Annotated in this window: 57 protein-coding genes (1 of these 57 cut by a window edge); 17 read left to right on the top strand and 40 right to left on the bottom strand. The window is 43.8% G+C overall.

All coding sequences use genetic code 11. From position 1 onward, the window contains the following. On the top strand, window positions 1-634 hold the end of the coding sequence (locus ACFSR5_RS16580; RefSeq protein WP_380905582.1) for a RagB/SusD family nutrient uptake outer membrane protein. The gene continues 1,181 nt to the left of window position 1, outside the view; only the last 634 of its 1,815 coding nucleotides appear in the window; its start codon lies beyond the left edge, outside the window; its stop codon occupies window positions 632-634. Between the two features lie 68 nt (window positions 635-702). After that, window positions 703-1,377 carry a DUF3823 domain-containing protein gene (locus ACFSR5_RS16575; RefSeq protein ID WP_380905581.1) on the top strand — a complete coding sequence of 225 codons (675 nt, stop codon included), beginning with the start codon at window positions 703-705 and terminating at the stop codon, window positions 1,375-1,377. A 76-nt stretch (window positions 1,378-1,453) separates the two neighbouring features. Here the strand turns inward: ACFSR5_RS16575 and ACFSR5_RS16570 are convergent, their stop codons facing one another. The 30 genes from ACFSR5_RS16570 to ACFSR5_RS16425 form a co-directional block, all read right to left on the bottom strand. Then, window positions 1,454-2,005, bottom strand: coding sequence for a hypothetical protein (locus tag ACFSR5_RS16570; RefSeq protein WP_380905580.1), 552 nt, complete (start codon window positions 2,003-2,005; stop codon window positions 1,454-1,456). A gap of 71 nt (window positions 2,006-2,076) precedes the next feature. Next, window positions 2,077-2,886 (bottom strand): DUF4099 domain-containing protein, encoded by an 810-nt coding sequence (locus ACFSR5_RS16565; protein WP_380905579.1) that lies wholly within the window; start codon window positions 2,884-2,886, stop codon window positions 2,077-2,079. Window positions 2,887-2,909: 23 nt separating this feature from the next. Beyond that, window positions 2,910-4,133 (bottom strand): ArdC family protein, encoded by a 1,224-nt coding sequence (locus ACFSR5_RS16560; protein WP_380905578.1) that lies wholly within the window; start codon window positions 4,131-4,133, stop codon window positions 2,910-2,912. Further along, window positions 4,102-4,254, bottom strand: a complete 153-nt coding sequence (locus tag ACFSR5_RS16555) for a hypothetical protein (protein WP_380905577.1) — start codon at window positions 4,252-4,254, stop codon at window positions 4,102-4,104. Before ACFSR5_RS16555 ends, ACFSR5_RS16560 begins: the two co-directional genes overlap by 32 nt. Window positions 4,255-4,266: 12 nt before the next feature. Beyond that, the gene (locus ACFSR5_RS16550) at window positions 4,267-4,779 is read right to left on the bottom strand and encodes a M23 family metallopeptidase (RefSeq protein WP_380905576.1); all 513 of its coding nucleotides are present in this window, start codon (window positions 4,777-4,779) and stop codon (window positions 4,267-4,269) included. Window positions 4,780-4,877: 98 nt separating this feature from the next. Next, window positions 4,878-6,854 carry a type IV secretion system DNA-binding domain-containing protein gene (locus ACFSR5_RS16545; RefSeq protein WP_380905575.1) on the bottom strand — a complete coding sequence of 659 codons (1,977 nt, stop codon included), beginning with the start codon at window positions 6,852-6,854 and terminating at the stop codon, window positions 4,878-4,880. 163 nt (window positions 6,855-7,017) lie between these two features. Further along, on the bottom strand, window positions 7,018-7,857 hold the full coding sequence (locus ACFSR5_RS16540) for a DUF4138 domain-containing protein (protein ID WP_380905574.1): 840 nt from the start codon (window positions 7,855-7,857) through the stop codon (window positions 7,018-7,020). A gap of 12 nt (window positions 7,858-7,869) precedes the next feature. Beyond that, on the bottom strand, window positions 7,870-9,021 hold the full coding sequence (gene traM / locus ACFSR5_RS16535; protein ID WP_380905573.1) for a conjugative transposon protein TraM: 1,152 nt from the start codon (window positions 9,019-9,021) through the stop codon (window positions 7,870-7,872). Then, complete coding sequence (locus tag ACFSR5_RS16530; RefSeq protein ID WP_380905572.1) at window positions 9,005-9,445, bottom strand: hypothetical protein; 441 nt, start codon at window positions 9,443-9,445, stop codon at window positions 9,005-9,007. Before ACFSR5_RS16530 ends, traM begins: the two co-directional genes overlap by 17 nt. Continuing rightward, complete coding sequence (gene traK, locus ACFSR5_RS16525; protein ID WP_380905571.1) at window positions 9,435-10,055, bottom strand: conjugative transposon protein TraK; 621 nt, start codon at window positions 10,053-10,055, stop codon at window positions 9,435-9,437. Before traK ends, ACFSR5_RS16530 begins: the two co-directional genes overlap by 11 nt. A gap of 14 nt (window positions 10,056-10,069) precedes the next feature. Further along, the gene (locus tag ACFSR5_RS16520) at window positions 10,070-11,209 is read right to left on the bottom strand and encodes a plasmid transfer protein (RefSeq protein ID WP_380905570.1); all 1,140 of its coding nucleotides are present in this window, start codon (window positions 11,207-11,209) and stop codon (window positions 10,070-10,072) included. A gap of 10 nt (window positions 11,210-11,219) precedes the next feature. Next, window positions 11,220-12,005, bottom strand: coding sequence for a hypothetical protein (locus ACFSR5_RS16515; RefSeq protein ID WP_380905569.1), 786 nt, complete (start codon window positions 12,003-12,005; stop codon window positions 11,220-11,222). Continuing rightward, window positions 12,002-12,673 (bottom strand): hypothetical protein, encoded by a 672-nt coding sequence (locus ACFSR5_RS16510; protein WP_380905568.1) that lies wholly within the window; start codon window positions 12,671-12,673, stop codon window positions 12,002-12,004. Before ACFSR5_RS16510 ends, ACFSR5_RS16515 begins: the two co-directional genes overlap by 4 nt. Next, entirely contained in the window at window positions 12,670-13,326 is a 657-nt protein-coding gene (locus ACFSR5_RS16505) for a hypothetical protein (RefSeq protein WP_380905567.1), read from the bottom strand. The genes ACFSR5_RS16510 and ACFSR5_RS16505 overlap by 4 nt, the downstream gene beginning before the upstream one ends. Then, a complete protein-coding gene (locus ACFSR5_RS16500; RefSeq protein ID WP_380905566.1) occupies window positions 13,323-13,982 on the bottom strand; it encodes a hypothetical protein in 660 nt (219 codons plus the stop codon). The genes ACFSR5_RS16505 and ACFSR5_RS16500 overlap by 4 nt, the downstream gene beginning before the upstream one ends. A gap of 16 nt (window positions 13,983-13,998) precedes the next feature. Next, window positions 13,999-16,452, bottom strand: a complete 2,454-nt coding sequence (locus tag ACFSR5_RS16495; protein WP_380905565.1) for a TraG family conjugative transposon ATPase — start codon at window positions 16,450-16,452, stop codon at window positions 13,999-14,001. Next, window positions 16,427-16,735: a plasmid transfer protein gene (locus tag ACFSR5_RS16490; protein WP_380905564.1), complete on the bottom strand. Its 309-nt coding sequence runs from the start codon at window positions 16,733-16,735 to the stop codon at window positions 16,427-16,429. The genes ACFSR5_RS16495 and ACFSR5_RS16490 overlap by 26 nt, the downstream gene beginning before the upstream one ends. Beyond that, the gene (locus ACFSR5_RS16485; protein WP_380905563.1) at window positions 16,732-17,040 is read right to left on the bottom strand and encodes a DUF4134 domain-containing protein; all 309 of its coding nucleotides are present in this window, start codon (window positions 17,038-17,040) and stop codon (window positions 16,732-16,734) included. Before ACFSR5_RS16485 ends, ACFSR5_RS16490 begins: the two co-directional genes overlap by 4 nt. Window positions 17,041-17,081: 41 nt before the next feature. Then, window positions 17,082-17,402 carry a DUF4134 family protein gene (locus ACFSR5_RS16480; protein WP_380905562.1) on the bottom strand — a complete coding sequence of 107 codons (321 nt, stop codon included), beginning with the start codon at window positions 17,400-17,402 and terminating at the stop codon, window positions 17,082-17,084. Then, entirely contained in the window at window positions 17,399-17,719 is a 321-nt protein-coding gene (locus ACFSR5_RS16475; protein ID WP_380905561.1) for a hypothetical protein, read from the bottom strand. Before ACFSR5_RS16475 ends, ACFSR5_RS16480 begins: the two co-directional genes overlap by 4 nt. Before the next feature lie 50 nt (window positions 17,720-17,769). Then, a complete protein-coding gene (locus ACFSR5_RS16470) occupies window positions 17,770-18,408 on the bottom strand; it encodes a nucleotide-binding protein (RefSeq protein ID WP_380905560.1) in 639 nt (212 codons plus the stop codon). 36 nt (window positions 18,409-18,444) lie between these two features. Further along, a complete protein-coding gene (locus tag ACFSR5_RS16465; RefSeq protein ID WP_380905559.1) occupies window positions 18,445-19,518 on the bottom strand; it encodes a relaxase/mobilization nuclease domain-containing protein in 1,074 nt (357 codons plus the stop codon). Between the two features lie 50 nt (window positions 19,519-19,568). Further along, entirely contained in the window at window positions 19,569-19,979 is a 411-nt protein-coding gene (locus ACFSR5_RS16460; protein WP_380905558.1) for a hypothetical protein, read from the bottom strand. A gap of 42 nt (window positions 19,980-20,021) precedes the next feature. Beyond that, window positions 20,022-20,981: a toprim domain-containing protein gene (locus ACFSR5_RS16455; RefSeq protein WP_380905557.1), complete on the bottom strand. Its 960-nt coding sequence runs from the start codon at window positions 20,979-20,981 to the stop codon at window positions 20,022-20,024. Between the two features lie 9 nt (window positions 20,982-20,990). Beyond that, window positions 20,991-21,836 carry a hypothetical protein gene (locus ACFSR5_RS16450; protein ID WP_380905556.1) on the bottom strand — a complete coding sequence of 282 codons (846 nt, stop codon included), beginning with the start codon at window positions 21,834-21,836 and terminating at the stop codon, window positions 20,991-20,993. Between the two features lie 181 nt (window positions 21,837-22,017). After that, entirely contained in the window at window positions 22,018-22,290 is a 273-nt protein-coding gene (locus ACFSR5_RS16445) for a hypothetical protein (RefSeq protein WP_380905555.1), read from the bottom strand. Between the two features lie 115 nt (window positions 22,291-22,405). Next, on the bottom strand, window positions 22,406-23,599 hold the full coding sequence (locus ACFSR5_RS16440) for a hypothetical protein (protein WP_380905554.1): 1,194 nt from the start codon (window positions 23,597-23,599) through the stop codon (window positions 22,406-22,408). Between the two features lie 289 nt (window positions 23,600-23,888). After that, on the bottom strand, window positions 23,889-24,623 hold the full coding sequence (locus ACFSR5_RS16435) for a LytR/AlgR family response regulator transcription factor (RefSeq protein ID WP_380905553.1): 735 nt from the start codon (window positions 24,621-24,623) through the stop codon (window positions 23,889-23,891). After that, the gene (locus tag ACFSR5_RS16430) at window positions 24,616-25,689 is read right to left on the bottom strand and encodes a histidine kinase (protein ID WP_380905552.1); all 1,074 of its coding nucleotides are present in this window, start codon (window positions 25,687-25,689) and stop codon (window positions 24,616-24,618) included. Before ACFSR5_RS16430 ends, ACFSR5_RS16435 begins: the two co-directional genes overlap by 8 nt. 38 nt (window positions 25,690-25,727) lie before the next feature. After that, on the bottom strand, window positions 25,728-26,618 hold the full coding sequence (locus tag ACFSR5_RS16425; RefSeq protein WP_380905551.1) for a hypothetical protein: 891 nt from the start codon (window positions 26,616-26,618) through the stop codon (window positions 25,728-25,730). Window positions 26,619-27,134: 516 nt separating this feature from the next. Between ACFSR5_RS16425 and ACFSR5_RS16420 the strand changes: the two genes are divergently transcribed. The 3 genes from ACFSR5_RS16420 to ACFSR5_RS16410 all read left to right on the top strand — a co-directional run bounded on the left by ACFSR5_RS16420 (window position 27,135) and on the right by ACFSR5_RS16410 (window position 29,242). Continuing rightward, window positions 27,135-28,157: a helix-turn-helix domain-containing protein gene (locus ACFSR5_RS16420; RefSeq protein WP_380905550.1), complete on the top strand. Its 1,023-nt coding sequence runs from the start codon at window positions 27,135-27,137 to the stop codon at window positions 28,155-28,157. Window positions 28,158-28,402: 245 nt separating this feature from the next. Next, window positions 28,403-28,885 (top strand): MauE/DoxX family redox-associated membrane protein, encoded by a 483-nt coding sequence (locus tag ACFSR5_RS16415; RefSeq protein WP_380905549.1) that lies wholly within the window; start codon window positions 28,403-28,405, stop codon window positions 28,883-28,885. Window positions 28,886-28,915: 30 nt separating this feature from the next. Continuing rightward, window positions 28,916-29,242 carry a hypothetical protein gene (locus ACFSR5_RS16410; protein WP_380905548.1) on the top strand — a complete coding sequence of 109 codons (327 nt, stop codon included), beginning with the start codon at window positions 28,916-28,918 and terminating at the stop codon, window positions 29,240-29,242. A gap of 80 nt (window positions 29,243-29,322) precedes the next feature. On the opposite strand, the gene ACFSR5_RS16405 is transcribed toward ACFSR5_RS16410, so the two are convergent. Genes ACFSR5_RS16405 through ACFSR5_RS16395 form a run of 3 tightly spaced genes read right to left on the bottom strand, consistent with a single transcriptional unit; the run spans window position 29,323 to window position 35,335 of the window. After that, window positions 29,323-30,693 (bottom strand): RagB/SusD family nutrient uptake outer membrane protein, encoded by a 1,371-nt coding sequence (locus ACFSR5_RS16405; protein WP_380905547.1) that lies wholly within the window; start codon window positions 30,691-30,693, stop codon window positions 29,323-29,325. 10 nt (window positions 30,694-30,703) lie between these two features. Continuing rightward, window positions 30,704-33,907 (bottom strand): SusC/RagA family TonB-linked outer membrane protein, encoded by a 3,204-nt coding sequence (locus ACFSR5_RS16400; RefSeq protein WP_380905546.1) that lies wholly within the window; start codon window positions 33,905-33,907, stop codon window positions 30,704-30,706. 18 nt (window positions 33,908-33,925) lie between these two features. Continuing rightward, complete coding sequence (locus ACFSR5_RS16395; protein WP_380905545.1) at window positions 33,926-35,335, bottom strand: TlpA family protein disulfide reductase; 1,410 nt, start codon at window positions 35,333-35,335, stop codon at window positions 33,926-33,928. Between the two features lie 880 nt (window positions 35,336-36,215). On the opposite strand from ACFSR5_RS16395, the gene ACFSR5_RS16390 reads away from it, so the two are divergent. From ACFSR5_RS16390 to ACFSR5_RS16375, 4 genes are all read left to right on the top strand, one after another. Then, entirely contained in the window at window positions 36,216-36,458 is a 243-nt protein-coding gene (locus ACFSR5_RS16390; RefSeq protein ID WP_380905544.1) for a helix-turn-helix domain-containing protein, read from the top strand. A gap of 188 nt (window positions 36,459-36,646) precedes the next feature. Then, window positions 36,647-37,222: a Crp/Fnr family transcriptional regulator gene (locus tag ACFSR5_RS16385; protein ID WP_380905543.1), complete on the top strand. Its 576-nt coding sequence runs from the start codon at window positions 36,647-36,649 to the stop codon at window positions 37,220-37,222. A 72-nt stretch (window positions 37,223-37,294) separates the two neighbouring features. Continuing rightward, window positions 37,295-38,092, top strand: coding sequence for a type 1 glutamine amidotransferase domain-containing protein (locus tag ACFSR5_RS16380; protein WP_380905542.1), 798 nt, complete (start codon window positions 37,295-37,297; stop codon window positions 38,090-38,092). Window positions 38,093-38,094: 2 nt separating this feature from the next. Further along, window positions 38,095-38,829, top strand: a complete 735-nt coding sequence (locus ACFSR5_RS16375) for an SDR family oxidoreductase (RefSeq protein ID WP_380905541.1) — start codon at window positions 38,095-38,097, stop codon at window positions 38,827-38,829. A 346-nt stretch (window positions 38,830-39,175) separates the two neighbouring features. On the opposite strand, the gene ACFSR5_RS16370 is transcribed toward ACFSR5_RS16375, so the two are convergent. Next, window positions 39,176-39,943 (bottom strand): carboxypeptidase-like regulatory domain-containing protein, encoded by a 768-nt coding sequence (locus tag ACFSR5_RS16370; protein ID WP_380905540.1) that lies wholly within the window; start codon window positions 39,941-39,943, stop codon window positions 39,176-39,178. Window positions 39,944-39,953: 10 nt separating this feature from the next. Beyond that, window positions 39,954-41,267, bottom strand: coding sequence for a hypothetical protein (locus ACFSR5_RS16365; protein WP_380905539.1), 1,314 nt, complete (start codon window positions 41,265-41,267; stop codon window positions 39,954-39,956). 1,102 nt (window positions 41,268-42,369) lie between these two features. On the opposite strand from ACFSR5_RS16365, the gene ACFSR5_RS16360 reads away from it, so the two are divergent. Continuing rightward, the gene (locus tag ACFSR5_RS16360) at window positions 42,370-44,430 is read left to right on the top strand and encodes a hypothetical protein (protein WP_380905538.1); all 2,061 of its coding nucleotides are present in this window, start codon (window positions 42,370-42,372) and stop codon (window positions 44,428-44,430) included. Window positions 44,431-44,692: 262 nt separating this feature from the next. Here the strand turns inward: ACFSR5_RS16360 and ACFSR5_RS16355 are convergent, their stop codons facing one another. Next, window positions 44,693-44,770, bottom strand: coding sequence for a hypothetical protein (locus tag ACFSR5_RS16355; protein WP_380905903.1), 78 nt, complete (start codon window positions 44,768-44,770; stop codon window positions 44,693-44,695). Window positions 44,771-44,897: 127 nt separating this feature from the next. Here ACFSR5_RS16355 and ACFSR5_RS16350 point away from each other — a divergent pair, with 127 nt between their 5' ends. The 4 genes from ACFSR5_RS16350 to ACFSR5_RS16335 all read left to right on the top strand — a co-directional run bounded on the left by ACFSR5_RS16350 (window position 44,898) and on the right by ACFSR5_RS16335 (window position 50,737). Continuing rightward, window positions 44,898-45,416 (top strand): RNA polymerase sigma factor, encoded by a 519-nt coding sequence (locus ACFSR5_RS16350; protein ID WP_380905537.1) that lies wholly within the window; start codon window positions 44,898-44,900, stop codon window positions 45,414-45,416. Window positions 45,417-45,526: 110 nt separating this feature from the next. After that, complete coding sequence (locus ACFSR5_RS16345) at window positions 45,527-46,396, top strand: FecR family protein (protein WP_380905536.1); 870 nt, start codon at window positions 45,527-45,529, stop codon at window positions 46,394-46,396. Window positions 46,397-46,473: 77 nt separating this feature from the next. After that, window positions 46,474-49,527 carry a TonB-dependent receptor gene (locus ACFSR5_RS16340; RefSeq protein WP_380905535.1) on the top strand — a complete coding sequence of 1,018 codons (3,054 nt, stop codon included), beginning with the start codon at window positions 46,474-46,476 and terminating at the stop codon, window positions 49,525-49,527. Between the two features lie 7 nt (window positions 49,528-49,534). After that, entirely contained in the window at window positions 49,535-50,737 is a 1,203-nt protein-coding gene (locus tag ACFSR5_RS16335; protein ID WP_380905534.1) for a metallophosphoesterase, read from the top strand. 581 nt (window positions 50,738-51,318) lie between these two features. Here ACFSR5_RS16335 and ACFSR5_RS16330 read toward each other — a convergent pair. From ACFSR5_RS16330 to rsfS, 4 genes are all read right to left on the bottom strand, one after another. After that, window positions 51,319-51,945 carry a rhomboid family intramembrane serine protease gene (locus tag ACFSR5_RS16330; RefSeq protein ID WP_380905533.1) on the bottom strand — a complete coding sequence of 209 codons (627 nt, stop codon included), beginning with the start codon at window positions 51,943-51,945 and terminating at the stop codon, window positions 51,319-51,321. An 11-nt stretch (window positions 51,946-51,956) separates the two neighbouring features. Continuing rightward, window positions 51,957-52,604: a LutC/YkgG family protein gene (locus tag ACFSR5_RS16325; protein WP_380905532.1), complete on the bottom strand. Its 648-nt coding sequence runs from the start codon at window positions 52,602-52,604 to the stop codon at window positions 51,957-51,959. A gap of 72 nt (window positions 52,605-52,676) precedes the next feature. Beyond that, window positions 52,677-54,755, bottom strand: coding sequence for an ATP-dependent zinc metalloprotease FtsH (gene ftsH, locus ACFSR5_RS16320; protein ID WP_380905531.1), 2,079 nt, complete (start codon window positions 54,753-54,755; stop codon window positions 52,677-52,679). Window positions 54,756-54,786: 31 nt separating this feature from the next. Beyond that, window positions 54,787-55,158: a ribosome silencing factor gene (gene rsfS, locus ACFSR5_RS16315; protein WP_380905530.1), complete on the bottom strand. Its 372-nt coding sequence runs from the start codon at window positions 55,156-55,158 to the stop codon at window positions 54,787-54,789. A 49-nt stretch (window positions 55,159-55,207) separates the two neighbouring features. Between rsfS and ACFSR5_RS16310 the strand changes: the two genes are divergently transcribed. The 3 genes from ACFSR5_RS16310 to ACFSR5_RS16300 form a co-directional block, all read left to right on the top strand. Further along, window positions 55,208-55,990, top strand: coding sequence for a biotin--[acetyl-CoA-carboxylase] ligase (locus ACFSR5_RS16310; RefSeq protein WP_380905529.1), 783 nt, complete (start codon window positions 55,208-55,210; stop codon window positions 55,988-55,990). A gap of 171 nt (window positions 55,991-56,161) precedes the next feature. Continuing rightward, window positions 56,162-56,611 (top strand): protein-disulfide reductase DsbD domain-containing protein, encoded by a 450-nt coding sequence (locus ACFSR5_RS16305; protein WP_380905528.1) that lies wholly within the window; start codon window positions 56,162-56,164, stop codon window positions 56,609-56,611. A 76-nt stretch (window positions 56,612-56,687) separates the two neighbouring features. After that, window positions 56,688-57,671 (top strand): protein-disulfide reductase DsbD family protein (locus ACFSR5_RS16300; RefSeq protein ID WP_380905527.1); only part of this gene is annotated, 984 nt, incomplete at its 3' end.

Raw genomic sequence — 57,671 nt, 5'->3', positions numbered from 1 at the left:
AGCATGGAAAATTAAATCAGGTACTCCCGGAGCGGTAGAATCTCCGTATGGTCTGATCACAAGTCAGGACGGTCCAACGACCTCAAACGACCAGTTTATCAATAAAACCGGCTTTAACATTCGTAAGTTCGTCGAGGAAAACCGAGATGCATCAACGCGTGGGCGCGGGAGTGATATGTGGTTTGTACGCTTTCGTTTCGCTGAGTTCCTGATGATTGCGGCAGAAGCTGGCCTTGAGCTCTATAAACCGCAGCATGAAATAGCTGGCTATATCAACCAGATCCGGACACGGGCAGGTATCCAGTCACTGACACAGGTTACATTACAGGACATCATCCGCGAAAGGAGGGTCGAATTTGCCTTTGAAAACCATCGTTATTGGGACCTGAAGCGGTGGCGTATCGCGCATGAACTATGGGGCGGCCAAGACACTCCTACAGCAACCCATTACGTGCTTTTTCCCTACAAGATATACGCTCCGCAAACGGAATACCACGGCAAATGGGTGTTTGAAAAACGCAAAGCTAGTCACACGATGTATCCGCGCTATTTTCGGTATCAGAACTATTACAATTTTATCGAACAAGCTTGGATTGATGCCAATCCGAAACTTGTAAGAAATCCATACCAATAGCGCTAGGACAGCACAGGCGTAGTAAATTAGTAGTTAAACAATAGTATGTCTTAAAATAGAAAGATAACATGGCAAGACTTTTTTCTAAATCGGTTCTTTTATTCCTTTTCAGTATATTCGTTATAGCATGTGGGAAGGACAATTATGACACACCTTCATCGACGCTTACGGGGCTCGTAACCTACAACGGAAAGCCGATTGGCGTTCGCGGATCGAATGCTTCCGTCAAACTACAGTTGTGGCAAGAGGGCTTCGCCTTACGTACACCCATTGATGTGTATATTTCACAAAACGGTTCCTTTTCCTCGCAGCTTTTTGATGGTCAGTATAAACTGGTGACGGTGCCAGGAAATGGCCCTTGGCAGCATACTGCAGACACAGTGCTTGTGCAAGTAAAAGGAAATTCGCATGTTGATTTTTCAGTTAAGCCGTTTTTCTCCCTGTCCGAAGTGGAATATCAACTTGAAGGAGAAGAACTTATAGCAACCTTTGATCTAACACACATCGACCAGACAAAGACCATTGAAGGTATCAGTTTATTAGTCAACGATACATACTTTGTTGACCTCGGACATTTCACTGGCAGAGAAACCGTAACAGAAAAAAATGAAGGAACTGTCTCTATCCGATTAAATGTACGTGAACAACTAGCAAATCAGAGTAGTGTTTTCGCTAGAGTGGGTGTGAAAATCAGTGGAATTACAGAAGCTATATACGATAACCACGTGGAGAAAATAAAGTAATATACTAACAGTGTTTTAACAGCAGCTGCTTTGATCGGACAAAAAGAAGTCAATTTTTCAAATTTCTCCACATCATTTAAGATTTGTCTAGAATCGAAAAATAGTCTCCATAAGTACCAAGTGGATATGTAGGCTTATGTGTTCGCATCTGAGAATGCAGACGATATTTTCTTTTAAACCGATCAAAGGAAAATTGATCACATAACATCGTAAAAGATAATTTTCCGTTGACCATTAAATAATCATCTACCAATCTAAATTCGGCATCACTCTGATGCAACCATAATGCGACTTTACAATCGGCAATCCTTCCAATAATATCCGTTCCAAATAAGGCGTGTACCTTTGCGTTTGGGAACTTGAGCCGGAACCAATCTATTTGGATACGAGATGGCAGCATCCCAAGAGCAGCAAAAGCTACAGATTGTGATCCGATTAACCAATCGGTACAAAAGTGCGCAAAAGACAAAATATCTCTAGCAGAGTATCCTAAAAAAAGGTGACTCGCAAGTTCGGGAGCCGTATCTGACGCTAACCAAATGGCTGTGGTGCTGGGACATTCAAGAACATCGTCCTTCCAGAACTCCTTCTCAGATATAGTACCGCTCCTCGCATAGTTGAACTCCATTGTGTTTCCATCGTAGCTGAAATACGGGAGAAAATACTCCCATACTTCTTTTTTAAGATCAATAATATCCATTACCGACCGATCGACCTCCCTTCCCCCCTATTGAATCTCTCCAGTCGTTGCTGGTTTTGTATGTATTCCTTCACGGACGGATCATCTTTCTTTGGCAGCTCCATGGTCATGATTTCGGTTAATGCTTCAGTGTAGCCTTTAGAAAAAGACTGTTTTTGAGGCGTACTACTTCCCTTCAAATTGCCTAAATTCCGAAAGATGAACTCAGAAGGACCATCCGCATTGTGAAAGGACACAGCCAATCTAATATTATTAGAGCGTATCCCCTTGCTGTCCACCGAGGAATGCTGGAATCTCGTTCCATCACCCAGTGTAACGATCTCACCTCGTTTAAAATCCAGCTGCTGTTTACTGGATAGCATTTCTCCATTTATCGCCAGAGGAACACTAACCTGAGCTGGATCGTAGCTGACAAACTCTCTGGTCTGCTCATCATACTCTATTAAAACATCCCTACTTTTATTTTTGGACACCTCTACTTCTTTTGGTATCACGAACTTTTTTCCGGAAACGAGTTCTTCCATTTCCTTTTGGTCCAGTAATGGATGGGCTACGGGCTCCCTGTAAATTGGATGAATGCTCAGTATAGTACGTCCATCCGCATTTTCTTTCAGGGATAGCTTTGCATCCATCTGTCGAATAAACATACCTTCGATATGCAGATTAGTCATGCTTATCAAATCGGTTCGTCTTCCTGCAAGCAGTGCATCGAGATTTTCTCGGGTGAGGTAAACTCCGTTTTCCCCGTATAATCCAAGGGCGGTAAGCTGCTCAAGTGGTAGGTTCGTTTCATTGAATCTGTATTCCATAGATTTAGTTTAAAAGGTTTTTCTCATCTTCGCAGCTTGGGAGCTGCCTCTAGATTATTATTCTTGGATATTTCTGAACTCCGGCTCGCGGAGCTGAGTTTTTCTTTCGATAAGGCACCGTAAAGGCCATCTGCTTTTGAGAGAGCGAGGATGTTTCCAGAGGTAAGATCTTCAACGCGCAGCCTCCCTCTTTTCAAATGGCCAAGGATCTTGTAGCTTGTCCCATTGTAATCTATCCGATCCCCAATCAACAGAGAACCGCTTTCCGGCTCGACCTTCATTTTCGAATCCATTGTAACCAGGACTGCGTCAGCCTTTATCTCCCTTGTAGGTTCAAACGCCAAAATATATTTACATATTTTCTCCGCATCAACGGCTGCGGAATGGATTTCAAAGGGAGTATCCCGAAGCAGTTTTATCCAACTCTCAATGTAAGCTGCATGCTGACCGGGATCATGTCCAATATTCAGTTCATGACCTAGAAGCATCGAGGCAATCTCAGCTCGCAGTTCCTCACGGGCGTAAGCCGAGGAACCAAAATTATTGAGCACTCCTCGATCCAGGCGATCTTTATGTCCTGTCCAATGTCCCAGTTCATGCATAAGAGTCGCATAATACCTGTCTGAAGAATCAAATTGTTTTCGCGACGGCATAACGATCCTATCAAGTCCCGCATCATAGTATGCCTGGTCGCCAATCCTATACATGATCTCTGCTCCTGAAGCTGCAATTAAATTTTCTGCACGTTCCAAGGATTCCCACTTTTGGTCCCCAAGGTATACATCAGGCAATGGGTCGACTCCTTCTAGCTGAGTGGCATTGAATACCCATGCATTGGACACTAGTGGCCTGTTTAATGGGATCTCTATCTTCAAAGTATTGCCTTTCTCATCAAGCACTGGGTTTCCCCTATCATCTCTCCAAGGTACTCGTTCGCTGACCTTCACAAACTGAATCAATGTGGCTTTTTCGCCCCGTCTAACTTTCCAGCCCCGGTTAGAGGCCTGATTAAAGGTAACCCAGCGAGGATCGTCTCTATCTGCCGACAAAAGCGAAAAAACGTTTATCCCTTTGTAACGCCTGCCAGTCAAGGCATTGTACGGCAGCTCGAAGGCTGGTTTTCCCTCGTTCCAAGGTTTAAGCCAAGGAGCAGTCCCCTGTTCAAGTTGACCAATCAGGCTCGCCGCGACTGTCTCGTAAAGTGTTTTCTTTTCTTTACCCGCCATAATCGCTGCCCTCCTGCTCATCGGACCAATCATCTGCGTAGTCTATACCGTAAATAATAGCTTCTTCTGGAGTAAGCCCTATCTCTTCACCTTCGGCCAAAAGCTTAAGTTTTTTATTTAAAGAATTGAAGTCGTTTTCCATAGCTTCTAAAGGTTAATATTCGAATTCTTGGACAAGCGCAGATATAAACTTTAAGGGATCCAGGTACTGTCCCTCAAACCGTACAGAAAGGTGGAGATGTTCTCCCGTCACTCGACCCGTCCTACCTGTAATACCGATCGAGATACCAGCTGGGAGCTGTTGACCCGGGCAGACCAATACACGTGAAAGGTGCCCGTATATAATTTCGATACTTCCATTACACAAACTTATGAACCGACCTAGGTGCCGATGACAACCGATGTCGCGGACAGTTCCGCCTATCACGCTGTATACGGTATCTGCTGACGCCGCTAGGTCGATACCGTTATGGAACGACATCGTTCGGGTGACGGGATGAATACGCTGTCCAAAAGGCGAGGTTATTTTGATTTTCTTCAACGGTCTGCAGGAGCGCATGACCTGTGCATAGAGGTCATTGGAAAACGCCTGTATACCGACGATGACCAAACAGAATAAAGCAAGCAGACATTTTACCGCCCGCTTTGAAGTAGCAGAAATGTACATAAAATAAGACTATTTAAGTGTGATTGAGAAAATGCCGATTTAGCTGGACAGGGCAGCGTAATATAAATTGATCATACGGGTAGCGGACGCATGGTAGGCTATAAAAACCGCTTGACCACGTGCTGCACTTCAGACTTAATCCTATTGAAATTGTCGAAAAGTATCTTCTCCTTGTTTCCTCCAAAGTCGTAATAAATGGGAAGTTCCCGATAGCCTTCCTCTTCCGTTTTAATTGCCTGCATGTTTAAGCTGATTCTACAGTTTACGACCGGAGGATTATATTTACCATTGAATTGGCCAGCGGCATCTGCGGCGAGTATCCCTACCATTTCGCCAGCCCGGAGCGATGCGATTTTACCCGCTGGGACCAATGGCTCAAGCTTTTCACTCAGGGACAGAGACGTTTTTGACCTATCTACACTAAGGCTTTCACCGACTTGTTTCACCCTACCAAAGAGACGCTCTAGCCATTCCAGTGTCTCCTTACTGCGTACTGATCCAGAAAGTACATTTCCCATTATTGAAATGATCGTTTCAGCAGCTTCTTTCCCATATTGCTGACGGAGCATGGGAAGCTCCTGCACGCCCAGAACCACCGCAGAAAGATTCGATCTGGCTTGGGCGACGAGCACCTCCACCCGATGGATGTATAAACTGGGGGCCTCATCAACAATAAGGCCCACTGGAAGATTCCCCTTTGTATTTATCAACTTTGTTACCCGATTGAGAACAACCGAAAGACATGCCGAATTTGTACTCTGTGTACTTGGATCATTTGCTAGTACGAGTACGGATGGGTGACGCGGATTACTGATCTGCAATTCAAAATCATCTCCACCGAAAACCCAAAATGTCTCCTTCGTAGCTAGACGGCTTATGAATATCCTAAGTGTGCCAATCTGCCCTTCCAACTGATCGAACGCTTTGGCCTTATATGCGGAAAGAAACGGCGATAATAATGATGCCAGCTCAGCATTGCTGAAGAGCGTAGAAAAAATCTCATCATAGGACAAGTTTAAAAATGCCAGTACATGCGGTAAGCTCGAATACCGGCCCTGCTCGTACCGGCTGAAAAAGTAAATGCACGAAGCGAGGAAATTCACAGCCGACTGCGTAAAAAATTGATCACTGCCGCCGCTTTTGTCTCCTTTTTTCAATGCTTCAACCAAAGCTTCGGCCGTTTCTGAAGCGTCAGCGAGTGTGGTCACGTACGTGCTTTTGAGCGGGTTGACCCTCCTGCTCCTTTCAGGACAATTTAGGTTCACCACATGAAAACCGTATTCTTGACACTTTCCATTCTGTTTAGCAAGAAGGTGATGGTAGTATGCTATCTTTCCCAGATCAGGATATTTTAGATCGTATAGGCACATAGTGAACGATTTGGCTATCATCTGCCTGATAATAGGCATAATAACACCAAAACTCTTCCCACTCCCCGGAACCCCCAGCACCAGACAACCACGAAACAGGTTCTGAAGCGTAATGAACCCATGGTGAATCTTCCTATTATAGTAGAATACACTAGGGATATTTACCGAGTAGGGCGTATCAATAGGGGTCAGCGGTTGCATAAAGGATTCTTCCTCCACGTTCCACCGGTCTTTACCCAAATTTGATTTCAATAACTTTGAGATATTGTCCATGGCCATATGAACCAGCATAATCCCTAAAAAAGCCGACGTCACGTACCCGATATCGAATCCGTTCAGCCCTATAAGTACAACATGTCCTTCGCCCCCCTGCAGCAACGTACCGGAAAAAGTAATTATCAATCCTGCAAACAGCGGCAGGACAATACCCTTGCGAGGATCCAGGTCTTTATTTTTTTGACTACGGCTCCCAATACTGGTGAGGCAGACAAGTAGCAGCGTAAAGAGTTTACTGTATAACAGATGGGTATAAAAAGGAACGTTTGATAGTTTTATCGCTAATGTGGTCAGCGTTAGCCGTGAATGGTCAGCGGCAAATAGGAATCGTTCCGCGTAAAGAAATAGGAACACCTCAGTAACAACCGAGAAATATATGCATAGCTGCAACAAGCGATAAAGGTCTAGCTGTTCTTTTGATTCTTCCATAACTAGTTTAATTTTCCCACCCCATTGGGAGGATGAGTTCATTTTTACGTTAGCGTATGCTCAAGGAGAACATTATTTCGGTCTCAAAAACAAAACACCTATGGTTACTAACGATAAAATTGAGCCGTTCGAGGAAAACGGTCTGATGATTGGCCCAGAAAACTTAAAAGGTATCGGCTTTCAATATATCACCGTACTTTATTTTCAGGTCAATGGTCCTTCCAGAGATCTGCTTTTCCGTCATGTTAATCCTAAGGACCTTGCTTCCAGGAAAAGTCGCCTTTTTCAAGACAAAGACATTTCTATGCGACTTGTTGAAGCCCTCAAGAGGTCTTAATTGCCACAAAGTTTCCAGTTCAGTAGACTGTTGGTTGGTCGCCTTAACAATTTTCTTATCCTCAATAAAAAACCTGATTCCGTCGGCCTGGTAAGGTAATTTCGTAGCATTTTTAATCGATATGTCGAAAAACATATACTCACCGACGACGAAAACATGATTTACCTGAACGGTCAGCCCGAACGCTGAAACACGTCGTACCGGCCGGTATCTCCTGATGCAGATTAACTCTAGAGCCTTACTCTTCATTTGACTACTGCTAAGGGCAACGCCGGAGATGTCCAGTGGGCTGATGTGAGAGGGTAAGATATCAATCAGGACAGGAACAGCTCGAGTGGGCTGTGCGGAAGAGATCCTCAGACGATACTGCGCAAGAAAATTATCTCCTGCAATGGTCACCGATCCTAGTTCTTCCCAGGGTAATGCTCGGCTCACCGTATCCGGCATCAATTTAAGACGTAATATATTAGCTAATGGCAAGTCTCCGACTATCCGCTCAGAAGATATATCCACATACTGGATATTTTCTGGAGAGAGAATATGCGCAGTCTGTCCCTGAAAAATCTGAATTTCGGGAAGATCGTTCAATTTCCTTCCCAAAGTACTCTGCCCTTGGGCCAATAGTGTCATCAGGCAGATCAGGCAAGAGAGAATGTAGTTGGTCATGATTCTAGTTTTTTAATAAGTTTCTTGTTGTTTGCGAAGTGTACGTGTGTCTATAAGGTTTACTATGGTACCGAACTTAAGGTTAGCCTTATTTCTACGGATATGTTTTGTTACCGCTGTGGTAGTAGATTGAAACATTTTTTGTATCGTGCTCATTACGATCTGGCTATTATTGTCAGCTTGTTGTTGTAGGGTTAAACCTTGGGATACATTTCCCCCGAGGTCTTTGGTGAATTCTCGAAAGGCCGAGGCAGGCACATACAGCCCCGCTAAACCGTCATTGTCATAAATCTCCAGATTGACAGGCAGAAGTTTACCAGAGGACATGATCGATCGTATCGAAAATAGCACCCGCTGCCCAGAGAATCCGCTGATCGTCGCATACAAATAGGTTCCTTTTCGAACCAGATACCTTCCAACTAAAAGGTCGTCCAGCAACCGGATACGCAGACGCGAATCTACATACCCCTGGATATTCTGATCTACTATTGCCTGGATAAAAGTCTCCATTTCTTGCGGTCTAACCGTATTAAATACCGCCGTAGATGATTCAGCCTTGCTGACAGTCAGCACGGGTCTGCTTTCGGCTTCGAGCTTTCGCCGCTCGGCGAGTTCATTTTGTTCGCGCATTGCGCGTAGCTCGGGATCACTGGCTTTAGCCAGACTGTCTGCGAATGCCATTTGGCGACGAAAAAGATCCATCGGGTCTGGAGAATCCTCCTCCTTATCTCCTTGCTGCTGCCGATTTAGCGAACTTAACGCATCTTGCATAGCAGCATTATCTGTTGAACTTTTTTGGAAAATTTCAGCGTTTCCGCCGCTCAAGGTAAGCCCGCGAGCAATTGAGTCTAGCTTCCGTTTCTCTTGTTCGTTATAAAGGTCATCGAATCTATGCTCTTCGGGCTTTTCCTCTTGCAATTGTCCGATAGCTGTGTACCCATCCCCTCTGCGGAACTGATCCTTATACGCGGCAAGCTTGTCTGCCAGAGTTCGGTTTTTCACCTCCTCTGACACTTCTCCTACTTGATCCTGCAGCCCTTTGCTATCTGTTGCGGCCTGTAACGGCGCTGCCCAGCTCGATTTATATATATAGAAAAAGATAAACAGGAAAGGAAGTACTATTAGAGGTAATACATAACGTGGTTGCTTAAGGTCTACTTTCATACGATTTTTGATTTTTTTGGGCCGAAACATTTTCTCTCGATAGCTGGTCAGAAAGGTCCTGTATCCTGTCGAATGACCTTTTGATAAACAAAGAGTCTTGATCTTTTAGGTTGTTGCTATCCATCAAACGATTCAAGGTGTCCTGAATGTCCAATAACTCCCTTAATTTTCCTGCGCTGGAAATAATACCGTCCATACTATGTTGCAGCGGTTTTTGTTCACCCAGTCCGGCGAATGGGCTATCGTCAACATTTCGCCTGGTAGAAAAGAAGTAGGCAACCGAAAGGATGATACAGACGACCATTACGCTGTATATCATTACTGGACGTGTTTGGATAATGAGTTTTACATCATTTTGTAAGCCGCTACCGGCTGAACGACGCTCACCATCCACGTTTTGGCGGGGTTGAGACTTAAATATCATTCTTTTGAACATGGCTTATATCTTTATTCTCTAATGTTTTCCACCTAGTTATCAGTACGCCGTGTGCATTATTCTCCGTCCTTAACTCTAGATCTCTAAGATATCCCTCGGTTACCAACGAACGAACCAATTTTGAACTACGACGGTCGATACTCTGCTTTCCATAGAATCTAAAATACTTCTTCACCGGATCGATAATTATGGAGTCCGTTTGGATCGTAAGCACTGAGCTAGATGAGAGAATGGAGTTGAAATATCCCTTTTCGCGCAGGTTGTTATACTGCAGTACACCTGTCTCGTCTATCAGATACATTGCCCTTTTCATCTGGTACTCTATAAATTTCTCATCCGGAGTAAGCGTAAAGAACAGCGAATGGAAAAGATTGACGTGGGTCCGGTATTCAATTGGCCGGTTTACCTGGACATCCAGCTGACGGGCCGATAACGGGATGTTATTGGCATCCAGGATGTAGATGGAGCGTCTGGCACTGGAAACCTGTCTATAGGCGAAGTAAGAAACTGCGCCTACCATCAGCAAGGCAACCGCTAAACTCAACCCGGCGATAAGACCCGCGAGCCTCATCTTACCTTCAATATTTTTAATAATCATCTGTCTGTCTTCATTTAGAATTTTGCCATGGCCTTACGAACAGTGGAGCTGGCCCCAGATGCGCCTCGAGCCATAGTACTAACAGCGGAGGATATTCCACTGGTAGAGACAATCCACGTACTTATACTCGGCACGGTCAGCATAGTAAGCCCTCCGATAATGAATGTGACGATCACAATGCCAAAACTCAGTAGTCCATTCCCCGCAAACCATGACATTTTTTCCAGCGTGTCGCCCGCCCCGTTAAGAAGTTCCTGATAACGCGTAATCTCAGCCTCCATGGCATACTGCTGAAATAGACTTGCTACGTGCATAACCAGATAGGCGATACCCGAATACAGGTTAACGCTGACAAATCGAGCGATCCACGTTCCAAAGGAGTCGCGAAACGCCGGCAGAATACTGATAGCAACAGAAAACGGACCCAATATCACCAGAATTGTAGAATAGATCACCTGTATGATAAAAATCGTATACACGCAGATACGTAGAATCCATACTGCAAGCGTTTCAAGTGTATAGGTTGCCAATAATTGTAGCTCCACCTTCATCCGATTGCGGATTTCGACAACATTATTCCAAACACTTGAAAATCCTTCTTTTACCGTTGATGTGACGGCGTCCCACGCCTGCCCATACCATGTATCCGCTTCTTTCTCGGCGATTTCCGTTTCCGCTTGTATTTTCATGAGCTGATTACCGACCTCAAGCATTAGCTGGGCCCGTTGCACCCTTAAGTTATTGACCTCTATCTGCCCATGATCAAACAGGCCTTCAGCTCGGGCAGCGACTATATCCGTCGGAAAGGCAATAACGCGCGTGAAAGGTCCCCACCAGACAATAACCATTACAAGGCCGAAGGGTCTCAGCAAAGGCATAATCTCCATTTTTTTGTCGCCTGCCATCATTTCGTAGGACTTGATAGCAAAAAAAATCAGCATAAAGATCGCTGAAAGGGCTTGTGCATCGGCAGTAAACGTGTCAAAGTGTGTCCATATCGTGTTCTTCATACCGCGTAAAAAATGCATGACACCATCCTCATATACACCATTTCCCTGTAAAAAATTGAAAGTGCTTTTAAACGAGTCGGGAACATTTACTGGTGCCTGCAACACCAAACGGGGCAGAACTACTGCGAAATTATGTGTGTTCATATCTTTAGGTTTAATGTGCTTTCCTTAGGATAGACTCTGCAATTTCGATATCAGATCGATCTTTATGAAGTCCATCAGAGGTCACCTCTTGATTTTTATACCTTTTGATTAACGAAAGGTATTTGGCCGCGTAACTCATCTTTGCCTCCCAGTTTGACTGTAGCGCCCTATATTGGGTTAACATGTGGTGATACGATAAAATCCTGCTGCCTCGGTCCAGCAGTGTCGTCCGTGCTGAGGACAACCGTTCTTTGAGCTGCTCTCTTTCCTCAACATACCAAGAATAGAGACCTTTGCGCTTTAAATAGTCCTGCACGCCAGCCGACGTTCCTTTTAATATATCGGTTTCCGCACTATCCAGCAATCCAGAAAATTCCCGTCTATAGTAAAGCATCCATAATGGATCCGCAATGCCGGAGATACCCATAAGATTTATTCCCTCTGAGGTAGCCACATGGCGAATCGTATCGGCATGTTTTCTGTATGCCTGATCGGTTTGTTGCATCGCCAAAACAAGTCCCATGCGAAGGGTCTGCGGACCGGTTCCGCTGAGCGGCCGTCGGTCAGTTTTCGGATACTGTGGATGCCACGCCCAAGTTAGCCAGTAGTGATAGTTAAGGCCCAAAAAGCCTTTGGTGGGTGTAAATTTCTTTCGGTTCCATTGCTTATGGACCATACGCTCTTGTTGGTGAACGACGTGCTTGTCCGTCTGGCGTTTTACGTTCTGCGCCCTAGCGTCCTGAAAGATCGTAAGCAGGACTGTCAGAGAGATAAATAAAAAAAATCTCATGCTCATTTCTCGATTTTATAATAGTAGAAAAGGATTTCCTCTGCTTTCCTTCGATCCTTGTTTATAAAGTCCTTGAAAGGGTTTGCCGATCGCAGCATTCCATTGGTCTTGGCCCATTGCATGGCTCTTTCCATGCTATACAGCAGTGCACGCATAACCTTTAGTTCAAGGATAACCTTGGCCAATAGTTGATCTCTCTTTTGAAAATCCATAAGCACACTGCTACCCTCCTTCAAAATAAAGCTAGAAACCTCCGAGGCCAGTTGCATTCCTCGTTCTTTAAGGTCACGTGCCAACCCTTCCGCAAATAGGATAAGCAGGGGTTGGTCCTTTGCGATCTCCAGCATTTTGCCGCTCTGGCTCACGATATCATTGATCAACCGCGACAGTTGCACGACCGCCTTTCCAGATTTCAGCGCTTGATCCACTTCGGTCAAACTTCGGTGTATCAGTCGCTGCACAAGTGCCACAGCGGATATATTCAGGTGAATGTCGTCGATATTCTTTCGGATGTTGCTCAGCATGCTGTTGTGCATATTTTCCGAAGCCAGTCTTACCGCACCGTTTTCATTGACTATCGCCAGGTGCTTTGGATCTATGATAATGGTCACATAGCCCTGTGCTGAAGCAAGATCTGCCGAGCCCATTAAGATAAAAAGGAGCAGTAGTCTCATCGGCGTAACTCCTCCCAGCGTCTTAGAATACGTTCAACGATATGGCGGTCACGTTCGATATAGCCAGTAAAAGGATAATGCCCTTTGCCGCCCGTGTTTGAAATGGCAGCGGACATCGTAGTCGCCAGTCCTCTGGAGGCCCCTGCAATTCTGCGTAACTCGTCCAGCACATGGCCGTACAGAATTTTTCGGTCACTCGGCTTCATCTGGTTTAGATCTCCTGCTACAGTGAACAACCCGACAAGATAACGGCCCAACTGTAGGGCTTTGCCTGCGATATCGCGCTCTGCGCTAGAAGCAAGCAAAACGAGCTCCGGGTGTCCCCCAGCGATCTTGAACACTTTGGTCTGCTGGTCGACGATCTCAGAAATCAGTGGCGCCGACTCCATACCCATTCCTAGTGCCTGTAAGACATTGTTCAATGTCGTAAACCGGCTATGGAGGATCCTATAGGCAGATTTTAATTTTGAAGTTTCCCCTTTGTTTACTTCTTCCATCGCACTGGTAATGGCCTGACGGTTTCTAGCCGTGAGTTGACGGTCATATTCATCCTTGCTATGCTGAACCAACTGATGGATCAGCTCCACGTTGATCTGGCTCCGAGACATCGATGCAACCAGCATCAAGCTGAATAAAAACAATACTCTGCTCATCGGCTGACCAGTCTAGAATTTTTGATGATGCTATCGGCAATTCGCCTGTCTATATTGACAAAACCTGAGTATGGATTCAACGAGGCCAGTATGCCACGTTGCTTTGCCCAGTACATGCTTCGATGCATACCATAAGCAACACCACGGATAATAGTCAGTTCGGCGTAAATACGGTTCAGTAGTTTAGCCCTTTCACCGGAATCCATTAGATTTTTAGCCCCGCCTTGGAGGACAAACGTCCCAACCTCTGCGGCCAGATTACTTGCCCTTCGTTTAAACTCCCGGGCACCAGCTTCCGCGAAAAGGAGCAGCACAGGATTTCCTGTGGCCAGGTCCACCGCTTTCCCCACATCATGCACAATGTCCGATGAGACCGCTGCTATCTCTTTCACGGATAGTAATGAATGCACAACAGAAGAGACTTCACTAAGTCCCCGATAAATTTTATCTTGCATTTCATTGGCTATGGCTAACTGTCCCGTTACGGCCAGCTGTCCACGCTGTATCAGGGTCAACTTACTGTTAACGTCATCTAGTTGACTATTTATGAATCCAGCATGAATGCCTGTAGCTGCTGCCACGGCGGGGTCTACATAAACCTGTGCACACGCCGTATTACAAGCTGCAACGGCAAATAAGATGGTAAGTATTTTCATAATATGGTTTAAAATTTTAACTAAATGGTTCCCCCAGCTGATTTACCTTCTGCACGAAATCGCTCAGCGGCAGACCACTTGTTTGAAGGTCGGAAACAAAGGAAGTCAGCGCGGCCTCATAACCGCCGTACCGCAGCGCGTAAATTTCTACGGCACTTTTCTCGGGCTTCTCGGTGGTGAAAGCCAGATGATGGAATATGCTGACTTCTATTCCATATACTTCTCCAACATTTCCCCTACGGATGTAAAATTCATTGAACCGCGGCCGACCTTCCTTGTTTTCCAATTGGTTTATGGTAAATATTTTCTTCTGTTCCACCTCATCAATCGAGAGAAGTTCGGCAACCTTGCGGAAGTCAGCTTCGTTCTGCTGCAGAAGGATAACGGTATCAGAATTATTGATAATACTATCCTTTATAATCGGGTTGCCGATGATATCATTTATCTCTTGGGTCACTTCGATAATCTCACCCCAAAATTTACGCACCGTTTTATTAAGATAAAGCAGAAAGTTTGCCATCATCGGTGAAGAGATTGCCCTCCAGGCTTCCTCGAGGATCAACGCCTTCCTCCTATTTTTGCGATGGCGCATCTTCTGTATAAACAGGTCCATGATAATCAATGTAACGATAGGCAGCAGCACCTTGTTATTCTGCACATTATCTATCTCATATACAATAAACCGCTCGTTGAATAGGGATTGGTCTGCCGCCTCATTTAATATGCTCTCATATTCGCCTCCGCGATAAAACTTCTTGAGGACAAACCTGAATTCCTCAACGTCAAATTTTATCCCTTCCTCCTTCTTTATTTCTGGAACTGTGCGGATAGCAAATTCATAGAACGAATTGAAATCAAGTTTTTCTACCTGGAGAACAGCGCTATGATCAAAAAAAGAGGCATAGTAAGCTGATAAGACACTGGATATAACGTCCCTCTCTACGGTAGAGACGGTTCCCTCGGCGCCTTTCCATAACAGGCATATCAACGTCACCAGAAACTCCTTTTTTTCTATATTATATTCCTCTTCGGTAATAGCAAAAGGATTCATCGTAATAGGCGTATCTTCCGAATACGTTATATATCTCCCATTGTAGGTGCTACAGAGTCCCGAATAAGAATGGCCCACATCGACAATCACAACATCCATATTGTACTGGAGATATTGTTGGACGATACTGTTGATACAGTAACTTTTTCCCGTCCCCGATGCGCCGAGCACAAATCGGTTACGGTTCTTTATACGTCCGGTCCGCATCGGCAAATCAGAGAGATCGATGGCAACAGGAATACCCTGTCTGTCAGTAAATCGTAGCAGAAAGTCCGATGGTTCATCGGTGGGTAGCCGCTCTCTGAAGAATAGGCATAACGCAGCAGGGGCGGTCGTGAGGAACCAATCGTACTTTTTTAGTTCAACACTATTGCCAGGTAATATACCGCGGAATAGTTCCAGTTGGTTAAAAGCGTTCCGTGATGGGATAATGCCCTGCTGGAATAGTGCTGCCTCGATAAAGTTAACAGTACCTTCAATTTGGTCCCTAGCAGCAAAAACCGCTATGGTGTAATGCGCGTTTACCAACAGTTGACTATCCCGGGCTACGTCTTCGAGCAACCTGTCAATATCCTCAACACATATCTGGTTAGCAGGATCCGGTATACCAGAATGTCGCTTACGCTTCAGCTCCAGTCTGCTCAGGATACTTTGCTGGGCTGGTATTTCTAGCACCTGACTATACACGATAGTTCTAAACCCAGGTACATTATGGAAGAAGAACAGGTTGTCTACCGGAAAATTCCCCATTGCTTTGGCCTGACTATGAGAAGCGAAAGGACTAACTCTTCCGGGCAGGTCTACCACATCGGTGTTCACCAGACTGACGCAACGGATCGCTCCATTGCCGGTTTCCAGCTGATGCTCTTGACAACGTATATTATTCAGAGCTATATATGGTCGAACGAAGTCCATCGTCAATAATCTATTCATTAGCTCCGACACTTCTTTTTCTGACAGAAAAAAGGGCTTAAGGCCGGCACCTTCCAGCAGGTCGAAAACTTTAGCCATATTTTTCGCAAAGTCTGAGAGAATCTTTTTATCGTACGTATAAAAAGCGCCTTTCTTAACCTTATAGGTAATGGTCAGAAAAGATCTAATTTCGGTATACGCTCTCCCTTGAAAGTGTTGCTGGTATTTTTTTGCGAGAAATTCTGATGTTGGTTTGACCGAATAGGTACGCCTAACAAAAATATCATGCTTTTGGATGAGATGCCCTTCACCGAGCACCTTCAATACGTTCAATAACACCTGTTGATACGCGATATATCCCCTCGGGTCTGCACTGTACTGCAACACAGGGTTTTCAAGTCCGATCACAGATGAAAAATCTCCGCGGTCGCCGTAAAGCAACGTCATTCCCTGGTAGCTATCAATAGCTATATAGGGCATCTCAAAAGTTGTCTTTTTCGGATTCATAACGAATTGTCAGGTTAATCGGATGTATAAACACTCCGCGATGGATTGTCTTGTTATGCAGGCCTGCTTTTTGTCGGGTCAACGTGTAAAAGAGACCTAAGGGAATAATGCACACGATCATCAGAGCTCCAATGTACATGTTGGTGATTGCTCCAATAAGTCCGCCGAAAATAAGTCCCGAAACGACGGCTCCCGCGCCCCAGAATATAAATCTGCCTTTAAAACCTTTGTACACCAAAGGCTTCTGTAAACCCTTATATACCGGATAATATGGCTGCTTCATATCCCGAAAAATGCCTTAATCACTATACTAACTAATACTAGGAAGAGGCAGGAACCGCCCCAGCTCATCACTTCCTTATTGATATCCCGGTCCCCACCGTTCCATTTTATAAATACACGTACCCCACCTATCAGTCCCACTACGGCTCCTATAGCTAGGATAAGCATCGATAACGGATCTACATAACCGTTCAGTGAAGAAGTAGCGGCATCTATGCCGACCGTTCCTCCTTGAGCAATGGCAGTTTGTATTGCGGCTATATAAACAGCGCTTATAAAGAAGAATTTAATTGTTCTTGATTTCATAGGTGTCATAATAATGGGATAACTAAAACAGATACATCGGGCTAGTAGATTCCATAGATTGTCTGAAGGATAGCCCAGATCATTGACAGAAACAAGCAGGAAAATAACCACCCCATAACCTGACGGTCTATGTGATTTTCTCCAGCTTGCCAATTTGCATAAATACGAGCGCCACCGATAAGGCCACAACAGGCTCCAAGCACAACAATCAGGTCGTATAGACGAAAATACCAGTCATAGACTTCTCCGGTCACAGCTTTGAATTCGTCGAGTCCCGGCTGAGCCCGTGCTGTAAGGCAGCTGCAAATAACCAGTAAAATTGAAGCGACAAAATAGCTGCTGATGGAGCCGTTGGCCTTCAAAACGGTATTGCTTTGGTATATTCTATCAGGTCTCGTCGCGCAAGGCGTTCTATCTCATTGAGATCCACGCCGCCAGATGATTCGATCTCTCCAGACGACAGACTAGTTATAAGCCCAGCAGCTTGATCCTGATCAGCGCGAACCGCGACAAAATCAGGGTTGGCTTCCAGGCTTGTATCTATCGGTAACAAGACCATTTCATTGGTGTGACCTTCCTGATTACCTTCTTTACTTCGGTAAAGATCAAACAGGAAATTAAAAGCATAATAAGAGCAATAGCTCCCCATTACGCACATGGTAAATTGCATCCAGCTCATAAGTTAACGTAGTATTTCTAATTTTTCTATTCGCCGATCGTCCCGGAGCGTTACATCGTTGCGCTCCTGCCGTCGACGTACTGCTCATAGACAAGGTCAAATATGGGGTTCAAAAGCTGACGGATATCTTCTGGTGTCCCAAGAGTATTCACCCTATGAATATCAATACGATCTGGAATGGCCGGCACAACTGCTCCCAATCTCCTCAAGCTCTTATCGACATCATTTTTAAGCTCGTATCGCGCGGATGTCTTAATCCTGTTTGGTACAAAAAGAAGGGGCGCGCGCAGATTTATTTTCCTTACGATCAACGCAAACAAGACCGTGCAGTCTACGGTAGCCTCATCGTAACTAAATGGACACAGAAAAGCCTGTGCATTGCTAAGGACCGGAACAAGTTCGTTGTGGTCCATCCTTTTGGGGAAGTCGACGAGAACTATTCTTTCATCCTTACTGATACTATTGTTCATCAAGTTTCCACAATCGCATGCATCCACTGCCAGTACTTCGTATAGAGGCTCATTTTCAAGGATTTTCGCTTTTTCGGCCTTCGATCGAATAGCCTTGTGATGGGCCATATCTAATACAGTCACCTTACGGCGACGCTCAACGGCTAGATAGTTAGCAAGCAAAAGAGCAAGAGTACTCGTACCAGCGCCACCTTTTTGGTTTCCTATAACTATAATCATGGGGGGTTAAAATATATCTGAAGATTAATAAATCGTTTATGTACGTTTCCTCCTGCTACCCTTCCTTTCCCTGCCATGCACGGCCTCATCGTCTTGGTCATCCGCAATTTCTAATCGTACTTCCGGTAGGTAGTCATTAGCCAGCGATGTGGCGTTCCCCATCTCCGAACGGTAGGCAGGAGATACTTCCCAGCTACGCTGTGCGCTGGAAACATTTACGCCAAAAGCTTCAAGATCCAGCCACTTTACAAATGGAAGCAAGGCATCACCACTGTATATCGTTTTACTGTTGTGGTCTACTAGCGTACATTCAAGCAGCCTACTTTTCTTATCCATATTGTATAGGAGATCGATGTTAAATTCCGCAGAAAGTAACTCGGCCATTGATGAGCTGAACTGGAAGGATTCTCGCTTGCGCCCGCCGGTTAGCCTTATCGGCAGAGGAAAGATCCCGAATTGGCAGTGCCGGCGTGCCTTCTCAAGGGTCCGCTCAAGTTCGTCCCTGGTTTGATGATCCATAGAAAACCTGCGAATTTTTTCGTCTAACAGGGCTGCTCGAATTTCTCCACGCTTTACATAGTACTGGTAAACATGATAGCTTTCAGAAATCAGTCTCAGGAAATATCCACGGGACTGCAGCGCCGCGAGGAAACCCGCATGAGAAGATATACGGTAGTCTAGCAAATCTTTTATAACATCCTCTGCCCGCCGTTTCTCATCAAGTCCCATTACCTCATTTAAAATCTCATGTCCTCTTACCTTCTCGAATTTATGGTCTATTTTACTTCCCGACCGCCTCACCCGTGTGGTAACCATATGTATGTGATTGTTGTCGCTGTCTTTATGGAAAAACAGAAGGAATGGCTGCCTCCCGTAACCCATTTTTCTAAGCCATTCCAGTGCTATCTCGGTTAGACCATGCTTCGTGTAGGAGCGACCTTTACAGGAGATTATAGCATGAAAACCGGGAAGCTTTGTGATAGTGCTGGAAAAGGAATGTGCTTGAAGATATCGGACATAATCATCTGCGCTTACCTTATCCAATGCAAGCAGTGCATCAAAGTTCGCCACGTACATCAGTTCTGCCATATCGCGATCAACTTTGTACATATTATACCCGACAGCAGAGAACCCAGATGATGGTGGCTGAATAATGACGATCATCTTCTACCTCCAATCAGCCTTATCAGCTTCCTGATGGCAGTATGCAAGCTTTTTTGCAGTCTAACATGCTCGCTTAACACCGAGGTGACTAGACTACCTAATTGCGGATCGACGATTTTCTCGGCTTCCAGGCGATGAAACATTCGTGCAATTTCCTTGATATCTGTTGCAATGGGAGCCTGTTGAACACCGATCCGATCAAGCGTATTTAACGCTGTAGGTATATCGACTAGCATACATCGCGCATTACTAAGGACCAGCTGTCTAATGACTTCTGATCTCGACTTGTGTACATACATCGCCAACTGCTCGAGTACCCCGAATTCTTCGCGGCTCCACTTTACCACACACCGCCTGGTACGACGTTCATCTACCAATATCTCTCGACTACACAGCTTTTTACCCATAATTAATTGAATATTAAAAAGTTATCACTACCCAAGAACCGATCACCGCTTGATTCCTTTATGCGGATCATCTTTTAGGGACAAATTCATCTCTGCGCACAGACGGTCATTATAGTCTTTATACCCGCGATACTCCGTTGAATGGTCTACGGCACGAGGAAGTTCGCTGGAAAGCTTGTCAGCGCATTGCTTGCCGGGACCATCGTTGTCAAAGTATATACCTATCTTGGGGATATCCTTTATCTTATCCATAGCTGCGCCTAATTGGACGATGGAGTTGAGTACGACAACCGTCGGTACAACTTTGGGCTGGTTAATCTTAAGCCAGCTCAGGTAGTCTACGTATCCCTCAAACAACGCAACATGTCCTGGGTTGCCAGGAATTGTTGAGATACTCTTCTTCCCGATACTACTCTTGAACCCTTTGGCAGTGGTGAATTCCCATCCTCCCAAGTCATTTGGCCAGCCTAAAGCGTAATACGGAGGGAGTTCGTTATCACTGTTGTTGCGATTCCGGTAGTATACTTCGCGCATCCGCCCGCTTGCTACATCAAGTATCCCCCTTGACTCTAAATAACGAGTTAGCAGGAAGTTTGACCCTACAGGACGTGAGCCAACGAGCTCGAACGCGTAGTTGTCTGCAGACCGCTCTTTGACATGATCTTGCCGACTTCCGTAAGACGGCCGGGGGGAGATATGAATTCCGCTGACCTCGCTGATTTTTTTTAGGACTTCTACAAAAGATAGTTCCGGCCAATAGGCCATTCCCAACTGAACGATCCCTCCCCCCTGTATCCCTGTACTGCCGGCACCGCCCCTGTCAAGCCACTTGCCACCTTCCTCCCATACGGTGAAGGAGGGCGTAATGCCGCGTGTGTCCCTAAGCATACTATGATAGAACACCTCCTTCCCAGATTTTTTAACAGGATAGTGCCCCAGTTTGGCGAGGAAATCGACAATAGACAGATCACGGAAATCGTCTGTATTAATCAATTTAGACATACTCTGCTTTTAAAGAACTACGACTTCCGCATTCGGTAAGCGGCTACAAATCTGTACACGGAGAGAATCCATATGCTCAGGTTTAATAGAAAACCGGACACGGGGAAACCTCGCGCTCCGTCCTATAGCTGCGGGCAGAAGATCGGCGGAATTGAGAATTAGAATCGAGGAATAATATGCTTGGGGATCGTTCCTCCGCAGGAGATAATCCATATAGTCTGGGAAAACTAAAAGCGATTCCTGCGACCGATCAATGTTCGTCATTCCCCGGGGGCCTATCCTTCCAATAAAGTTCTTCGAGCGTACCTCCCAACCTCCATTTTCATTTTGCCAACCCGCTCCGCAGAAATCTTTGCGGAAGCCCTTTTGGTCCATCACGAAATAGTGGATCTCACGAATATTTCCGTCAGCTATCTCCCACAAGCCGTTTTCTTTTAAATAATCTGTGATCTGCGCATTATGGCCTACACATCTGGTATGGGATAACTGGTAGAAGGGAATTTTCATCGGCTTCCGTTTACGACGTGGCCTATCTTCCATCTCGCGATTACAGTGTGTCACGGAAGTTACGTACATATCGTGTAATCTCCGTTCTATGATCTCTTCAGAGAGTTCTGGCCAGCATTTTCTTCCAAAATCAATGACAGTTCCTCCTTCTCCTGCAGTCTGGTCGTACCACATATTAAGGTGTTCGTTTACTTTAAGTTGATATTTTGGGGACATTGGCTCGATTTTAAAATTCCGGTACATGGCCTCACCTCCCGAATTAGCTATTGACCGATATCCTAATTGCTCAAGAACGGAGCGAATAGGTATCTTATTTATTATATTCGTTTGAATAACATTTTGCATCATAATAAAGTGTATAAAAGTTAGTAAATAGCTCAGTGGCCAAGAACCAAAACCAATGCAAAGTCCTCCTTTTTGATACATAGATTTCAATACATAGTCTTCCTCGTACACAGAACTTGTTAATTTTTTTGCTAACCGCCAGAAAAAAAGGAATATCAAATCCAGTCCTTTTCTCTGGCATAGTTTATTTTGGAAGGGACTCCCCACTATACTCGCCGACCAACTGGAACATCCGATGGTTTACCGCTTGGTAGTCGTGGCTTCGCATCATTTCCTGCTCAACAGCAGGATGATACTTCGTCCCGTAGATGTCAAAGAACAACAGCCTCCGCCCTCGCGGCGGATTGGAACAGAACGAAATGTCAGTTCCCCATTGCGGAATTCCTCCACTCAGGAAACAAAGCAACGATTTGCCAGGATACGAAAACAGGGAAGAGGGGTGAAAGGAACCGTTCACCCCGGAAAGGAAAATCTGACTATCTAGACTTTAAAAGGGTATTTTGGCAAAAGAAAGCAACAAGAAAAACATATATAATTTTCAAAAATTCGTTACCCGTCAGCATTGGCGAAAATTACCCCGCCGTATTATGATGCTCATTGATCCAATTGACCATTCGAATCAAATGTGCTTTGACCTTTTTTGCTGTGCTGTAATCAACATCAGTAGATTTTTTCTGAAGGCTGTCGGGGGAGATATGCGGTGTATTTGCCGTCCTGAAGTGTCTTGCATAAAAAGCAAAGGTCTTTCCGACTTTTTCTTCCTTAAAAACCATACCGGTTTCCATCCCGGCTTTAAGTAATAAGCTGAATTGGGGAACAGAAAGGTTCACCTTCGCACGGTAGTTATTTTCGGACAGCTGGCTATCTTTGATTTCCATTCTCCGTAAGCGGATTTTTTGTCGAATAACTTTCTTCCTTCCGTTTAGAAACCCTCTCACCCGAAAGTCAAGATGCATGATGTGCCTCACTGATCCACCCGGCTTTCCTTTTCTGAGACTCGCCAAACGATCCTCCTGCAAAAGGACTATTTCCAGTTGGTCGTGCAAGCTGTCCGCTTCCTGTATAAGGGCGTTACAGCGTCTTTTATAGTAGGCAAAAAAAGAGGGATGATCGAAACCTTCTTGGATAAGCAGGTTTTCAACGTCTTCTGTTTCTAGCTGTTCCAGTCCATATAAACCATCCGTTAATTGGATTATATATTCCAACTGAACACCTGTCAGATCATTTTTGTACATCAATATTTTGAGTTCGCGCATTAGTAGACGAACGAGAGCCTTGTCGATATCGCCACCATTCATCTTTTTATACAACCTGTTGAGCCGTTGGTTTAGGTTCAAACGGATGGTGTAAAGAAAATAGGTTGTTAAAGGTAATTCGCCAGCCATTTGCGGATCAAACCGAGCACAATCCTCTAACAACGATTGTAATATATCAAGGACCTGGACATACTGGTTGCGGTACCTAGCCGATTCCCTGACCGCCTTAGAAAGTTTCGTCACCGTCGTCAGATAGCTGTGAATCTTATTGATCGATAAAACTAGCCTTCTTACTAGATTTCTGCCCCGCCTACGTGACACGCCGTGTTGAACAACATAATCACTGTAGAAGAATTTCTTTCCAGCATTGATCTTTTTGATTATTTCATCGAAACGATCCAACGATGCGATGTTGCCACTAATGACCTCCGGGCGGAAATACTCCTCCATTTCCATAAACCACCTTATAACCGTGTGTCCAAAAATCTGAGACTTTTTTGAATAATTCATAGTTACTATTTTCTGAATACTGCATTAATTAATAATTGTGCTGTCAAAAATGATTAAATGATCTACTAGCTAGCATGCCGCTTACATGAAGATAACGGTATCGACAAAAACAAATCTGCAATTAAACTATTGCAGTAAATTATCGAAGGGAGTTAAAAAAATTGGATATAGGGATACGGGTTTAGATTTTTTTTTGACGCTTCAGACTTTTCTCTTGGCGCTCAATTAACTGTGTTTTGATATTAAGAGAGGTCTATCTGTTAGCAATTCAGCGAAGAGGCAGGCGTTCTTATGGGATATCGGCGAGCCAATTTCCAATTATCTCGTGGGCGTACTGCGCGGGAACCTTCAACGATACCTCGTGACCATCACTTATTTTCATCGTTACAGTCTTCGATTTATAACCCGATATGCCATATCGATAAATAATTTCCTTGCTGCCGATGCGTACAAATTTATCTTTCGGTAGTTTCTTCATAAGATCTTTTAATGAAATCTGAGATATAACTGTTTCTCCTCCCACTAAGTATATAGTTGAATCTTTGTCGTCAATCGATGCGTATACAAAATCCTCGTGCTTGATGACTTGAAGTCGCTTTGTAGTAAAGTTCCTTATTTGAAAAGAAGTACTGTTATTCAGTAATAAGGACTCCCGATATTCTACGGCCCTAATCGCATCACCCACCGTGCTCTTTAACAATTCCCAATCGGGTATTTTGCTGATGTAGCCAACAGAACCAACCTCATGTGCCTGATAACCAAATCCTCCATAAGCAGATGAGACAATGACGACTGGTCGAGGATTTAATAGCTTAGCAAACTCCCACCCCATCATCTCCGGCATATCCATATCCAAAAACAGAATATCGACAGGCTCTACTTCCAATATTTTCAGAGCCTCCTTACCGTCACCACAGCAATGCACAACCTCTATTTCTTCTATTCGCTTCAGCAATAGCTGCAGCACAACGGTGCTTTCTAATGCATCATCCAAAATCATAACCCTATAAATCCTCTTATCCATAATAGCTATAACATCTTTTTTCTAGGCTCCCAATAAGCTTCATCCAAAACCGATTCTCCCGTTCTTCTATTTCCATGCTAATGGGCCACCGTTCATTTATTAACCGCCCCTGCATTAGTTTTAAGCCTAGCTTACTCGATCTGACAGTTTCTCGCTTCTGATCGTTGAAACGGTTCCTACAATCAAACCTCCAGGTATTTCCCGCTTTTGAAATAGTTATATGCAGCGGCGAAGCTTTAGATATCGATCCATATTTTATGGAATTCTCTACAGGCATTACCAACAATCCTATAGGCAATTCGATATCAAGCTTATCATCGAGGTCATCAATCAGGACCGAATCCTTTCCATTCGCCACTTGGATTAATTCGATCATTTTGTTTACACATGTGATTTCGCGCTCCCATGAAACATCTTGATCTGTATTTGCCATATCGATTGCATAACGCATTACATCGACTAAGAGCAGCAAAATCCTTAAAAAATGCTCCCTATTCCCAATAGTCAGCTTACCCATCGCTATAGAGAGAATATTTTCAATAAAATGAGGGCATAGATGCTTTGCCAGGACTTTGCTCTTTAGACCCTCAATTACTATCAGCATCTCCTCTCTCGACTTTCTTGCTTCCTTAAGAAGCCTCTGGTTAACAAGATATTTTCCAAACACTACATGCAAAAAAGCTGTTACTATAGTAAACATGAAAGCCGTGGTGATTCTATCGCGAAACTCGTACACACTGAAAGCCTTCTGCGGATCTTGAAAATTGACACCTATCTTTGGTAGCCAAACATGTACGATATCCAACGCATATACCTTGATAAAAAATATGGCGAAAAATGCCACCAATCCACCCAAAAACTTGTCTTTTATGCTTCTCGACCATAAATTCCAAAAGGAGAATGACATCAACATATGGAAAAAGCTGAAAAGTAAAGCGGCCGCCATTATCTGGCTGAAGGGGATAACTACACCTGCGGCATATATGTTCATTAACCAAATGATGACCACGAAAAACATAATGCTTCCAAGAATCCAAAAACATTGTTCAATAGGCTTGATTTGCATAGTTAGATTTGAAGTTAACAATCTAATATACAAAAAAATTATTTCGATATTTTAAGATTTAAATACTGAGCAATAAAGTATCGTCGATCAAACATATAGTACTTTCCCTTCAGGGGTAGGATGATTAATGATTCATTTATTTTCTTATCGACTGGAACCTCGTCCAAATAAAGCATTCCATTCAAGTGTAGATAACTCCAGCATTCCCACAGCCAGGGTTCTAAAGTAAGTCGCTCCTCCAATACTGAATAAACCGATTCTAAAGATCGCTTTACGTAATCATCTCTTTTTTCATTCTTTTTCTTGACTATCCTTTGATTAACGGTCAATATCGATATGTCACTTATTTTTGGAAGAATGAGGTGCAACGGAACATCAAACAAAAAACTCATAACAGCTATGCCGCTTTTCACGTGAAGTATGTTTTGAAAAAACTTAATGCCTACCCGACGATCCTTCAGCGTTGAAGATGTACCGGAAGCACCATCTGCGAAAATCAGAATAGACCGGCCTTCAGCAAAACTCTTTCGACACCGAAGAAGTAGCCCTGGCTCATCACTGAAATAAAAAGTGTAGTACTCACCTGCGCTATTTAAATGTTCTCTCATCTCCAGGAATAAAGACTCTGATTTTATGTATACGTGTCGATCCAGGATTATATCAAATTTTAGTCCCTGTTCAGCAAGCGCAATCGGCGCTGTCAAATGACTTCCTAGATGATAAAGTATATATATTCCAGATTCTGACGATAGCTTCGAAAACGTATGATCCAGGAATATCTTCCGTCTAGATGCTTCTCGGCCATCGTGCCATCGTAGCCATTTATTATAAATACGCTCGTGACTATCCCACCTGAGATTCGGCATATACTGATATAAATTAGCGCTAAAGAGCGCATAACTCCAATTGTTGGTTTCGGATTGATACATAGGTTTTTCCGGTAGAGGTTGAAGGGAGTTCTGTAAACTCCCTCCTTGTTAAAATTAATACTGCGAAGAACTTTCGTTAAGGTGTTACAATCGGACACTTTTTATCCAATTCAACATCTTCAATTTCAAAAATCTTACGTAACCGAGGCCACGAAATCAATTCTCTTTCAAGTACAACGCTGTGCTGGTGGACAAGTACGTCCTGTCTTTTGTTTTTCATTGTTTATATTTTTTTGTTAAAAAATATCCAACTGCAGTTTATTGGCCAATGCGTCTGTGCTAGATGTTATTGTAGTCCCAAATTGCAATAGATTTTTGAACACTTCAAGAACTTTTCGCACAAGAGTTAAAATCTGGGAAATCGGACGTAAGATTTTTCGTAGATCAGTCCACGAAAAAAATGTACGATTCGCGAAGCGAAATATGCTAGATACGAAGAGGAATATATAATGTACGAAAAAATGCACCATTGATTAGAAGCTTGATCTAATTTAAAGCTGACAAACCTGACATGCCTTGAGACGAAGCGTATTCTTAAACCTAGACCCGATCTTTGGTCCCGTATTGCCCTCTGAAAAATTTAGGATGTCTCCTTCTTTCATACGCTTTAATGATGGGAAAATCACATACCGTTCGATCGAAGGAAACACGTGCATTGAGCAGGAATTTAAAGGAAGATTGGGATATCTGCATCACTTCTCCTTCGTAATAGAAAAAAGAGTTACAATAGAGGTCCAGACTACACAAAAAGACATCTATGTGGTGTATCCATTGAACGTGACAGGGGAAGCCTGCCTTACGGACTTAGGTGACAAAATCATCACAAGATTTTATAATCGACGCGCGTTCTACCTTTATCTTCCTCCAAGTAGCTATTTCTTTAAGCTGGAAAAAGGCCGTTATCAATTCTTCGGCTTTTACTTTGACATTGGTATTTTAGATGGTGGAGCTGGTAACTCCTATCATTTTTTAAAGACATTGTTAGACGCTTACAGAAACGACGAAACTACTTACTTAAAGAGCGATGACTTTGAAATAGGACATCTAACCACATTCTATATTAAGGAACTTTGCTCGATTATCAAATATGGGGATATTGACAAACAGGTGTCTTTACTTGAACACATCAAGAATCTGGTTAAACTTTCCCTTACTAAAATTAAATTGGAAAACCAGCAAATCGGCACATTAGACCTATATATACAAATAGCAGAAACACTTATAGAGCGTGGAGTCGAAAACCATGGGATCTTGTTTAGCCTGAACACCCTCAGCGAAGTCATACCATTAAACTCCTGTTACCTAAACCGAATTTTTAAGAAAAAAACAGGACATACACTCTCATACCAGAAAAAGATCCGTGTAGTCGAACTAGCAAAAAAACTGCTCAAGGAAGACATGCCCGTGTCAAGCGTGAGCGGTTATTGTGGGTTCAGTGATGTTAGGTCATTTAGGCGACTATTTATAAAATTCGTTGGCACCACCCCTGATTATTATCGAAAAAAACATTTTATAGACACACAAAGAGGGGCAATATAACCTATCTGCACACCAAAAAGTGTTTAAAGGATATGTAAATCAAAACCAACTCCGCCTCTCGTTTAAAGCCTATAGGTATTAAGAAGCCTCTTATATACGGATTTCGGACTATAAATTCATCTGTCAATCGACAGGGCGTCAAGCTGTCGAATCATTTTGTCAAATAATGTCCTATATCTTGTCCGAATTTGTCCTCCTCCCAGTTTGTACAAAGCCTAACTTTGATATCAAGAAATAATTAGATTATGAAACGTCAACTATCTTTATTCTTATCTCTGAGTTTGCAGATCACTCTATTGTTTTTATGGTTGCTATCTGCTCTTGACAAAATATTTCACTTCACACTTTTCAGGGAGGCCCTTATCCTGCAACCCTTCCCAGGATGGGCTGCAGTTGTTCTTGCCTATTTGCTTCCGGCAGCTGAGCTTTCAATTGCTGCACTTCTGGCGCTGCAAAAATATATCAACATTGCGCTTCGGGCTTCCTCCATATTGCTCCTGGCATATACCAATTACGTAGGAATGGTGATCTTTTTGGGAGCTTCCAGCTATATATGTAAATGTAACCTTCTTATCGAGCAGCTGGGTTGGCACCAACATCTAATACTGAATTTCGCATTCCTAATTAGCAGCATCGGAGCTGAACGAATGAACAGATTACAACAACAAAGCAGCAGCTCCCGGGGAGCCGCCGCCGAGGGCCCGTCAGCCAAAAGACAGTATAATTGATCAAATTTTTTAATACTAAAAGAAAAAACAATGAAAATTTTAAAAAACTCCCAGCGCATGATGACAATAGCATTGGCGCTGCTATTCACAGCTAGCTTCTCTGTATATTCTTTCGCACAACGTCCTACAGGGGAAACCTTGGCACAGGTATGGTTCCCAACCGACGAGGCTGGCAATATTGATACAGACAATCCAATGTCCGCACCTCCGGCCAATTGTCTGGGTGGTTCTGCATACTGTGCTGTGTCTTTTAATGAAGAAGACCTTAATCCAGATGGACATGCACCAATAAGCAATGCAGATGATGATCCTGATCAGTTGATCCAGGAGACACGGACAAAAGCGCCAACAAATTAGTTCTTCTCAGAACTTTTCCAAAGCAGGATTTCCAACTCTTAGGGAAATCCTGCTTTTCTTTTCCCTTACACTCCGCTTTCTTATCGCTGGTTCTGTATCAGCTTCTCATTGAGCGAAAGGACATTCGTGGGTATTTGGAACACGTACCTGGGATCATTCGCTGGAAGCTCGATTATGCGTCCGTTCACTTCCCTTCGCAGCGATATTCCAGCATTTTCATTCGTATTCAGGCGCCGCAGGTCATACCAGCGTATACCCCGAAATACCAATTGCCTACGACGCTCATCCATAATAAAGTCCAATAGATCACCATCACTCTGGAAATTGATGTCATATCCTTCCCCATACCTATTGGAGATCCAATAATCCAAACGGGATTTTATCCTATCGCTTTCGCCCGAGCGCAGCGCCGCCTCAAAGTAATTGAGGTATAGCTCATCCATGGCAAGTCCCGTAAAAAACTGAACAGTCCCCGTGTACATTCCCTTGAAAGTATGGTATTCTCCAGAGGGTTTAAAAAACAGCTCCTTGCGAAGATCAAGATCATCATACAGATCGTACAGCGCGGTATCGATAAGCAGTCGCCCCTCGGCAAGCACTCCACTAGGATTATAGCTCATCGTACTGTTCAGGATGACCTCCAGGTGTTCGGTTTCAAATGGATACGTCGCATCCGTTGGTAGACTCCCGTAATCTAAAAGTTTCCCACCTATTTCCAGAGCCGCAAGTGCATACTCCCGTGCCTGCACGTACTGCGAGGTCAAAAGGCACAGCCGTGAAAGCAATACAAGGGAGGCCTGTGCCGAAGGTCTGGTCTTCACCTGGGCAGTTACAGCAAACAGATCCAGTGACCGGGTTAGATCATCCCTGATCCTGGAGTAAGTTTCCTCCAGGCTTCTCCGTTCATGGAGCATATTGATATCCGGTTCCATCGGGAGCGGCAATCCCAACAATTCCCCGTTACCGGATGCCCGGTACGGACTGCAGAACAACTGAGCGAGCTGAAGCAACGCATAACCGCGCCAGAACAGCGCCTGCCCGTAGCATGATTTCCATAATGCCCCATCCTTATCACTCTTCATTTTTTCAAGCCCCTGCAGGACAACATTGGCATAGAACACCCGCTGATAATTGTTCGCCCAGTCATTAAAGTGCGTATTGGAATAGGTCTCCACTAGATCCCGATCCCAAACATATCCACGCCTCAGCGGTTCGGCAGCGGACGCCAGCTGCCCGTCCAGACAAAAAAAGTCGTCGCTGGAAACCTCGCCTAGATATCCGTCCATACTCATGTTAAATACCGCCGTATTATCCAGCAATGCTTGTAAGTCATCCAGCGTCTGGGGCACAACCAGTTTTTGGTCTTTTTTTACATCGAGCCATTCTTCGCTGCACCCACACAGCAGGATCACCAGCAGAACTCCATATTTAAGTATATGTCCTTTCATCATTTACGTTATTTTAGTATTCAACTCGCAGACCGACACTCCATGAACTCCCCGGAAGTAGAGTCGACTGCGCACGGTCCGGATCAATCCCATAACGGTTCGCCCGCCAGAGGATTCCCAGGTTATTCCCATAAAGGAACAGGGATGTTTTTATCCCCCGAAAAGCCCCTGTCGGCTCAAACCGGTATCCCAGCCTCACATCCCCTAGACGGATATGGCTCCCGCTTTCCATCACTGCTCTGGAGGAAGCGTACACAAAGTCTCGACCGCCCAAATTGCTCTCCGTAATCAGCGGACGTGAAGGAATATCCGTACGCATTTCGTCTCCCGGAACCTTCCACCGATCCGAATAGTCCGAGTTCATCTGACCCATGTTATACAGACCGTCATACCGCACCGTGCTGCGCATAAAGTGGTAGCCTGCTTTCCATACCAGGTTAACACTTATATCAAAACTTTTATAACTAAGCGTGCTGCGCAGCGATCCATAGTACCGCGGTACCTGCACCTTATCATAGAGCAGCTGGTCCACGGTAAGCTGTGCTATATAGCCTGCGTAGTCCTGCCCCCGATGGCCGTCAGTCACAACAACAGGTGCACCGGTCTTCCCATCCAGGCCATACCAGGGAAGAGTGTACAGCGCATCAAGCGACACCCCCTCCTTGACGATCGAGCCTGAGACCGAACTCCCCACCCGGCTTCGCAGATTCCCTCCGGTGAGTGCATCGAACTCATAACGAGTCACCTTATTGTCCGTCATCCCTACGATGTTATCAATCCGCCATCCTACCTTGCCCCGAAGTGGAAAAACGGTCAGCTGCCCATCAAGTCCCCGGGTCTGCATTGCACCATAGTTCACCAGATTGTTTTTCTGGAACATCGGTACAAACCCATTGGTGGGATCCGTGGTCAGCTGTCCCAAAAGATCACTTGCTCTCTTTTGATAGACGTCCAGACTGCCCTGAACACGGCCCGAGAGGACAGAAAAATCAGTCCCAAGGTTCCACACACCGACACGTTCCCATCCAAGCTGCGGGTTGCCCGGATTACGGATCTCGGCATAACGCAGGCCCGTCTGATAGTCCGTACCGTAATAGGCTGTCATCAGCGCGCTGGCTCCTGTATTTACATTCCCGTTATATCCGTAGGTAAGCCTCACCTTCAACATGTCCAGCCAAGCGCACTGCAGCAATTCTAGCTTGTTCAATAACACTGCACCCCCCACCGACCACAACGGCGTGCCCTTCTGATTCGCTTTTACCCCGAAGAGGTTCGAGGCATCCCAGCGGAGGCTCCCGGTCAGTGTATACATGGAGGCCATAGAAAAACCTATGTTTCCATAATAGGATATATTACGGTCCACAAGCCTCGAGACCGAAGCTAGCGGAGTGGGTAGACGGGCAGTGCCACTGGGCCGGACAGCAAAACGCGTCATGTAGTCCAGCTGGTTATTTACCGTCAGCAGCTCCCCGTCATAATCAAAATACTGCGCTACAGAGCCTTCCCGGACTAGTTCACGCCGCTCATAACCGGCCAGTGCATCCACGTGAAATAAATTACCGATCAGCTTACTGTAGTTCAACTGCAGCCGCAGGTCATACCCTTTTTGATCATGATCATCCAGCCGCAATATCCCATTGTGAGGAAACTTGCTGACCCCGTCACTCTGCATGTAACGGTTCACCAGGTTTCGCACATAATACGAATCCGGCTGGTACTCCATCCGCGTATTTCCTCCAACCATCTGGTAGCGGTACATACCTTGCAGCCCAAGGCCTTCGGCAATATCCACCTCTACCGACGAGTTCAGTAAAAGTCTGCCCGAGGTACCCTGCGAACTGAACCGGTCACTTTCTTCCAGCGGCCGGTACTGCCAGTCGACCCCACCGAGTTCCATGGCCTGCTGCTTGAACGGTTCCCGGTACCCAGTGTAGATCACACCCGCACGCCCGTCCTGTCCCATAAGTTCATTGTACGGATAGTTCGAAATACCTGAATAAAGGCCTTTGTCCAGATTTTTCTCCCGTACCCAATTGATATCCGACTTAACCCTAAGCCACGGCAGCAAACCTAGCATGTTCCGCGCAGTGACTGTCACCCGCTCGGAGCGTTGGGAAACGTCGCTGTCCAGATTATTGTCATAACCTACCGAAACATAGTAGCCCGCCCCCTGCGGACTGCCCGAGAGGGAGACGTGATGCTGCTGCTGTCGCTCAGGGCGCATCAGGTAACGGTCGATATCGCGCCTGATATCAAGTTCCGACAGGCGGGACAGTTCCATCTCTACCTGTCCTGCTGTGGAAGGGTCATCACGTTTTCTGATCAACTGTTCCACCACGGGCGAAAGGACCGGCCGGGAGGATGACTTCTCCAGGGAGGAGTAAAAGCTTTGGTCGAACAACCACCGCTCCAGCTCGATATAATCTGTCGAATTGATAAAAGCCCGGTTGTAATATTGATCTGGCCTGCTCCTCCACTGGGAACTGGCGCTATAGTTTAGCTTCATCCGGACTCCGGAAGCTCCAGACTTGGTGGTTATGACGATAACGCCATTGGCGGCCCTGGCTCCCCAAATCGAAGCTGCGGAAGCATCCCGGAGAACCGTAACGCTCTTGATGTCGTTGGGGTTGATGGATCCTATTTCGCCCTCAAACGGAAAGTTGTCCAGCACGATAAGCGGGCTTGAGGAGCTATTGATCGTGTTTATACCCCTTACCCGCAAGGAAGCAGGATCCTTAGCATCTCGGTCAGCGCCCCGCCTGTCAAACTGAAGGCCCGGGGTAACATCCTCCAACCGCGATATGATATCCATACTGACCGAGCGCTCCAGCAGCGCTTGGTCAAGATGGGAAAAAGATCCCGCAGCACGCTCCCGGGAGATCTTCTGGTATCCCGTATTTACCTCTACGGCATCCAGCAACTGCGTCCCTGGGGTGAGAAGGAATAACGTATCGACTCCAGACAGCTCAATATCCAACGGCTCGTACCCTACCGCCGCTATGCGGATCTTTCCTGGAGGAATGGATCCAAGGATAAAAATCCCGTCCGCCCCGCTCATCGACAGCGTCTTCCCCATGCTGTCCCGTATCGTCGCCCCCTGAACGGCCTCGCCGCTTACCTTATCCGCTATGCGCATCGTATATTCCTGCTGGGCTATACTATCCGCTACCAAGAACGTAAGGAGCACCACAAGCAGGTTTCCTGTTATTTTTTTCATAATCTGTTAGAGTTTGGTCTATTTTGGTCTTATGATAAGCAGCTCGATCTCCGCCTGCGATTTTTCCAATATGATCCCCACATTGCGTAGCCGCTCACGGATCTCCTCTTCCCCCGCCCCTTCCAGATCAGGGATCCAGATGCCTCCATCTTTTCTATCAAGTTTGCTTAGCAGCGGTAACCCGTTCCCGGCAAGCCTCTGGCGCAGCAGCAATAACAAAGAGGAACCCCCGGCTTCCCGGAATTTCAGATTGCCGGACACTTTTGCCTCTGCCTGAAGTCTCCCATAATCAGCAGCATGGGACAGGATATAGGCTTCCGCAATCCGCTTTTCCAGTCCAAACGCTATACCACGGCTCCGAGCGAAATAGGACTGCAGCTGCTCCCCCAGGGCCTCCCTGATGTCTGCGTGGGAAACGCTTTCCACGCTTTCGTTAAATTGCAGTTCAAAGCAGAACGTGTTCCGGCGCTGCCACTGCTGCCAGTCCAGATCCTCCTGATAAATGCCCGTATAACGGCCTTCCCGCTCCAGCTCTGTCCGTATACTGTCAACTATCTCCCAGCGAAAACGGTATGGTAGTTCATATCTTGCAATCTTGCCTTTATACACCTCGCCAAGTAACTGCTTAAAGGAAAGATTGAAACCGCGGATCCCCCGCGTCAGCCGGTTGACACCTCCGATATCCGAACGCTGCCTCCCTCCCATTTCAAAACGGTACAGAAGATTCTCGTCCCCCACCGGATCATGCGTATCAAATACCGCCCCCTGGTCCTGTAGCATGGGGACATCCACTCCCGCCAGTATCGATTCGATTACCTCGCGCTTAGTATACTGCCCTCCGGTCTGCGCCATCAGCTTGCCATCTTTTATCCAGACGACAAACGGAATATTCTGGTGGGCAAAATATTGCTGCAATACCGTGTCCCCATATATCGAGAGAATGTTCCAGCCCTTCCTGTTTAAAAGTCCCTGAACTTTTTCCTTGCTCTCACTGCTCACTGGGAGTACAAGTGCCCCAGACGGAAGCTGTCCGTAAAAACTGTTCAATTGTTCCAGTGAGGAAAGGCACGGGCCGCACCACGTCGCCCAAAAATCTAAGATCACCAGTCCTTTCTCTTTATATGCTTCCAAGGTTACAGACCTCTCCGTGCCGTAACCGTCGACCACAGCAAAGGGAATATCCCAGAACGCAACAGGAACAAGACCTGAAAATTCCAACGGAGCGCTAGTTGGAAGCCCATTCCCCACGCCGTCCCCGCGTGGTTCCTGAGCATTCACTAGATTACTAAACAACGAAAACGTTAACGGTAACACCCAGCCGAAAAGCGTCCGGCTGCGGTTATATTTTGATCGGAAGATATCTACAATGGTTCGGGAAATCCGCTTTTGCAACCGCGCATAGCTCTCCCATTTGCGTAATTTTCGCATTATTTTTTCATGATAATGTCGCCTGCTGCGATAAACATCTTCGCAGCATAAGCTACCTCGTTAAAAACTAATAAGACAACAGGGACGAGCACATTGACCAAAACTGATCGGTATATTCGCCCGCGTCTGAGCTAGCAAAACAGCCCTCTACAATTTCGCTTTGAAAAACGATAGTTAATACGACAAGAACGATTTGCGAGAGAGAAGAAAGATCCTTATTTTTAAGTTGTGAACTTTTCTTGTCTAAGAACCTATCCATTGGCTCAAACAAACCCTGTTTGTTTATGTGTCTCTGTCGGTAAACCCTGTAATTTAAGAGATATATGCTCACAACATCTAGCATATAAGATTGTTCGTCTGCATATGCCAACTAGTGCACATCTATCTTTTTGACAGTAATGCCGTGAGTATTATTCCGGAGAACGTGGAATGTTCTTGATTTGTTGTTTGCGGGAAAATTTATGAGATCGACTGATAATCAATCTCAAAGAGCGGGTGTTCTTACTTTTTTTCGTTCTCATAATCCTAAGGGTTTATAAAAATGAACGAAATTTTCTTAGAAGTGTATTCTGTACCCTTGAAAACAGCAGGGGTGACTCACACTTTAGACTCACGGGTGACCAACCCAGTAGCTCTAGTCTGCAATAGACTTAAGAAGTACTTCCACCTAAAGTATACGTGAACCACCACCATGCCATTTACAAAAGTAAAAAACTTTTTCAAGCATGGGGGCGATATCACGATTCTCTCGATGGAATTTGGTCGTTCGTGAGTCGAGAAAACATCGTTCGTCATAGCTTAACGCAGTGACTTTCGTATCGCTTATACAAATATACAAAAAAATTACTAGCAATAACTAGTAAAAAAATAAAATATTTTTATGCCGTCATCAAAATCGTCTCTTGAATTATACATCGTAGAAGTGATCAAGAAAAAACGTAAATCTTTAAAAAAGAGTCAGCAAGATGTTGCGAACCTTTTAGGAGTTACAGTTGGGTATATTGGACAAATTGAAAGTGAGAAAATAAGTAGTATGTACTCTTATAATCAGCTAAACAAACTGTCTAAGTTCTTTCAATGTAGTCCCAAGGATTTTATGCCTGACGAACCGATCGACGACTAGATGAGAATTCTGTAAAATTGCGCATTCTTAATAGAGAAGCTGACACAAAGATGAGAGCGGTGGATAAATAAATTAGGTAACGCTATTTTAATAGCTCCCTGTATTTTGTAAGTTAGCTTGATAGATATAATTGATGAATACGTTCTACAACAATAAAAAGTTACGTTCTTTATATAGTTCTGCAAACAATGGAAGCATTATATCAGTACTTAAATACAATTTCTCCTATTCGAAGTGAAACCTGGCATAAAGTGAGACTTTTGTTTACCGAAACGACTTTGAAAAAAGGAGAATATTTCATCAAAGAAGGACATTATGCGAATCGTATTGGCTTTTTGAGCACAGGCGTTGTCAGAGCCTTTTACAGAAATGTGGACGGGGTCGAATACAATAAACATTTTTTTACACCTCAAAATCTATTAGGTGGATATTCTTCGTTGGTCACAAAAACGCAGAATAAAATTAATTTGCAGGCTCTTACTCATTGTGAACTGCTAACGGCACAATACCAGGACCTGGAAAACCTATTCGACTATCATCAGGACTTTGAACGCTTCGGGAGAAAACTTGCCGAATTGTTCTTTGCACATAAAGAACAACGTGAAGTAGATATCGTCATGTTAGATGCAGATAAACGCTATCTCATTTTTCAAGAACAATTGCCTATGCTAGAACAGCTTATTCCGCAATATCACATTGCCTCTTATCTCGGGATAACTCCTACACAGCTTAGCAGGATTCGGAGAAAATTTGCTAAAAAGTGATTTCTTTACATATGTAAATGAAAAGCATCCTCCATCAGTTTTTCTTTGTGGTCTGATATTAAATCTTCCAGGATGACAAAGAAAATTTATTTATTGATGATTGCCGTATTTTTCTACTGTACCGCAACAGCACAGAAAAAGGTGCTTTTTGTAATGAGCGCTGCACAAGAACTTGAGCTTAAAAAAGGAAAAACTTATAAAACAGGTGTATTTTTAAGTGAATTTTATCTGGCTTACAAAGACATTGTGCAAGCGGGGTATGAAGTGGAATTTGCTACACCAGAAGGCATAAAACCTACCATTGATAAAGAAAGTTATCACAAAAAATACTGGAGCGGAAGGGACTCACTTATAACCGAAGCTGCTAGTTTCATTCAGGAGAATGAAAAGTTTAATCACCCGCGAAAGTTAGCGGAAATCGTTCATCATATCTGGTCCTATTCGGGGCTTGTTATTCCCGGAGGTCAGGGATTGATGGCCGATTTGATTAAGGATAAAAATATACCCGCACTATTGATGGCATTTTCAGATACGGGAAAACCCATTGGTTTGATATGTCATGCTCCGGCCCTTCTTTTATCCATGCCAAAAGTTGAAAATCCGTTTACAGGTTATTGTGTAAGCGCGGTAACAGCACTCGAAGAACTCTTTATTGAAACCTTTGTGATTAAGGGAAAGCCTGTTATCAGAAAAATAGGAAAACAACTCAAAAAAGCAGGTCTCAAATATAAAAAAGGTAGACCTGCGGGAAACTTCGCTATTCGTGACAGAGAACTGATTACAAGCCAAAATCCTTATTCCAGCATGGCCTTCGGGAAGTTGTATTTAGAAGCATTGAATGAATATCAAACACAAAAAACACCCAGGTAGAAATGGAAATATCCGGTAATACCATATTGATAACCGGTGGAACATCAGGCATTGGACTGGAACTGGTGCGTCAGTTTTACGGATTTGACAATCACTTGATCGTTGTATCGGGCAACCAAAGTAATCTGAGGGAACTAAATCATCAATTTCCCGAAATAAAAACTTTACGATGTGATTTAAGCAATGATGTATCGGTTCATAACCTGATAGAAACTTGTTTGACAGAACATCCGGAAATAAATATCATTATCAACAATGCTGGAGTCCAACACAATTATTTCTGGACAGAAGAAAAGGACGGATTTGCCAAAATTGAAAATGAAATCAGGATAAACTTTACCACTCCGATGAAAATTATTTACGGTCTACTTCCGCTACTGACCGTCAGAGAGAATTCGGCTGTTGTCAATGTTTCATCAGGGCTTGCTTTTGCCCCCAAAAAGATGGCACCCATTTACTGTGCAACAAAGTCTGCAATCCATATCGGTTCAAAAGCACTCCGCTATCAATTAGAAGCTTCAAATGTGAAGGTGTTTGAAATCATTCCACCGTTGGTGGAAACCCCAATGACATCCGGACGAGAAAAGGGAAAGATTTCTCCTAAGCGGTTGGTGGATGAGTTTATGGCCAATTTTAAGAATAACAACTTTGAAAGCAATATAGGGAAGACAAAGCTTTTGAGACTTATCCAAAGAATTGCGCCAAAAGTTGCCGATAATATTTTGAAGAACGGATAGTGTCCAGCAGAATATAATATTTATTCTTTGTAGCCTATGAAAAATAGCCCATAGCACAGCAAACAAATGATGAACGATGAACAGTTAGCTACATATCGGAAAACTATACAAGTATTAAACTAGCATTTGACGATGAAAAAGAATGCGGGAAATTTAATGCGAGCTTTAAAGATAGCGTGACTATAATAGCGAGCAAAGGACACCAGATGATTCAGTAACTTGTATCGAAACAGAAGGTGTATCACTTTGAAACATTCAGTATTCAATGTCTTAAAGCATAAAGTCCCAAATGAGAATATCACTAATCCCGAATACCGGAAGACTGGAGATCTTTATAGTGCAGACCTTAAGGCTCCCAATAGTACTCAACCTTCGCACAATTATCACATTGGTTAACTATCCGTGGCCTAAATTGCAGTTCATGGATTTCCTGAAACTGTTTGTCGGAATTCCAGGTCCTGAATTTCAAAGGTTTCTTTTTATATGTGGCTGTCAATTTATAGCGGCCGATAGGGATGTCTTTGATCTCGTGGCCATCTTTCGCCCGCCGGTGGATAACGGTACCTTCGCTGCCGTCAATGAGTTGACCAACTGGGGTAAAAACAAAATCAACTTCGGTTTCGTCGATGTATACACCGGGAAAGTTGTCGATGGTAACTAATCCCCCATAGGAGCCAAACAATGGTTGAGGCATATCGCCAGTGAGTTTCCATAAGAAATTTCGCACACCGCCCTCACTCCCAAAACCCGCGGAGTCGTTCGGGTGGAGATAGAAGGAAAATACATTCCCATTGTATGACACCTTATGTGACGCAAACGCGTACCACGAGCCCTGTAGCAACTTAATGCTGTACCTCCCTTGCGCATTTGTATAGGTAAAAATGTTTGAATTGAAAAAGATGGTGTGGTCTACGATGATACGAACATCTTTCAACGGGCGGCCATCTTGATCTTTAACAACGCCAGTTAGGTAGCCCGCCGATGAGCTGTCATTATCATCGTTTTGCCCTGGATCTCCTTTGGCCTTTGAACAACTTATTAGCTGTGGGAATAGGAAGCCGAGCATCAGAATGCCGGATGCTATTTTCAATTTGATGTCCATTGTTCTCACCATCTCCACGACGTCAGTTTTGCTTGATTTTGAAATTCAACTCCACCGCTTTCGGCTCCGGGACCTCGCAGTTCTGGACATTGACGGGAAAAATCTGACCTGAAAACGAACCCTGTATATATTCATCGATGGCGGTTAGCGTTGCTCTTCCGTTATAAATGTGGTCGTTTTCACAAGTGCGGTAAAAATTGTTAAAAAAACTTCGCTCTCCACCGACCACTTCAGCAAAGTAAACGGCTGCCTCGCCGATTGCACTGCCTCCGGGATAGCCACCGGGAATAGTACCAAAGTACTGGAGAGTTAGACTTATCGGAGCGTTCTGACCGCCTAACCTCACGTAAATTGACCCGTTGACGAGTTTGGCATCGTTTTCTATTTGTGAGAGGTCCTGCACCACACCCCCTAGCTTAAGCTGAACAAAATTTTCGGGTAACAATCGGACGGTGGTTAATAAAACAAGTTTGCCTAGTTTACGACGACCGTTCGGAGCACTTCGATCGGAAATATATCCACTTTTGCTTTCCAGTTCAACCTGTATTTCCACATCTGTAACTTCATGAACAGTTTCCGGCGCAGTATATATCGCGTCACCAAGCAACAGATGGGAATTGATTTTAGACGATAGAGAACCGGGACCTGAAAGGATCTTCCATTCGCTCACCGTGATATCTTTCGAAGAGCCTATGTCATCCATTGCTGCCAATGGAACACTATCAATGTGGTTGACAGGCATGAGTTCTCCAAGTATTTGCTCAAGTAGCTTCAGGTTGACTGTTTCACCTGCACCTATCGATTCCTTATCTTTCCTTAGCGAGATTAGGTCAAACCATACCCAATCGCTAAAGTGGGTCGTCTCTACAATCAATCGGCGCTGTGATGAATTATGTTCCGTCGAGCTGCCACACCATACCCCGTCCTCACGTTGGAAGGCTACAATACGCGTTATGGGATTCCCCCCCGCATCAGGGCTGTAAAGGAACGAGATCTCTACCGGTTTATTGAAATGGATATGCTCGGGGAACAACCGAAATGCAGGATTGACTGACGTTTCATCGAATGTATTGCCGATAGGTTGGATACCGAACGTCGTCTGTTCATTCACAGCCCCAGGAGGGATTTCCAATCTTACAACATCCCCATACCATAAGACACCTCCATTGGGGCCTATCTCTGCCGATACTGTCTTACCTATAGCCCGTCCCTTAGGTTTAACAACAGGATCATCGAAAACGGGAAAGGGATGAGGCTCTTCCGCAAGGCGCACGTCCTTATTGCAAGAGATCGCTAATGTCAGCGTAAATATCACTACAAATCGATATATTGTCATTTTAAGGGAGCCCATAGACGTTTTTATGTAAAAATCGGGCTTCACCGACAAACATTTTTACAAACTTCGACGAGTGATCAATATTGGCGATAAGTTCCAGAAAAAAAAGGACAAGTAATATCTAACCCACTAAAAATCTCGATTTGATAATCCGCAGCTTAGCGACACGAAAACGCAAACCCGATTAAGCTTTGCTGGTTTCTCATGGGCATATCTACCGGAAAGACCTGAATAATTAATCTCATTTAAAACGGATCTCCAACCGGGTTGATGGTATAGTTTCAAGGCACCCTTATGTTAAATCTAGCCTCAAATCTAGCATTAGATTAAAGGATAAATATATTTATAATTTATTCGATGAAGAACGAGCTGACAAACACTCGAGCGAGACTTTGGTCGATGGTGAGAAGAGTTTCAAATCACTACTAAGGAATAGGGTTAATGGTTATTCACTCTAGACTCCTTCTGCCTTAAATAATTTGTAAATGTGCTACACAATACGAACTACACGTCTTCTTGAAAGATGTCCCTTTCTTCCAACATCGCATGTCTTATTCCTCCTTCGTCGCTTGTATATGCATATCATAATTTTAATTAATTGTCGCTTTCTAAAATACACCTAAAATTGGCTCGTGGCATTCTTAAAATTTGCAACCTTTTAGATCTGCTTCTGACAAGCTTCAATCGTTTGTTCAAAATTTCAACAATTCACTTATTTCTATTTGCAAAACACCTATTCCGTTAAACGATAACAGTTATGTAATAACTCGATGTACCGTCGTTAATAAGATACAAGATTAAAAGATGACTTCAGTAATTCTCAAACTCAAAGATTTTTTCTTAAAAAGACAAGACCGCTCCCAAGATCATTGCAATCCGGCTGGTTCATTTATTCATAAAAGAAATTGATAACAACTTAATATAGTCTGTCTATTTTACGGCGATCTCAAATCATTATATCGCATATAAAATACTCCTTTTGCGGTATATGACATTACAGTGTATTCTCCTTTATTTGCATATTAAAAGACTGCGTTAGATGAAATTTCTGAAACATAAATTTGGAAACACAAGATGAAAGCCCATTATTAATTACGTTATTATGAAAAAGTCCCTTGCATTAAAGAAACTCATCCTCATATCTCTTCGGACAGTGTCTATTTTCCTCGTTTTTATATGTTCTTGCGAAAAGGATACAGGTGGAGACCAACCGGAAATCGAAACGGAAACCGGAATATCCCTATATGGGCCGAACATTACGCCCCACCAACTGGTCCTGTTGAAACTTCATAAAAAGTCTGCGTCTATAAAGGGAAAAATAGCAGACAAAACCCTTGAAATTAAGATACTAAATGATAGCACTGCATTTTTTCTAGCCCCAGATCTACCATTGGGAAAGCAGACCCTATCAACTGATTTAGGGAATTTAGCGATAACTGTCAAAACGCCTAATGTTATGACCGAAAAGCAGGTATTTGACGGAGTCGAGGCAAATTTATCAATGCTGGACAAAGTCCCGACAATAACTGACGAAAAAAAGAAAGCTCTTAAAGTGTTTAGGGATAATGTCAAAAAGTTATATAATTCTTTAACAGATGAGCAAAAAGCCGAGGCCTTAGCCGTCTATTCCGCTAATCGAGAGTCTATAGTGAATGCAGGAGGCGGGATTGAGAGTATGCAGGTAAATACTGCCCAGCATGCCGATGTAGAAATTAGAAATGTTGCCAGGAATATCTCAAAAGACTTTAATAACAGCATACCTACAAATCCAGTTTATTCCGTCAACCAATCGGAGCTGACGATAATTTCAAGGGAATGTGGAGCGAGATTTCCGGGTGATGTTGAGCAACAGATGGCTTGCTCCGTTATTCCTCTCAATCACCAATATATTGGCCTTGAACGGCCCTTGATAGAATTCATAGGATTCTCAACGATGACTGGCTTTGCAATTTGGTTGAGCCCGGTCACCCTTGGGGTATCAACGATTGCGGGATCAATTGCAGTAACGGTTGCAGTATATATTTTGTTTACAGAACTAAGTCCGTATATAGCCATCGCTTACGATAATACGTCGAAATTTCTTTCGGAACAATGGATTCTTGCCAAGGAAAAAGTACAGATCCCAAAGCAGAATATAAATACGGAGGGTAGCTACTCATTACAGAATTATTATCAACAGCGAACCATCAGCAAAGATGACATTTTTACAGGAGAGCTCGGAATCTTTATGTCGATGAAGGCCCGTATAAAAGATCTATTGATTCCACTAAAAGAAATTTTTGGAGTCATGCCGGACTATATAAATAAGGAATCCTTCATTCAATCAGAAAACATCGAATGGACCGTGAGCGAAATAAGCAGTCCAAATGTAACGGTCACTGAGATTAAAGAAAATAGATTGAACTTTCAGCTAAAAAATATCAAAGAGGAAGATTTCAACTACAAACTACATGCGAATTATCGGGGGCAACGACATGAGGTTAAAGTAGATGCCTTTATACGAAACGGATACAATGATGACTATACTGTCATGTTTGCGAAAACATACAACCCGGACTATAGCAAGATAACTAGCTTTGAAGCATTCAAAGAAGGTGATTTTGTTAGCGTATACAGCAACTTAATTTATCAGTACAAAGTACTCTATAAGGGCACGCCAGTTACGAACCTTAGTACCCCGTCCTTACACAACATCCGGCAAGTTCAGTTTGCCGACGCCCCAAGCAGTAGCCAGGATATATATATGGACGACTACGGGCTAGAATTTTTCGACGAACTGAATCGAAGGAATGTCAAATTATTCTTCAAGATCAAAATCTCGAATGAGGCTTACGATAGAATAGCAGGAAAAACATTGTCTGTCTCAAATTCACTTTACCATAATGGCAAGTCACTAAAATTCGCTTTTAATCCCAACGGAAAGTTGATCATCGACCTCCCTGGAGAAGATTTCACACGAGAAACTTCATGGAATTTTGTCGTACACAGTCCCTTCGACTACGTGTCTTGCCCGAATGGTTCAGAGGTCATAAAAGAATCCATTGGGGCAGTACAAATCAATCTGACTTCGGTGGATGTTCCTCCTTTTATTATATTATATAGAGACGGTTCTTATGGTGGTTCAGGCAGCTCACCATGTGGAGACGGGTTTAGAGTTTATTGATGTCTTTCTAAAACAACTTCAAAGATCAGCAAAAGGGCCGCCGTTAAAAATCGGCGGTCCTGTCATTGTTAGCAACAATAATTAATTACCCCCCGGATTTTGACCAAGGCTAGGATTTCGCTCATATTGAGTATTCAGAACTGGCCACAGATAATCCTTTGGGCTTTCAAAAGCGCGGTTCCATTGTACATCAGGTATCCATCCTCACTCTTACGGTTAGGTAGATGTACTAAGTTGCGGAAACCAAGAAGCCTTGACGCCTTCAATATCGTTCCCTAGCAACACCTTGCCTCCACTTTCCGACATCAAAATAACGATGACCTTCAAGCGCGAGCTCCACACGTCGCTCTCTTTTTTTCCCGGAAATGGCTGCTAAAACAGAATGTTTTCATTGCTTTTACAATGAGTTAATATCACTTCTCTAGATTTGCGCGACACTTATACGCAATCGAGCAATAACTAGGAGTATGAAAAATTCCGACCAAAAAATTAATCGCTTTCATACGATTTATAATATGTATTGGAGAGAGTTGTATCACTTCGCATTAAAAAGTGTCAAAGATGCAGCACTAGCCGAGGATTTGCTACATGACGTGTTTTTAAAATTGCTTAAATCAAAGCTCTCCAGCGACGACGACGAAAATATTAAACACTATCTTTTCAAATCACTGCGGAACATGATCATCGATCATTATCGCAAGAATAAATTACGACTTAAATTGGAAACGGATATTCCAACGTGGTACGATCAACATGAAAATCAACATCTTGAAGTCACCATCAGGCGTGAAATTGAAGAATTTATCGAGCATCGCATCGGAAAATTTCCTCCGCAGATGCGACGGGTAGTTTTATTGAATACCAAGCAAGGGCTAACCGATCAACAAATCGCAAAAAAACTACTAATATCTGATAAAACAGTTCGAAACCAGCTTTCTATAGCCAATCAAAAACTTAAAATGGCGCTTGAAAAATTCTTGAAATAGTCCCCCACACGAACTCCCATCTTGTTAACCATTTATTACGTATATATTATTAAATTATAAAATAAATTTTTCCATCGGGATCAGTGTTCTAGTTATCCGTTATCCCAAATATGGACAAGCAAAATCAGCCTTTACAGAGTGAAGGAGAGAGAGTCAAAGAACAAGATCATTCACTCTCAGAACGATTATATAATCGTATTATTGATTCATACAATTTGTACGAAACAAAAAGGTTACGTCGAGTAAAGGCGATGCAGTTAGTAGCTCTCTGGATAGGAGTGGTAATGTTTACGGGAATCACCATGTGGCGAGCTACCGCTATCTGGACGAAAAACAAAACGATCCAGCCTCAAGTGCAACTTATCTCAGCTTTCCATACCTCAAAGAAAATTACCTTGCCTGACAGCACCGTCGTTGTGCTCCATCCAAAAAGTTCTCTTAGCGTGGTATCTGGCTTTAATGAAAAAGACCGTAGTGTGTTACTTGTTGGGGGCGCCTTCTTCGATGTTAAACGAAATCCAGCAAAGCCTTTCATCGTTAAGAGCAGTAATTTTACTACAACTGTATTAGGGACGAAATTCGCCGTGAACGCTTCTGAAGAAGGAGATATTAATAGTATCTTTTTAGAAGAAGGCAAAGTTAGTATACAAATAGGCCAAAATCACCAAATACTTTCTCCTGAACAGAAATTCACTTATCATCGATCGACGGACACCTGGCAAATTCAGAACGTCAAGGGAGTGAGCTTTGATATGTCCAATGGGTCTATCTTACTAAATGCCGTTAGTTTCGAAGTATTACAAGAATGCCTGAACGAATATTTCGGTATAAAACTTAAAACAAAAAATGCTAAAGCTCTCGCTGTGGGCTATAGATTGCGCCTTGGCCTAAGCTTAGACCCTGGAGCGATAGCTGATATCTTGGAAGCCGTTTCTAATTGCCGGACCGCAGTAGATCGAACATCCATCAACATCATTTAAAATAGAAATGTCGGCTCTCGCCAAAGAACACCGACATCTCCAGTTAATTCAATAATCATTAAATCAGTTTCAAAAGTATGAAAAAAAATTTTAAGGTTTCCGTCAGCGTTGTCCTCTTATATGGCGTCGTTAACCTCTGTTTTATGCCCAACGTGAGGGCCACACAAACCCCGTCTACGCTAAGCAACAAACGAATCGCTTATAGCACGCATAAGGCGTCACTTGGCTCCGCGCTGGCGAAGCTCGAAAAGAAGCTGGGGGTTCCTATTCTCTACGACAACAACCTAATTGCTGGTAAAATGGTAGGCGCCTATACGCACAATAGCCGTTCAGCTGAGCAAATTTTACAGTACCTTTTACAAGATCAAGGATTGAGTTACCGTATCGTACAAGGTAGTATAGTTATCACTACAAATCCAGGTAAGAAGAACATCTCTATCAAAAATTTAGAACAGCGTACATCCTTAACAGGATACGTAAAAGATGCTAACTCCGGAAGGATATTGTCTCACTCTACGTTGATAAACATGGAGACAAATTTCCAGACAATGGCCGACGCGAATGGATACTTTGTTATGCAAGGCTTAAAACCGGGAAAAATACGAATAAAAGTATCATACATTGGCTATCAGGATCAGATCCTCGAGATCCAGATCCCCCCGAGTAGTAATATGCCTATCCAAATTCTACTGGTATCAAAAGATAATAATCTAGATGGAATAACCGTCAACGGTATTCGCCGAGGAGAAGCTCTTGCGTTAAATAACATGAAGACCTCCGATAACTTACGGTACGTGCTTTCACAAGAACAAATAGAGAGATTTCCAGATGCAACTGTAGCGGAAGCGCTTCAAAGGGTTCCCGGTCTGGCGATGGATTACAGTTATGGATTACCCCGGAATGTCATCATGCGAGGCCTGAGTCAGAATATGGGATCTGTAACATTAAACGGAACCAGGTTACCCTCAACGCAAACCAGCTCAAGGGAAATCGATTTAAATGGAATCCTCTCGTCCACGGTAGAGGCCATTGAGGTCAACAAGACATTTACGCCAGATATGGATGCTGATGCTACAGCGGGATCCGTCAATATCGTTTCGAAATCCCCTAAAGCAGGAGAAGAACAATTTCAAGTGAAAATTGGGGGAGGATATAATCAACTGTTATCGAAGCTCAATTATGACGTTTCAACAGTATTCGGTAAACGCTACAACAGATGGGGGTACTTGGCAGATGTCAACTACAGCCAAAGTTACCGCGGTGAGGATCGCATCCAGATAGACTATGACACCTATGAACTTGACGGAAAGGAACAAGTGTTGATGTCTAATCTTGAACTTGAAGGAAGTGACCTAAAGCGTAAGAATACCGGACTTCAGCTCGAGATTAACTTCTTTCCCAATAATCAAACCAAACTATATGCGCGAAGCTCTTATAACAAGTATTTTGAACTACAGACGCGCGGAACCAAGTCGTATAATATCGGGACGTATGTCAGTCCAACGCAGGCAGAGGAAATCAGCATAGGCTCAGCAGGTACCCCCCGGGATTACAACCGTGATATCATCACATTTTCCTTAGGTGGCAAAACTGCATTTCGTGGCTTTGAAGCCGATGTCGATGCGACATTTGCCCGAGGGAGATACGACCAGCCCCTTTATTACGATGGATATTTCCAGCAAGGGGAGCTCTCAGCACAGATAGATAATAATGATCCCTCAGCCCCTCAATTCAACTTCACAGATGGAGATCCCAATGACGCGTCAAAATACACCGCAAGCAGTTACAACAACCGTCACCAGTTTGCCCATGATCAAGATTACCAATTCTCGGGAAATATCAAACGCAGTTTATCTCTTGGTAACGGAGCTATATTAGATTTAAAGGCGGGCGGCAGATTCCGTTATAAAGAAGATGCACACACCCGGAATTACTACCAATATGCGCTGAAATCCGGTTCTTTAACCATGGATATGTTCACATCTAATTATTCGAGGACATCATATTTCGGCGGGAAATATAATCTGTCGGGAGCTATAGCCAATGGTTACTTAATGGAAACATATTATCAACAGAACAAAGATCTGTTCGAACCTAATGACAATTACATCCGACAAAATACAGACCCCGATTCTTATCAAGGTAACGAAACGCTTGGAGCGGCATATGTAATGGGGAAACTGGTACTTGGAAAGCTGGAAAGTGTATTAGGTGTCCGCTACGAACGTACAGGTTTCCAATACACAGGTAATGTCGTATCCTTTAATGATCAGGGACAATACGAATCAACGACACCCGTAGACACAGAAGCATCATTCGCAGGCTTTTTTCCCAGCCTTAATTTAAAGTACAAGTTGACCGAACAAACAAACATACGCGGAGCCATTACAAGAACACTTTCCCGTCCATCTTATTACGACTTGGTGCCATGGGAAGAAATTGAAGTAAGGAGAAAACGCATGAAAAAGGGAAACCCTCAACTAGATCAAAGCACTTCTTTAAATGCAGATCTACTATTCGAACACTATCTTAATCCTATCGGCCTCCTATCCGGCGGTGTGTTCTACAAACGGATTGACGATTACATCTACGAATCAATATCTAATCAAACAGGAGGAAAATATGATGGATACCAAATAACCCAAACCGTTAACGGGGCTGCCGCAGACGTTTATGGTTTTGAAATCGCCTGGCAACAACAGCTTACCTTCCTACCGGGTATTCTGAATGGCTTCGGTGTATATGCGAATTACACGTACATTAAATCATCCTTTGAGGTTCCTGGAATAGAATCGGTACGTAAAGTGAGTTTACCCGAGATGCGTCCGCGCGTCGGAAATTTTGCACTGTCGTACGAAAAGTACGGTTTCTCTGGTCGTCTGGCTCTAAACTTCTATGAAACTTTCATCAGCGAACTGGCCGACGATCAGAAAGATGACCTCATGGAAAAGGGGCGCGCCCAGCTCGATTTTTCGGCTTCGCAAAAAATAAGTAAAAGCTTTACGGTATTCATGGGACTTAGCAACATCAACAACGCCCAGGTACGCATGGATTTTGGCGATGGCCGCCCCAATGACTACAAATACTATGCACGCTGGGGAAACCTAGGAATTAAATACACTATAGAGTAACATGATCATGAAAAACATACTCGCATTTGCATTTTATCTGACTGCTCAAACCGCAGTTGCCCAGACACATTTGGCAGATTCCCTGCCTGACCGAATTATCCTGAACCTCACAGAAAATCCGCAGAATCAACAGGCGGTCAACTGGCGTACCGCGATAGCGGTAAAAGAAGGACAGGTTGCCCAGTTACGTAAAGAAGATAACAGTCCCGATTTTTCAGACATTGCTCTTCGGATTTTTAAGCCCAGTACTACCATTTTTTCTGACAAAGAAAATCACGGTGCTGCTTACCATTCTGTATTGTTTGACAGCCTGGAAACTGGCCACACGTATAATTATCGTGTAGGTAAAGAGGGTTCCTGGAGTGAATGGTTCCAATTTACAACGGCAACAACCAAAGATTCCCTTACATTTATCTATATGGGTGACGCACAAAACGATCTGAGATCAAGGTGGACGCGTGTATACCGAAAAGCAATACAGACCGCTCCGCAGGCCAGTTTCATTCTCCATGCTGGGGATCTTATAAACCGTAGCAACACCGACGCAGAATGGGATGAATGGTTTTACGCCGGAAACGGGATCAACAGCTCTTATCCACAAGGTATGATTCCCGGAAATCACGAGTATTTCCGGGATGACAAAAAAAACCTGACCTTAGATCCACATTGGCAACAGCAGTTCAATCTGCCACGGAATGGAATATCGGGGCTGGAAGAATCAAACTATACCGTAAATTACGGTCCTGTTCGTATCATAGGCCTCAACACCCAAATCATCATGCTCGATAGCGCAGGGCGAAAGTCGCAAGCCGAATGGTTGGAGAACATTCTGAGATCCAATAAACAAAAATGGACATTTGTTCTATGTCATCATCCTATATATTCGACCTCAAAATCGAGGGACAACTTTCAGTTTGCCGAATTATTCAATCCTATATTTGAAAAGTACGGAGTAGACATGTTATTGCAAGGACATGATCATACTTATGCCAGGAGTGCGCTCCCAAAAAAGGAAAAGAAAACACCAGTATACGTGGTTTCAGTCGCTGGTCCCAAAATGTACAAATTAGATCCTGAGAAAAATTGGATAGAAAAATCCGCGACCAACACTCAATTATTCCAGGTTATTGAAATCAAGGGAAACAAACTTATATTTAGTGCATATACCGCCAACGGCCAACTGTATGATCGATTCGAATTAGAACAATAAACACTAAGGCGTACGGTAGCTTAAAGGATGAAGATCTTTCGTGCTTCATCCCTTTGTATGAATCTAGTTAAAGAAATTTGAGATCTCTTAGAAGTTAGATATAAGTTCGGCATCCGCGTGTACCACCGCTATACGCATTTGATACCCTTATAGTAACTATAAGTTATTCTTTTGATGGAAATGGAAGATCCAGATCATCTGGTCAACCAAACGTAAGGTTCTAAGCCAAGCTTATATAAGACTTTAACTTAAACCTATTTCGAGAAATCTGAGGATAAAACAAAAAAACTAAACAAAGGCAATTCTTATTTAAAAAAAGTCAAACAATTTTAAATAAGAATTGCCTTTGTTTAAAAATTACAGCATAATTTTAAATAACAGCTTCTCTCTATATAAAGGAAGCAACGGTTTATTATTTCTAACGTTCCGAGTCGCTTATCCATATTATTAAGGCTACATCGTAGGGATTTCACATTGATGATGCAGACATTTCGTAATAGTAACACTACATCTATAATACCTCAAACTAGTAACATCCAAAAAATTAAAGTCATGATCCTGAAAGACGATAATTCGTATCCTTAAAACTGGCTGATAAAATGTCCTATAGACCAAGGATATAATACAATGGTAAAGGCTACCCCTGTCAAAGCTCCATATAGATGCGCATCATGGTTGATCCCGTCCTGTGCCTTCTTTGACGCCCAGATACAATATCCCAAGAAAAGCAGTGCGAACAGGTACGCAGGCATTGGTATAACCATAAAAAGGCCCAACAGTGCTTTCGGTTGAAACATTATAAAACTAAATAGTACCGCACAGATCGCCCCCGACGCCCCTAAGCTATAATAACCAGGATTTGCACGTTGCTGAATAATCGTCGGGATATCACTAAGAATCAAACTGATAAGGTACAACACCGCAAACAGCATATGTCCCAAAGGTCCACTAAACTGTACAAACATGGCTTCCAAACTGAAACCGAAATAATAGAACGTCATCATATTGAACAACAAGTGCATCCAATCTTTATGGATTAATCCGCTCGTCAATACGGTATACAACTTTGAACGATCCCTAGCAATGGAATACGGGTGTAACATCAACCGCCCGTACCACTGGGGATTGGAAAACACGAAAATACTTAAGCCAATTGTCAACGCAAAAATAACCGAAGCAACCGGAGTGCTATATAGTGCTTGTAACATTTAGTTTTTGGTTAAAATCTGTCTTCCAATAAAAAGACATATAATTCTTTTGGACCATGTGCTCCCAACACCAGTTTCTTTTCGATATCAGCAGTACGGCTCGGTCCGGTAACAGCGGTAACCATGCTGGGCACCTGGTCGCCATATTTCTCCTTTAATTTCATAAGGCCATGTTTCACATCCATTACTAATTGAGAGGCCTTGCCAATGACAATATGGACAGGTGGATAAATACTCAGTCTACGCCCCGCCGCATTAGCATTAGAAAGCAACACGCTTCCATTTCGGGCGATCAAAGCCTCACAGGCCGTGATACCTACCTCCGCCGATTCAAAATGATGATCTGATGTATACACCGGAAATCCGTACTGTCCTAGCAACACTTGAATTTCCTTTTCCCACGCAAAAATTTTCTTAACTTGAAGATTTTCAGCCAAAAGTATCAGATTTTCTATGAGCGAGATCTCTCCCTCGCAATATACGAAATGACCCGCTGCATTGGTAAATTCGCGGGCAAACGTAACATCCAACGGCTCTTCTTCATCTTTATAGAGAGGGGAATCTTCAAAATCCATATGCGGATTGTCCCGCTTTTGGAGCAAAGCTTGACGAATTTTCTTGAGCATTCGCTCTTTTGCCGTAGTATTCCTGATATTCATATAAAGTAGAAAAAGGTGTTTATCTCGGATCAACCTAACTGGCCAAAACGAATGATAAACACCTTTTTTTGATTAAGCGCGAAGGTCGCTGTTATTGTCCGATTGCGTATCGTTATTGTTATTGTTGCTATCAGGAGGCAAATTCAAAGGTAGATCCGTTTGAGGTACTCCCCCTCCATCTGCACCGCCATTTACAAATTCATCATATGTTGTACGATTATCGAACGGTCGCTTACCAAGAATCTCCTCTAAATCACTTTGAAAAAGAATTTCCTTCTCCAGTAATTTTTCTGCGATTTTAATCAATCCTTCTCTTTTTTCCTCTAGTAATTGCTTGGTTCTCTCATACACCGCTGAGATCAGTGTACGAACTTCTTCATCAATCAATTCCGCCGTTTGATCAGAATATGGCTTTTGGAATTGGGACTCGCCAGAACTGTCGCGGAAAGATATGTTTCCCACCTTATCGTTCATACCGTACACCGATATCATCGCATAGGCCAGCTTCGTTATTCTTTCAAGGTCGTTCTGGGCGCCAGTACTGATCCGGCCAAAGGTAATATCTTCAGCCACACGCCCGCCCATAGTCATACACATACTGTCCAAAAGTTGCTCGGTTGTGTACAAAAATTGCTCTTTCGGTAAATACTGTGCGTATCCTAAGGCTGCGACCCCACGTGGAACGATAGACACTTTAACGAGTGGATCTGCATATTCCAAAAACCAACCCGCAATAGCGTGCCCAGCCTCGTGGTACGCCACAATTTTTTTCTCTTCTGGTGATATGATTTTGTTTTTCTTCTCTAGTCCGCCAATCACGCGGTCTATCGCATCTTGAAAGTCCTGCATATCAATAGCCCGCTTATTCTTCCGCGCAGCGATCAACGCAGCCTCATTACATACGTTGGCGATTTCCGCCCCCGCAAAACCGGGCGTCTGCGCAGACAACTTTTTGGCGTCTACTTCTTCCGAAAGTTTAAGAGGCTTCAGATGCACGTTAAATATTTGCTCTCTACCAATCAGATCCGGCTTGTCTATCGAAATCTGACGATCGAAACGCCCAGGACGTAATAATGCCGAATCCAGTACGTCAAGTCTGTTCGTTGCAGCCAAAATAATGACTCCTAAATTCGTTCCGAATCCATCCATTTCTACCAACAACTGATTTAACGTATTCTCCCGCTCGTCGTTTCCACCCATGATCGAGTTTTTACCACGCGCCCGTCCAATTGCGTCAATCTCATCGATAAAAATGATACACGGCGCTTTCTCCTTTGCCTGCTTAAATAGATCCCGTACACGCGATGCCCCTACTCCGACAAACATTTCCACAAAATCCGAACCGGATAAGGAGAAGAAAGGCACTTGTGCCTCACCAGCGACAGCCTTAGCTAACAAAGTTTTACCGGTTCCCGGGGGGCCAACTAACAAGGCTCCTTTCGGAATCTTGCCGCCTAAATCCGTATATTTTTTTGGATTCTTCAGAAAATCGACAATCTCCATTACTTCAGTTTTCGCCTCCTCTAAGCCTGCGACATCGTTAAAGGTGATATTAATCTGCGATTCCTTATCAAACAGTTGAGCTTTAGACTTGCCAATATTAAAAATGGCACCGCCCCCGCCTCCTGCTCCGCCGCCCATCCGGCGCATTAAAAGCATCCATATCGCCACAATGATCAACAGCGGTAACATAAACGAAATAAACCAGCCAGCCCACGGATTTGAGCGATCTACATATTCGGGCATAAGCTTATTCTGACCAGCCGCTAAACTATCTTGGGACGCTTTCAGTTTTTGATTTAAAATCTCCGCCGAAGGTTCGGTAAAAACATATTGCGGCCCCACCTCAGGACTCAACATCAATGAATTGGAACCTGGGGCTACATCTTTATACTTTTCATCGCCTAATTTATCCTTCTTAATATAGACCTCTACATCAATTAAATCGTTATTTTTAAAAGCGACCAATTTCTCCACATCGCCCGGACGAAGCATCTTTTCTTCAAATTCCGCGTAGCTTATTTTCTTTGCAGAGTCACTGCTGAAAAAATACTGCAACCCAAAAAATCCAAGGATAATTAATATCCACAGCCACATCATATTAAATTTGGGCGGAACAGGAGTCACTTTCTTACTTGGGATTTTCTTCATTATAATCTGTTATATCTTTTCTTACTTAAACCTATGCACTTTGATAGGACTGAACCTGTGCATCTCCCCATAAATCTTCTATGCCATAATGGCTTCTTTTTTCCGTTTTGAAGATATGAACAACAACGTCAACGAAATCCAACAAAATCCATTCGCCATTGCCATGCCCTTCTTTGTGCCACGGTTCTTGACCGAAAGCCTTATACACCTCTTCTTCCACACTTTTGGCAATTGCATTCACCTGGATCGTAGAATCCGCATGACAAATAACAAAATAATCCGAAAGTGTTGCGTTCACGTTCCGCATATCCATCCGCACTATATCGTTGCCCTTCTTTTCTTGCATACCAACAACAACGATCTCCGCAAGCTTTCCCGACAACTCTGTTTTGTTTTTACTCATTAAAAAATATTAGTTTTGAACGATATTTACTTTTTAAAATACTTTTCTCTTGCAAAATAACACATTTTCCGGACTTTACCTTGGACAAAATTTAATTGTCCTGGATGAGGTATCGTCCACCAATGATTATTTAAAGGAACTTTTGTCAAATATTAAGCCACTTCCCGAAGCAACTGCCATTATGGCAATACATCAGGTCCGTGGGCGGGGACAGCGCGGTAATACCTGGAACACTCTTCCGGGCCAAAATTTAACATTCAGCTTTGTCCTTTATCCTCAGGAGTTTTCAGCCCTACGAACATTCTACCTCAACATGCTTATTTGCTTGGGGGTATACCAGTGGCTTGCACCAAAGCTATCAGGCGTAACGGTCAAATGGCCCAACGATATTTATATTGGCGACCGGAAAATCGGCGGAATTCTTATCGAAAACACATTAACCGGTGTACTAGTCCGAAACTCCGTGATCGGTATCGGGATCAACATTAACCAACTGGATTTCCCTATTGAACTCGAACAAAAGGCAACCTCCCTTCGTATAGAGACGATGGAAGACCAGCCATACTCCGTATCCTCGTGCTGTCTAGACCTATTAACAGTCATTTACACATTGTATAGCCAAATGAACCTAAACGACACGGACACATTATTGGAGCGCTACAATAGCGTACTGTACCGAAGGGGGCGTCTTTCGTATTTTCGAATAGACGACGTAATTACGCTAGGAACTATAAAGGAAGTAAATGCGGACGGACAGTTGGTTGTCGTGGTGGCTAACCAAGAACGAACCTTCGACTTAAAAGAAATAGAGTTTCTTCCGCCAAACTCGTGATATGAAAAACACACCATTATGCCATAAATTTGATTAATACATTAAAAATAGAATATAACACGAAATTTACTTGTTTCGCGAATTTTCCTTCTCTACCTTTGAGGAAGTCATTCAGATCGTTTTAAACTTTGAACGCGCTGAATAGTCTATAGATTAGAAATTAAGATTGGTATGAAGAAAGTAAGTTTAATTCTTGCTGCTGTTATCATTACGATCACAGGTGCAGTAGCTCAAATCCACAATCCGGTAAAATGGAGTGTGGCTTCCAAAAAGCTGAATAATAGTGAGGCTGTTGTTTTTATCAAGGCAACGATTGAACAAGGCTGGCATATTTATGGACTAAATGTTCCAGAAGGGGGACCAATATCCACTTCGTTCCAGTTCACCCCGTCAAAGGACTTCGCGTTGAACGGAAAGGTGGCTGCTCCCGCCCCTCAATCTAAATTCGAAAAAGAATTCAAGATGAACGTTCCTTATTATGCGAAAGAGGTAACGTTTCAACAGAAAGTTAAGCTCAACAAAAACCAAACATCCGTTAAAGGGACTGTCGAGTTTATGGCTTGTGATAAAAGTCAATGCTTACCGCCTGATGAATATGCATTTACCGTCACAATTAAGTAGTATTTGTAAGATAAGACACGAATGAGGCAGTAGTTTACTGCCTTTTTTTTATTTTAGCAAATTATCAAAAACAGCTATGCGTTTATTCGTTAAATTCTTTGTAGTCCTACAAATCGCTATAATTACCCTATTTAATTCGTCATTTGCACAGCAAGATAGTTTAATTTCATTTGATGATGTAGAGTTTACAGATGGCACATCATCTGAGGCAGATATTGTGCCCTCAACAACAGATTCGTCGACAGCGTTGGAATCGACGGAGGGCCTTGTTTTTTCGGACGGCACGGATAGCCTCTCCCAAGATACTACGGCAGCTGCGGCACCTGTAACGGAAAACATGTCCGGCACCTCGGCCAAGCCTTCCCTCTGGGGTATCTTTCTGGCTGGCCTGCTGGGCGGTTTCGCGGCATTTATTATGCCCTGCATCTTCCCGATGGTGCCCCTGACGGTCAGCTTCTTTACCAAGCGGGCCGGATCGCGTGCCAGGGCCATTGCACAGGCGCTCCTCTACGGACTGTTCATCATCGTGATCTATGTCGCCCTGGGCATGCTCATCACCATCCTCTTCGGATCGGATGCGCTCAATGCCCTGTCCACCAACGGCGTGTTCAACTTTTTGTTCTTCCTGGTCCTGGTGCTCTTCGCCGCCTCTTTTTTCGGCGCTTTCGAGCTTACCCTGCCCAGCTCCTTTGTCAACAGGATCGATGCCCGCTCGGACCAGGGTGGACTGGTCGGCCTGTTTTTCATGGCTTTCAGCCTGGCATTGGTATCCTTTTCCTGCACCGGTCCCATCATCGGCACCCTGCTGGTCGAAGCGGCCTCTAAAGGTGAGCGCCTGGGGCCAGCCGTGGGCATGCTCGGTTTTTCTATCGCCCTGGCCGTACCGTTCGTCCTGTTTGCCGTGTTCCCCTCCATGCTCAAGTCACTCCCCAAATCGGGCGGATGGCTCAACAGCGTCAAGGTGGTGCTCGGTTTCCTGGAACTGGCCCTGGCCCTCAAGTTCCTGTCCAACGTAGACCTGGCCTATCACTGGAACTGGCTCGACAGGGAGGTGTTCCTT

It is taken from the genome of Sphingobacterium suaedae (genome assembly GCF_042684625.1).
Lineage (GTDB): Bacteria > Bacteroidota > Bacteroidia > Sphingobacteriales > Sphingobacteriaceae > Sphingobacterium > Sphingobacterium suaedae.
Note: the sequence above shows the minus strand (reverse complement) of the source record. Positions and strands in the feature narration are given on the sequence as shown.

Coding starts and splice junctions, on each gene's coding strand:
- ACFSR5_RS16335 (WP_380905534.1), top strand. CDS start 49,535: ATGAAAAACATACTCGCATTTGCATTTTATCTGACTGCTCAAACCGCA.
- ACFSR5_RS16495 (WP_380905565.1), bottom strand. CDS start 16,452: ATGAATCCGAAAAAGACAACTTTTGAGATGCCCTATATAGCTATTGAT.
- ACFSR5_RS16340 (WP_380905535.1), top strand. CDS start 46,474: ATGAAAAAAAATTTTAAGGTTTCCGTCAGCGTTGTCCTCTTATATGGC.
- ACFSR5_RS16415 (WP_380905549.1), top strand. CDS start 28,403: ATGAAACGTCAACTATCTTTATTCTTATCTCTGAGTTTGCAGATCACT.
- ACFSR5_RS16530 (WP_380905572.1), bottom strand. CDS start 9,445: ATGATATTTAAGTCTCAACCCCGCCAAAACGTGGATGGTGAGCGTCGT.
- ACFSR5_RS16405 (WP_380905547.1), bottom strand. CDS start 30,693: ATGATGAAAGGACATATACTTAAATATGGAGTTCTGCTGGTGATCCTG.
- ACFSR5_RS16520 (WP_380905570.1), bottom strand. CDS start 11,209: ATGAACACACATAATTTCGCAGTAGTTCTGCCCCGTTTGGTGTTGCAG.
- ACFSR5_RS16360 (WP_380905538.1), top strand. CDS start 42,370: ATGAAAAAGTCCCTTGCATTAAAGAAACTCATCCTCATATCTCTTCGG.
- ACFSR5_RS16330 (WP_380905533.1), bottom strand. CDS start 51,945: ATGTTACAAGCACTATATAGCACTCCGGTTGCTTCGGTTATTTTTGCG.
- ACFSR5_RS16555 (WP_380905577.1), bottom strand. CDS start 4,254: ATGGAAAACGACTTCAATTCTTTAAATAAAAAACTTAAGCTTTTGGCC.
- ACFSR5_RS16425 (WP_380905551.1), bottom strand. CDS start 26,618: ATGTATCAATCCGAAACCAACAATTGGAGTTATGCGCTCTTTAGCGCT.
- ACFSR5_RS16545 (WP_380905575.1), bottom strand. CDS start 6,854: ATGGAAGAATCAAAAGAACAGCTAGACCTTTATCGCTTGTTGCAGCTA.
- ACFSR5_RS16350 (WP_380905537.1), top strand. CDS start 44,898: ATGAAAAATTCCGACCAAAAAATTAATCGCTTTCATACGATTTATAAT.
- ACFSR5_RS16510 (WP_380905568.1), bottom strand. CDS start 12,673: ATGAGACTACTGCTCCTTTTTATCTTAATGGGCTCGGCAGATCTTGCT.
- ACFSR5_RS16325 (WP_380905532.1), bottom strand. CDS start 52,604: ATGAATATCAGGAATACTACGGCAAAAGAGCGAATGCTCAAGAAAATT.
- traM (WP_380905573.1), bottom strand. CDS start 9,021: ATGAAAGTAGACCTTAAGCAACCACGTTATGTATTACCTCTAATAGTA.
- ACFSR5_RS16375 (WP_380905541.1), top strand. CDS start 38,095: ATGGAAATATCCGGTAATACCATATTGATAACCGGTGGAACATCAGGC.
- ACFSR5_RS16410 (WP_380905548.1), top strand. CDS start 28,916: ATGAAAATTTTAAAAAACTCCCAGCGCATGATGACAATAGCATTGGCG.
- ACFSR5_RS16500 (WP_380905566.1), bottom strand. CDS start 13,982: ATGAAAATACTTACCATCTTATTTGCCGTTGCAGCTTGTAATACGGCG.
- ACFSR5_RS16390 (WP_380905544.1), top strand. CDS start 36,216: ATGCCGTCATCAAAATCGTCTCTTGAATTATACATCGTAGAAGTGATC.
- ACFSR5_RS16540 (WP_380905574.1), bottom strand. CDS start 7,857: ATGACCAACTACATTCTCTCTTGCCTGATCTGCCTGATGACACTATTG.
- ACFSR5_RS16365 (WP_380905539.1), bottom strand. CDS start 41,267: ATGACAATATATCGATTTGTAGTGATATTTACGCTGACATTAGCGATC.
- ACFSR5_RS16575 (WP_380905581.1), top strand. CDS start 703: ATGGCAAGACTTTTTTCTAAATCGGTTCTTTTATTCCTTTTCAGTATA.
- ACFSR5_RS16550 (WP_380905576.1), bottom strand. CDS start 4,779: ATGTACATTTCTGCTACTTCAAAGCGGGCGGTAAAATGTCTGCTTGCT.
- ACFSR5_RS16305 (WP_380905528.1), top strand. CDS start 56,162: ATGAAGAAAGTAAGTTTAATTCTTGCTGCTGTTATCATTACGATCACA.
- ACFSR5_RS16470 (WP_380905560.1), bottom strand. CDS start 18,408: ATGATTATAGTTATAGGAAACCAAAAAGGTGGCGCTGGTACGAGTACT.
- ACFSR5_RS16560 (WP_380905578.1), bottom strand. CDS start 4,133: ATGAGCAGGAGGGCAGCGATTATGGCGGGTAAAGAAAAGAAAACACTT.
- ACFSR5_RS16395 (WP_380905545.1), bottom strand. CDS start 35,335: ATGCGAAAATTACGCAAATGGGAGAGCTATGCGCGGTTGCAAAAGCGG.
- ACFSR5_RS16455 (WP_380905557.1), bottom strand. CDS start 20,981: ATGTCTAAATTGATTAATACAGACGATTTCCGTGATCTGTCTATTGTC.
- traK (WP_380905571.1), bottom strand. CDS start 10,055: ATGATTATTAAAAATATTGAAGGTAAGATGAGGCTCGCGGGTCTTATC.
- ACFSR5_RS16385 (WP_380905543.1), top strand. CDS start 36,647: ATGGAAGCATTATATCAGTACTTAAATACAATTTCTCCTATTCGAAGT.
- ACFSR5_RS16460 (WP_380905558.1), bottom strand. CDS start 19,979: ATGGGTAAAAAGCTGTGTAGTCGAGAGATATTGGTAGATGAACGTCGT.
- ACFSR5_RS16380 (WP_380905542.1), top strand. CDS start 37,295: ATGACAAAGAAAATTTATTTATTGATGATTGCCGTATTTTTCTACTGT.
- rsfS (WP_380905530.1), bottom strand. CDS start 55,158: ATGAGTAAAAACAAAACAGAGTTGTCGGGAAAGCTTGCGGAGATCGTT.
- ACFSR5_RS16345 (WP_380905536.1), top strand. CDS start 45,527: ATGGACAAGCAAAATCAGCCTTTACAGAGTGAAGGAGAGAGAGTCAAA.
- ACFSR5_RS16400 (WP_380905546.1), bottom strand. CDS start 33,907: ATGAAAAAAATAACAGGAAACCTGCTTGTGGTGCTCCTTACGTTCTTG.
- ACFSR5_RS16430 (WP_380905552.1), bottom strand. CDS start 25,689: ATGCAAATCAAGCCTATTGAACAATGTTTTTGGATTCTTGGAAGCATT.
- ACFSR5_RS16440 (WP_380905554.1), bottom strand. CDS start 23,599: ATGAATTATTCAAAAAAGTCTCAGATTTTTGGACACACGGTTATAAGG.
- ACFSR5_RS16485 (WP_380905563.1), bottom strand. CDS start 17,040: ATGAAATCAAGAACAATTAAATTCTTCTTTATAAGCGCTGTTTATATA.
- ACFSR5_RS16490 (WP_380905564.1), bottom strand. CDS start 16,735: ATGAAGCAGCCATATTATCCGGTATATAAGGGTTTACAGAAGCCTTTG.
- ACFSR5_RS16515 (WP_380905569.1), bottom strand. CDS start 12,005: ATGAGCATGAGATTTTTTTTATTTATCTCTCTGACAGTCCTGCTTACG.
- ACFSR5_RS16465 (WP_380905559.1), bottom strand. CDS start 19,518: ATGTACAAAGTTGATCGCGATATGGCAGAACTGATGTACGTGGCGAAC.
- ftsH (WP_380905531.1), bottom strand. CDS start 54,755: ATGAAGAAAATCCCAAGTAAGAAAGTGACTCCTGTTCCGCCCAAATTT.
- ACFSR5_RS16475 (WP_380905561.1), bottom strand. CDS start 17,719: ATGAGCTGGATGCAATTTACCATGTGCGTAATGGGGAGCTATTGCTCT.
- ACFSR5_RS16570 (WP_380905580.1), bottom strand. CDS start 2,005: ATGGAGTTCAACTATGCGAGGAGCGGTACTATATCTGAGAAGGAGTTC.
- ACFSR5_RS16370 (WP_380905540.1), bottom strand. CDS start 39,943: ATGGTGAGAACAATGGACATCAAATTGAAAATAGCATCCGGCATTCTG.
- ACFSR5_RS16450 (WP_380905556.1), bottom strand. CDS start 21,836: ATGATGCAAAATGTTATTCAAACGAATATAATAAATAAGATACCTATT.
- ACFSR5_RS16505 (WP_380905567.1), bottom strand. CDS start 13,326: ATGAGCAGAGTATTGTTTTTATTCAGCTTGATGCTGGTTGCATCGATG.
- ACFSR5_RS16565 (WP_380905579.1), bottom strand. CDS start 2,886: ATGGAATACAGATTCAATGAAACGAACCTACCACTTGAGCAGCTTACC.
- ACFSR5_RS16435 (WP_380905553.1), bottom strand. CDS start 24,623: ATGGATAAGAGGATTTATAGGGTTATGATTTTGGATGATGCATTAGAA.